The organism is Streptosporangium vulgare (assembly GCF_042428775.1).
Classification (GTDB): Bacteria; Actinomycetota; Actinomycetes; order Streptosporangiales; family Streptosporangiaceae; genus Streptosporangium; species Streptosporangium vulgare.
In genome coordinates this window covers 511798-568802 of the sequence record NZ_JBHMBS010000003.1, presented here as the reverse complement: position 1 = coordinate 568802, position 57005 = coordinate 511798, and the positions used below count along the sequence as shown (strand labels likewise).

Genomic DNA, 57005 nt, shown 5'->3' with positions numbered 1-57005 from the left:
CAAGGCCATCGCCGCCGCCAGGATCGCGATGCGCGGCGACGGCCGCCACTTCGTCTCGCTGGACAAGGCCATCAAGACGATGCGCGACACCGGCCGCGACATGCTCGACAAGTACAAGGAGACCAGCCGGGGAGGGCTCGCGGTCAACGTCATCGAGTGCTGAGCGGGCCCGGGTTCCCGGTCGGCGCGTGGGAGCGCGCGGGAGGAGGGTCGCGGATCCCTGGGAACATACAACTCGATCACCAACAAATTTCGCATCACATGCAAGACCCTCTGATCCCACGCCTATGCTGGGTGGCCATGTGCGCGGGACTCGGGAGGTCGCGGTGGTAACGGGAACGCACCCGGCAAGCCGTTCCCGTCGCTCCCAGCGCCCCGCGAAACCCTCCCGCCCCCTGCGGGCGCTCCGCTTCCTCGGGTCGCACTGGCTCTTCGTCACCGCCCTGCTGGCGGGCGGCGGCCTGCGGGTCCTCGCCATGCTCGGCTACCGGCCCGCCCTGTGGTTCTGGGCCGACTCCTTCGTCTACCTGAACGCCGGGCTCGACCCCCGCCCCCTGGAGTCCCGCCCGGCGGGCTACGCGCTGTTCCTGTGGATCCTCAAGCCGCTGTCCAGCGTCCCCGCGGTGGTCGCGGTGCAGCACCTGCTCGGGCTGGCCGTGGCCGTCTGCGTCTACCTGCTGCTGCGCAGGCTGGGCGGGCTGCCCGGGTGGGGCGCGACGCTCGCCACGCTGCCGGTGCTGCTGGACGCCTACCAGCTCCAGCTCGAACACCTCGTCATGGCGGACCTGCTCTTCCAGTTCCTGGCGGTGCTGGCGGTCACGCTGCTGCTGTGGCGGCGCCGCCCCGCGGTGTGGGTCGCGGCGCTGGCCGGAGCGCTGCTGGCCGCGGCGACCGTCACCCGCACGATCGGGCTGCCGCTGATCGCCGTGGCGCTGGTCTCCATGCTGATCCGCCGGGCCGGGTGGCGGGCGGTCGTCGCCGCGACGCTGGCCGCCGCGATCGGCCTGGGCTCGTACGCGGCCTGGTTTCGGGCCGAGCACGGCAGCTTCGGACTGACCAGGGGGAACGCCTTCCTCTGGGCGCGGACGATGACCTTCGCCGACTGCGACAGGATCCACCCGGCCGGTCCCGAGGCGGCCCTGTGCCCCGTCGAACCGCTCGGACAGCGCGCGGCGCCGCCGACCTACATCTGGGACGGCGACTCGCCGCTGAACAAGGTCAAGGGCAGCTGGGCGGAGCGCGACGCGCTCGCGGGCGCCTTCGCCACCCAGGCCATCATGGCCCAGCCGTTCGACTTCCTGCGGGCGGGCCTGGACGACGCGGCCCACATCTTCGACTGGACGCGGCGCGTCTACCCGGCCCCCGGGCCGCAGAGCACCTACGTCTTCCCCGACACCGTGCGCCCCTTCTCCCCGGGGGCAGCCTCGCAGGGCAAGACCGCCGAGCAGCTGACCGTGGCCTACCAGGGCTCGTCGGGGGCGCCGGTGATCGCCGAGCCGTACGCGGGCTGGCTGCGCGGCTACCAGGAGTACGGCTTCGTGCGGGGCCCGTACCTCGCGGTGATCCTGCTGGTCGGCCTGGTCGGCGTGCTGATGCGACTGCGGCGGCTCGGCGGCGCGGTGCTGCTGCCCTGGGCTGCGGGGACGATGCTGCTGATCCTGCCGCCCTTCATCGCGGCCTTCGACCACCGCTACGTCATCCCCGCCCTCCCGCTGGTCTGCCTCGCCGCCGGACTGGCCTTCGGGGTGAGGCGCGAGGAGAACGCCCCCGAGCCGGCGGCCGGGGAACCGGACGAGGATCCGCCGTACGAGGGACCCGGCGACGAGGACCCGTCCCACGACACGACGACCGAGCGTCCGGTGTACGCGAGCCCCGTCGGGGAGACGGGGTACGGGTCCTACGACGGGCAGGGACACCGGGGTACCGCGTACGGAAGCACCGGGTACGGAGACGCCGCGTACGGGGACACGGCGGAGCGGCCTGTGTACGGCGCGACAGGCGAACGTCCGGCGCGCGGCGTCACCGGAGAGCGGCCCGCGCACGGAGGAGCGGCCGAGCGGTCCGCGTACGGCGCGACAGGCGAGGGGCCCGCGTACGGAGGGACGGGTGAGCGGCCGGTGTTCGGGGGGACGGGTGACCAGCCGGTGTTCGGCAGGTCAGCGGCGGCGGACGTGCAGGCGAACCACCACGCCGAGTTCTACCTCCCCGAGCGCCCGTCGGACCTTCCCCACCGCGTCCCTGTTCAGCCTGGCCACGAGCTTCCCGACGTCGGCCGCGGGCGCGCAGGCCACCCCGATGCGCAACCGCTCGTGCCGTATGTACCTGACGCGGACACGGGTGAGCCCTTCGACTTCTTTAAGAGCAACCCCGAGCATGGCGGTCCCCGTCCCGGTCCGCCTGCCCCACCGCCCCCATCCCAGGGCGTGTAGCAGCCACCGCACCGCCAGGAGGGCCAGCGCCACCAGCAGCAGCGCGACCAGCCAGCCCAGCCACGGATGCGCGGCCAGCCACCCGGGGAACCCCTTGCGCACGAGCCTGGCTCCGGGCGACTGGCCGGGGAGGTCACCGCGTCCTCGCAGGAAGGCGTAGAGCCCCGCGCACGCCAGCACCGTCCCGGTGACGGCCAGGCCGATCCGGTTGCCCAGGTAGGGCCTCATCACGCCTTCTTCCTGCGCAGCCGCACGACGACGTCACCCGCGCACATCGCGCCCAGCCCGGACAGGCGGTCGCCCACCGCGGCGCCCACCCGGCGCAGCACGGGCCCGGTCCGCTCGGCGTCGGTGAACACGGTGACCTCGACGATCCGCGACGTGAGCCGGACCCGGGCCCCGTTCACCTCGTCCACCGCCTCGGCGGCCTCCCGCAGCGTGCGGCGAAGCCCGGACCTGGTGATGCCGATCACCATGTGCGGGTCTCCCGACTCCAGCGGCACCAGCCGGGTCCGTCCCGGCAGCGCGGCGAGCGCGAGCATCACCAGGCCCGCCGCCATGGCGAGCGTCGACGCGGCGAACGTGGCCGGATCCGACCAGTTCCACGCGCCGACGCCGTTGACGAGCCGCCGGTAGGGCATCCGCGCGACCGGCGACTCCATGAGCAGGCCCACCGTCACCGAGGCCGAGACCACCAGCACGGCGGACACCGCCAGGGCCGCGGGGACGCCGGCGGGGGTCCTGCCCGGCCGCAGCAACCGTACCGACCTGCGCCGGACGTCCTGGAACTGCTCGGCCGCCGCCTTGCCTCCCGAGCCTCCGGCGGTGGTCCCCGCGCCGCCGGTGCCTCCCGAGCCCGCCAGGATGTCCTGGAGAGTAGTCGTCATTCGGTCATGTGTACGCGTTCGGGCAGGACCGGGGCGGGGATCAACCACCCACTTACACGATCTTGGACCCCTCCTGGCGGGAGCATTGACCACCCGTCCGACAACATGAATCTTGCTCATATTCGCTGGAGCCGGGTTATCCTGCGGACATGGACGACCGCCAGCGCTACGACCGGGCCACAGCGCACCTGGATCCCCCCTTCGCCGTCCTCGACCTGCCCGCCCTGCACGCCAACGCCGAGGCGATGGCCCGCCGGGCCGGGGGAAAGCCGATCAGGGTCGCCAGCAAGTCCGTCAGGTCCCGCGCCGTGCTCGAACGCATCCTCGCCATGGACGGCTTCACCGGGATCATGGCCTTCACCCTCCCCGAGGCCCTCTGGCTCGTCTCCACCGGGATGCGGGACGTGCTGGTCGCGTACCCCACCGTCGACCGCGCCGCGCTCGCCGAGCTGGCCGCGGGACCGGTCGCGGCACGGGAGATCACGATCATGGTGGACCACAGCGAGCACCTGGACCTCATCGAGTCCGCCGTCTCCGGAGTCCGCGACCGCCACGAGATCCGGCTCTGCCTGGACGTCGACGCGGGCTACCTCGCCTTCGGCGGCCGGTTCAGGGCGGGGGTCCGCCGCTCCCCCGTCCGCGAGGTCGACCAGGCCGCCGACCTGGCCACCGAGATCGCGAAACGGCCCGGATTCCGGCTCGTGGGCCTGATGGCGTACGAGGCGCAGATCGCCGGGGTCGGCGACGACGCCCCGGGCAACCCCGCCCTCATGCGGGCCGTCCGCCTGATGCAGGCCCGCTCCCGGCGCGAGCTGATCACGCGCAGGGGCCGGATCGTCCAGGCCGTCCGCCAGATCACCGACCTGGAGTTCGTCAACGGAGGCGGCACCGGCAGCATCGAGAAGACCACCAGGGAGAGGGCCGTCACCGAGATCGCCGCCGGGTCCGGCTTCTTCCACCCCCGCCTGTTCGACTTCTACCGGGGATTCACCGGCCGGCCCGCCGCCCTGTTCGCCCTGCCCGTCGTACGCCGCCCCGCCCCCGGCGTCGTCACCGTCCTCGGCGGCGGCTACCCCGCCTCCGGCGCCCCCGGTGAGAACCGCCTGCCCCAGCCCTACCTGCCGTGCGGGCTGCGCTACGACGCCGACGAGGGAGCCGGAGAGGTGCAGACCCCCCTCATCGGGCAGGCCGCCGAGGACCTGCGCGCCGGTGACCGGGTTTGGTTCCGGCACGCCAAGGCGGGCGAGCTCTGCGAGCGCTTCGCGAGCCTGCACCTGATCGACGGGGACGAGGTCGTGGACGAGGTCCCCACCTACCGCGGCGAGGGCCGCACCTTCCTCTGACCCCTCTTCCCTCTGCCGCGAAGAGGGTGTCGCACGAGAGCCTGAACGCCTGCTCCCCCTGCCCCTTCTCCCCTCCCTCTGTCCCTTCTCCCCTCTGCCCTCTCCGCTCCTTCCGGCGGACCCGCAGTGGCCCTTTCCCCTCCGGCGGACCCCTGGCGGCCCTTTCCCCTCCGGCGGATCCATGACCGGGAGCGGTGGAACCCAGGCTCCGTCACCGGGGACGGCGGAAACTCCGGCAGGGCGGCGCCCCTTCTCGACCCCGGCACCGCCCGGGACGCGGGAGCGGGTCCGCGCACGCGAAACGGGCACCCGCCGCTACCCCGGCGAGTGCCCGTTCCTGCCACATCTCAGCCTCTCCCCCTCCGGGACGACGGCCCGCGGTGCTCCCGCGCCCGGGGGGACCGGACCTCCGAGGTATCTCAGAAGCCCAGGTCGAGCTCTTCCCACCTGCTGCACTTGTAGGTCGACGAGCTCCGGTACTTGACCTGGCAGGTCTTGACCCGCACCTCGCTGACGTCGTGCGCGGTGACGCGGAAGCGCTTGGTGTCGTCGTAGCTGCACAGCCTGTCGCGCTTGGCGACGTCCCAGTCCTCGTCGCCGGACGAGATGATCTGGACCTCGACGTAGGCGCAACGACCGCCCTGGCGGAGGGTGCGCCCGTCACCGTCGTACAGCTCACCCCGCAGCCTGAACGTGTTGTCCTCCTCGTCGTCGCCCTCGACGGAGTACTCGGCCTCCAGCGTGGCCAGGCCGTTCCTGGACTCCTGCTCGAAGCTGTCGTCGAAGTCGCGCGCCGCCGAGGACGCCGAAGACGCCGAAGACGCCGAAGACACGGACGCTGACGTCGCGGCGAAGGCGGCCGGAGCCACCGTCAGCATGAGACCGGTGGTCGCCACCACCGCGATCGCGGCGCGAATGATGTTTTTCATGGATTTACCCCTCCCTTTCACCTACTGCGATGTTCCGCGCGCAGGAAAAAGGTCACATGAGTAAACCCCTACTCAATTCGGGGCCGCCGACCGGTCATCGGCGACGTTCGAAACCCCCGGTCAGCGACGACGGCGCCGCCACAACACGACCATCGCGCCGAGCGCCAGCACCGTGCCCACCCCGATCAGGATCGGCGCCAGGTCCGGCCGGTCGTCCGCCCACAGTTCCTCGGGCTCGCCTGCGAGCTTGACCGGCTTCGGCCCGGCCACCCCGCCCACCATGTCACCGACCTGGGCGACGAGATGCTCCGCGTTCGCCCTGACCTTCGCCACACCACGTGCCGCGACCCGCTTGGGGCTCACCCGGTCCGCGATGGCGTCCACCGTCTGGGCCAACTCCGCGCGCGTGCGCTCGATCTGCCGCTCCAACTCCGCGGGATCGGTGTCCGCCATGGCTCTCCCTCCCTACTTCTTGACATTGATCAGTCTGTCAGGTCCTACCCGCCCACGACACTTCGGACAGGCCGGTAAGTTGACCGGGGAACCATTCCTCGGAGGAACACCATGAAACTCGAGCCGGGCGACGCCGCCCCGGACTTCACGCTTCCCGCCGCCGACGGCACGACCGTGTCGCTGGAGGCACACCGCGGCAAGCGCGTCATCCTCTACTTCTACCCCGCCGCGATGACCCCGGGCTGCACCAAGCAGGCCTGCGACTTCCGCGACAGCCTCGCCTCGCTGACCTCGGCCGGATTCGCCGTGCTCGGCGTCTCGAAGGACAGCCCGGCCAAGCTCGCCAAGTTCGTCGAGCACGACGCCCTGACCTTCCCGCTCCTGTCCGACCCCTCCCTTGAGGTCCACAAGGCCTACGACGCGTACGGGGAGAAGACGATGTACGGCAAGACGACCGTCGGGGTCATCCGCTCCACCTTCGTCATCGACGCCGACGGCAAGATCGAGAAGGCTCTCTACAACGTGAAGGCGACCGGCCACGTGGCCCGCCTCCGCCGCGAACTCGGCCTCGACTAAAACCCGTTTCTCGCCATTTAATACGACGTGCGCATGCCCCAGGAATTGTCAGTCCCATTACCTAGACTTGGGGCGTGCCCACCAAATACAAATACACCCCCGAAATGCTCGCGGAGGCCGCGGCCAACTCCCGCAGCATCGCCGACGTCCTACGCCGCCTCGTCATCACCATCGCGGGCGGCAACCACGCCCATATCAGCCGCCAGCTGAAGCGCTTCGGAATCGACACGTCGCACTTTCGCAGGACCTCCCCCAACAGAGGGAAGCCCTCACCGCGACGCAGTCGTCCGGAACAGGTTCTCGCCGTACGACCGGAGGGCAGCCCGCGTCCGAACCCCGGGCAGCTCAGACGCATCTTGATCGAGATCGGGATGCCGTATCGCTGCGCGGGATGTAGGATCGAGGGCGCCTGGCAAGGCCAGCCATTGACACTGCACGTTGACCACATCAATGGCGACTGGCTGGACAACAGAAAAGAAAACCTGCGATTCCTCTGCCCTAATTGCCATTCACAAACAGAGAGTTTCGCAGGAAAGAATAGGGGTCGTAGCCCAACGGTAGAGGCAACGATTTTAGGTGTCGTACAGAGCGGGTTCGAATCCCGTCGACCCCACAAAACAATTCAGAGTCGCCCAGTCGAAATAAAGTCGATAGACACCAGCGTAACAATATCGGTCCAGGATTCGTTCTTCATAGAATATCGCCGGAGCGAAAAACGCTTCGCGTCGAGATCCGCGGTCATACGCAGGGCGATTCAGCTGATGCGCGAGTCCGTCCTCGCGGAGGACCGCGCCGCCGCGTCGGGTGACGCGGCCGAGAGCGGTGACGCGGATTCGCCTGGCCGCGCCGCGCGGGCCGGCTCCGGCGAGTCGCCCGCGCAGGGTCCGGTCTCGTCCGGGATGGCGCGATGTCCGCCGCCGAACGGGAGAACCTCCGCGGATCGACTCTGGTGATCGAGCGAGATCACCGGAACATCCGGGTGGGCGGGGCAGCGGCTATCCGCCGTGGCGGCGGTCGTCCGGCATCGCGGGCCATCCGGCGCGTTACGGGGAAGCGGTGCGGGAAAACGTCAGGTCGCGCGGCCCGTTCCCGTGGCCGCGCGACCCGGCGTCGTTGTGATTGATCACCACAAACTATCTCCCTTTACTCACCCCAGAGGGCGCTCCCGAAAACAATGGTGCCCCAGAGACCGTAAAGGCTGTGTAAGCCGTACCGAATGTCCGGCCGGTGTGCGACCTGAGTCGTACACCGGGTTCCACCTTGAGGGGGAAGGTCGCTGATCTGCGCATCCGTATCGTGGTGATGTGTTCGGCAGACTACGCGCCTGGAGCGGGCGCCATCCCAGGATCACGGACGCCCTGTGGCTGACTCCGTTCCTGCTGGTCTCTCTGCTCAACGTCTGGACCGTCGGGGTGGTCGACCTGGTGGCCTGGGGGGCGGCGAAACTCGGGGTATGGGGGTTCGCGGGGCTGTCGCTGCTGCTGTTCGTACCGCTGTTCTGGCTGCGCGAGCGTCCCGTCGTGGTCTTCGCGGTCATCTCGCTGACCTCTTTCGTCCAGTGGCTCGCCGGGGTGCCGACCCTGTTCTTCAACGTCTCGGTGCTGGTCGCCATGTACGGCGTGGCGTCACGACGCCCGCTGCGCTGGGCGGTCGGGGCGGGGCTGGTGGTGGAGCTGGGGTTGTTCCTGGTGTTCGGTCGGGTGCCCCAGGGGCTTGACCTGCGCGCCTTCGCCACGGCCTCGGCGTTCGCGATCGCGATCTGGACGGCGGGGATCTACGCGAACACCCGCCGCCGTTACCTGGAGGGGCTGGAGGAGCGGGCCGAGCGGGCCGAGCGGGAGCGCGACCAGCAGGCCAGGCTGGCGGCCGCGGCGGAGCGGGCCCGGATCGCCCGTGAGCTGCACGACGTGGTCGCGCACAACGTGAGTGTGATCATCGTTCAGGCCGACGGGGCGGGGTACGCGATCGACAGCGATCCCGAGCAGGCGCGCAGGGCGATGCAGGCGGTCTCGGCCACGGGCCGCAGGGCGCTGGCGGAGATGCGGCGGATGGTGGGCGTGTTGCGGGCCGACGGCGTCCAGGAGGAGTACGCTCCGCAGCCGAGCCTGTCGCAGCTGGACGGTCTGGTGGCGCAGGTGCGGGAGTCGGGGTTGCCGGTGGAGCTGCGGGTGTCCGGTGTTTCCCGGGAGCTTCCCGAGGGGGAGCAGCTGACGGTCTATCGGATCGTGCAGGAGGCCCTCACCAACACCCTCAAGCATGGCGGCCCGGACAGCAGGGCCACGGTCGAGATGGAGTACGGCGTGCGGGAGTTGCTCTTGCGGGTGACCGACGACGGTCGCGGTGCCGCGACTCCGGAGCGCGAGGGCGGGCACGGCCTGGTCGGCATGCGGGAGCGGGTGGCGCTGTTCGGCGGGAGCGTGGAGGCACGGCCCGTTCCGGGCGGCGGGTTCCAGGTGGTGGCGCGGTTGCCGATCGGCGACGCCGGGACGGGGCGGGCGGCTTGACGGAGCGGGTAGCGGATGACCAGGTGATCCGGGTGATGCTGGTCGACGATCAGGAGTTGCTGCGCACCGGTTTCCGGATGGTTCTCAGCGCCCATCCCGGGATCGAGGTCGTCGCGGAGGCGGGCAACGGGGCGGCGGCGGTGGAGGCGGTGCGGACGGTCGCCGTCGACGTGGTGCTGATGGACGTGCGGATGCCGGTCATGGACGGGGTGGAGGCGACGCGGCTGATCCGTTCGGTGGCCGGTGGGCCTCGGGTGCTGATCCTGACCACGTTCGATCTGGACGAGTACGCGTTCGCGGCGTTGAAGGCGGGTGCGTCGGGGTTCCTGCTGAAGGATGTGCCTCCGGCCGATCTGGTGAGCGCGATCCAGTCGGTGCACAGCGGCGACGCGGTGGTGGCGCCGAGCACGACGCGGCGGTTGCTGGAGCGTTTCGCGGTGCATCTTCCCTCCGCGGGGGCGGCCGAGCCCGCCGTGCTGACCGGGTTGACCGCGCGGGAGCGGGAGGTGCTGGTGCTGGTGGCGAGGGGGTTGTCGAACACGGAGATCGCCGGTCGGCTGGAGCTGGCGGAGGCGACGGTCAAGACGCACCTGGGCCGGATACTGGCCAAGCTGAGCCTCAGAGATCGAGCTCAGGTCGTCGTGTACGCGTATGAGTCAGGGATCGTAACTCCGCATTCGGCCGACTAACATGATCTTATGACGCACCCTGACGGTCAGCTTCGCGCGTCGCACGCCGACCGGGACGTGGTTATCGAGCAGTTGCGCGTGGCCGCCGGAGAGGGGCGGATCACCCTGGAGGAGCTGGAGGAGCGGATCGAGCGGACGCAGGTCGCCAGGACGTACGACGACCTGAGGGCCCTCACCGCCGACCTGCCACAGGGCAAGGGGGCGCTCGTCGCCCCGGGCGGCGGGGGCGGGGTGCTGGAGCTGCGGACGAAGCACGGGCAGGTGCAGCAGAAGGACTACTGGGTGGTGCCCGCGCGCATCGTGGCGAGTTGCACCTCGGGCAGCGTGAAAATCGACTTCACCGAGGCCGTGTGCTCGCACCGTGAGGTGCTGCTGGAGGCGACCTGCGGGATGGGCAACATCGTGGTGATCGTGCCGCGCGGGTGGACCGTGTGGGTCGACTCGCTGACGACGAGCATGGGCACGATCAGCAACAAGGCCACCGACCCGGGCCATCCGGACGCGCCGGTGCTGCGCGTCACCGGCAAGGTCGGCATGGGCAGCCTCAAGATCAAATACCCGCGAAAGTAGCGCCGGGCGAGAGCGGGCGCCGACGAGGAGACCTCCGGAGACGAAACCCCGATCTCCTCCGGCCCCCGGTCCTCCTGTCCCCTGGCGCACCTCAGCCCCGGCCCCGGCCCTCCTGTCCCCTCGCGCACCTCAGCCCCCAGCCCTTTGGTCCCCTCGACCGCACCCGGTCGGCTCGACCTCTGGCCGCCCTCGACCGCCTCGCCCCCCTCGCCCCTCTCGGCCGCCTCGGCCGCCTCGGCCGAACGGCCGAGGCCGCGCTACGACGGAGGTCGTGCCCGTCCTTCTCCAGACCCCCTCCGTCGCACCACAAGTCAGACTTAATGCCTGATGAATCCCTCTTTCCCCATCAATAACGTTTGGTCCGTCATAACGCCATACGTTGTTGAGGAGAGCTGCCGTGACCATCACCGGAGAGGTCGGCGCGTGGGACGCGCGGGGAAGCGCGGTGCCGGCCGTGACGGCCAAAGGGCTCACCAAGGTGTACGGCCGGGGGGACACCGCCGTGCACGCGCTGCGAGGGGTGGACGTCTCCTTCTCGACGGGCGCCTTCACCGCGATCATGGGTCCCTCGGGGTCGGGGAAGTCCACGTTGATGCACTGCCTGGCCGGGCTGGACACGGTGAGCGGCGGGCAGGTGCGCGTCGGGGACGTGGAGCTGACCGGGCTCAACGACAAGCAGCTCACCATGCTCCGTCGCGAGCGGATCGGCTTCGTCTTCCAGGCGTTCAACCTGCTGCCGACGTTGACGGCCGAGCAGAACATCCGGCTCCCGCTGGAGATCTCCGGGCGGCTCGCCGACCCCGCGCTGTTCGACCTGGTCGTGGAGACCGTGGGCCTGCGTGACCGGCTGGGTCACCGGCCCTCGGAGCTGTCGGGCGGCCAGCAGCAGCGCGTCGCGGTCGCCCGCGCCCTGATCAGCAGGCCGCAGGTCATCTTCGCCGACGAGCCCACCGGCAACCTGGACTCACGCAGCGGCGCCGAGGTGCTGTCCTTCCTGCGGACGTCGGTACGCGAGCTCGACCAGACGATCGTGATGGTCACCCACGACCCGGTGGCGGCCTCGTACGCCGACCGCGTGGTCTTCCTCCGCGACGGCCTGCTGGTCAGCGAGCTGGCCGGGCCGACGCCGCAGTCGGTGCTGGACACGCTGATGAAGCTGGAGGCGTGAGGTGCTGAGGACGACACTGGCCGGGTTGCGGGCGCACCGGCTGCGACTGGTGCTGACGTCGCTGGCGATCGCGCTGGGGGTGGGCTTCATCGCGGGGACGTTCGTGCTGACCGACACCATCGACGCGGGCTTCACCGAGAAGTTCTCGGCGGCGGCCGACAGGATCGACGTCGCCGTGATCCCCCGGCCCGAGGGGAACGGCGACGAGACGCCGGTCGCCTCCGAGGCGACCCTGGAGAAGATACGCGCCGTGGACGGCGTGGCCAACGCCCAGGGGCTGGTGCGGGGCACGTCCGCCCTGCTCGGCAAGGACGGCAAGGCCGCCGGCGACTTTCCCACCGCGGGGATCTCCCTGCCCGAGGGCGACCTGAACCGAACCTCGATCGTGAGCGGCGCGGCCCCGAGGAGCGCGACGCAGGCCGTGCTCGACGAGAGCACCGCCAGGACCAGGGGCTTCAGGCTCGGTGACGTCATCGCGGTGCTCGACGCGAAGAACGTCCGGCACGAGTTCACGCTGGTGGGCGTGTTCGACATCGGCCTGGACCAGGAACTCGGATACTTCGGCGCGGTCGGCTACACCACGGACACGGCCAAGGAGATGACCGGGCAGAAGGGCTACCGGGAGATCGACGTCGCCGCCGTCGAGGGCGTCACCCAGGAGGCCCTGCGCGGCTCGGTCGCCGCGGCGGTGGGCGCGGGTCACGAGGTCAAGACCGGTGAGCGGTACGCGGCGGACCTGGCCAGGTCCAACGGCGCCAACAGCGACTTCCTGATGCTGGGCCTGCTGCTGTTCGGGGTGGTGGCGATGTTCGTGGCCGCGCTGGTCATCTACAACACCTTCAACATCCTGGTGGCCCAGCGGACCCGCGAGATGGCACTGCTGCGGTGCATCGGGGCGACGCGCGGGCAGGTCTTCGGGTCGATCGTGCTGGAGTCCGCCGTGGTCGGCCTGCTGTCGTCGGTGTTCGGCCTGCTGCTCGGCTACGGCCTGGGGGCGGGAGCGCTCACCGTGCTGGCGGCGTTCGACGCGCCGCTGCCCTCGGCCGCCGCGACCACCCTGACGCCGCGCACCATCGTCCTGGGTCTGGTCATCGGCCTCACGGTCACGGTCGTCGCGGCGCTGCTGCCCGCGCGGGCGGCGACGCGGGTGGCGCCGATCGCGGCGCTGCGCTCGCAGACCGAGGAGCAGACCTTCAGGACCGGCCTGGTACGGATGATCTTCGCGGGGCTGTTCATGGTCGTGGGCGTGGGCGCCTCGGTGGCCGGGATGTCCATGAAGCCCGGAGAGACCGCCCTCGTGGTGGTCATGGCCGGTTGCTCGTTCGTCTTCCTCGCGGTGCTCGTCCTCGGACCGGTGATCGTCAGGCCGCTGTCCGCCTTCGCGGGGTGGGTGCCCGCCAGGCTCTTCGGCGTGCCCGGCAGGCTCGCCGTGGACAACTCCCGGCGCAACCCGAAGCGGTCGGCGACCACCACCGTGGCGCTCACCGTGGGCGTGACCCTGATGACGGTCATCTCCGTCGTCACCGGCACCGTGCGGGTGACGTACACCCAGCAGCTCGACGAGCAGTTCCCCTTCGACTACGTGGTGCAGACCCAGGAGCGCGACTCGGGCCTGCCCCGCGCGATCGCCGAGGAGCTGCGGACCAGGCCCGAGCTGGCCTCGGTGATCGCCTTCCGCGAGACCACCGCGCGGCTCGCGACCGGGACCGCGAGGTACGACGTGGGAACCTTCACCCCGACGCCGGGCTTCGCCCCGCCGCTCGACGCGGGCTCGCTCGACCGGCTCGGGCCGGGCACCGCGCTCGTCGCCGAACGCGTCGCCGAACGGCTCAAGATCGGGGTCGGTGACCGGATCACCGTGCGGACGGCGAAGGCGGGCGCGGTCGAGCTGACGGTCGTGGGCATCTCCGACATCGACGCGAGCCTCGCCGCCGTGACGGTGCCCGAGCGGGAGTTCGACCGCTACTTCGGCGAGGTCGGCGACAGCCGAGTGATGATCAAGCACAGGGACGGCGTGGACCCGGACCGGGCGCTCGCGGCGGTCGAGGCGGCGACGGAGCCGTACCCGACGGCGAAGGTCGCCAGCTCGACGACGATTCGGGGCGAGTTCGACGAGGCGCTCGACATGATGCTGATGATCATCACGGGGCTGCTCGGCCTGGCGGTGCTCATCTCCCTGCTGGGCATCGCCAACACGCTCTCCCTGTCGGTCCACGAGCGCACCCGCGAGTCCGCGCTGCTGCGGGCGCTCGGCCTGACCCGGCCCCAGCTGCGGCGGATGCTCTCGGTCGAGGCGCTGGTCCTGGGCCTCATCGGCGCGTTGGTCGGCGTGGTGCTGGGCATCGCGTTCGGCTGGGCCGCCGCGCAGACGATGACCGACAACGTCATCTTCCAGCTGCCGGTGCCGCAGATCCTGTCGTTCGTGGCCCTGTCCGGCCTGGCCGGGGTGCTCGCCGCGGTCCTCCCCGCCCGGCGCGCGGCCCGCGCCTCGGTCGTGGGCGCCCTCGCGAGCGGCTGACCCCGGCCGGGCCGAGCGGGACCGGGAGAGCCGAGCACGGCCGGACCGTGGCGAACCGGGAGGGCTGAGCACGGCCGACGGGGGTGGCCGGGACGTCTCGCTATCGGGGGCGGCGTCCCGGCCACTGCTCGGCCACGGTCTCGGGGTTGAGCAGCGGCCGGATGACGATCTCGCCGGTGGTCCTGTCGATGACCACGCACCCGGACCCGACGGTGTCGGGCAGCACGCTGGGATCGTCGGACTCGGGCTCGTTCGACCAGGCGACATAGCCCTCGTTGAAGGCGTAGATCCTGATCTCGACGGCGGAGCCGGGGCCGCGGACCCCGTTGAAGTACTCCTCGGCCACCGCCCTCGCCTGGTCCGGGTTCACGCTGTCCTCCTCGTCGCGGGGAAACGGCCACGGGAATCCGCCCTCGTCCCGGGGAAACGGCCGCGGGGACCCGCCCCCGTCTCGGGGAAACGGCCACGGGAACCCGTCTCCGCGAGGGAAACCGCGGGGAGAGCCGCGAGGGAAAGCCCCGGGGAAGCCGTCGGAGCCGAAGATGGAAGAGGCATCACAGCCGCCGCCCCTCCCTGTCGATCACGACGCAGAACACGCCGGTCACCGACTCGTACGGCGGCTCCACCGCCATGTGGCCCCGCTGCGCGTCGATCCAGATCACCTCGCCGTCGAAGTTCACCGCGTTCCAGGCGTGGCTGCCCCCGGCCGGCCAGCGGTTGATGATGACCGAGGAGGAACCGTGCCCCCCGGCCAGCAGCGCCTGCGCGATCGGGAGGTAGGAGTGGCGGCCCTGCCCCACGTACTGGAAGCGCTGCCCCAGCCACCGTTCCGCCCTGGCCACTCCTCCGGCCTCCCCGCTGAGCAGCGGCTTGCCCACCCGGTCGTACTCGGGCCTGCGCGGGGCGGCCACCGCAGGAGAGCCGTACCAGGTGGAGAGCACCGACAGGGCGCAGTCGATCGCGTTGGTCGCCCGGAACGGGTCGTCGGCCGGGCCGGTCCCGTTGATCAGCCTGATCCACATGCCGCGCGGATCGGGGAAGCGGCGCGGGGTGCCCTGCTCGGTGAGGGGGACGGCGCGCAGCATGTCCTCCTCGGTCTGCGGGTCGGGCCTGGCCAGCCCGCCCGCCACCCCGTACGGCCTGCACTGGTCCAGCCGCGCCGGCCCCCAGCGCATCCGCTCCCGCTCCCGCTCCCGCTCCCGCTCGCGCGGCGCCGGTGCCACGACCGGCACCTGGACCTCCAGCTCGAAGTCCCGCCAGCGCTGCCCGTCCACCGTCACCACGGGGTTGTAGACCCCCGAGGCCAGACTCCACTCGTTCACGGCTCCCCCGTCACCATCCCCTGGGAGCCAGATAGTAGGGCGGCCCTCTCCGCGACACCGAGGAGTTGACCATTTAAAAGCCCGGTGACCGCCCTGCGATGGGGCGGCGGAGAAGCGTGGCCGCCACCTGGGCACCCGCAGCCGAGGGGTCCCGGCCGTGCCGGCTCAGGACATGAGGTCGTCCACCGTCAGGTCCTCCACGGCCGGGTACCGCCGCGAGCCGACCCCGATGTCCTTGAACCCGCTGGAGGTCGCGACGCAGACCACCGGCCCGTCGAAGTCACGCCGCAGCTTCCGGTACGCCGCCAGCCCCGCGACCCCCGCCAACTCCTGCCACAGCCCTTCGCGGGCGAGGTCGCGCTGCGCGGCCCGCAGCTCCTCGTCGGTCACCAGCACCGCCTCGCCACCGCTGTCGCGCACGGCCACCACGCCCCGGTGCCCGCCGACCGGCCCGGCGATGGAGTACGCGTCGCTGGGTCCCGGCTCGACGATCGCGGCGGGCGCGCCGGTGGCCAGCGCCCGCGCGTGGGGCCCGCCCGCCGCCGGCTCGCAGGAGAAGATCCGCGGTGTCCGTCCGGCCACGCCGAGCAGCCGCAGCTCCACGAAGCCCTTCCACACCCCGTACAGCAGCTCGGCGTAGCTCGTGGGCGCGAACACCGCCGCCGGCACCTCACCGAGCTGCAGGAACAGCTCGTACGCGATCGTCTTGTAGCCCTCGGGCCCGAACGGGTGGCCGGTGTGCGTCACGGTCTGGTTGCTGACCGGGTGGTAGCCGAGCCGGTCCACGATCTCCCGCAGCAGCGGCCAGCGCTTCTCCGTCGGCACGGACATGACCGTGGCGCCGTACGCGCGGGTGAACGCCTGCACGGCCGGCGGCGAGTCGGCCGAGGTCAGCACGATGGCCCGCAGCCCGGCGCGGGCGGCGTACGCGGCGGCCGAGGCGCCGTGGTTGCCGGACGACGCCACGACCACGCCGGGCGCCCCGCAGGCGACGGCGGCGCTGACGGTGACGCGGTTGAGCCGGTCCTTGTGCGACCAGGTGGGGTTGCTCGACTCGTCCTTGACGTAGACGTCGCCGACCTTCAGCAGCGGCGTCCCGCCCTCCCCGAGCGTGGGCGCGTCCAGCGGCGGCAGCAACGGCGACCACCGCGCGATGTCCGGCCCCGGCTCCTGACCGAACAGGCTCCCGTCCACCCGCGCGTAGTCGTAGACGACCTCCAGCGGGTAGGCGATCTCGCTCGTGCTCGTCAGGGGACAACCACGGGTCAGCGGCGGGAACAGCGGGAACTCGGCCGAGGCGTCACCGAGCGAACGCTGGCGAAGAGCGAGTGAGGAACCGTTCACATGGACGGATCCTACTGATCACTCCTGCGTACCTGGGGACAGCCCGTACACTGCCCCACAGCTTCCGGCGCTTCTTCGCTTCGGTCCCGCATGCGCGGGGTTGGCCCCATCTGCCCTATCGAGGACCTGCCTGACCTGTAGTCGGCCTCGCATACGCGGGGGTGATCCCCGCTTGAGCCACCAGCGGTACGTGGTGCCGTCGTCCATCCCGCACGCGCGGGGGTGATCCCATCTTCCACGTGATGTCCTGCCGCAGCCCCACGTCCGCCCGCAAACGCGGGGGATATGAGTCCACCTACCAACGGGATCACCGACCGGTTCAGGCGACCTCGACGGTGATGGTGTGCCAGCCGGTGGCGCCGTCGGGGGCGATGGGGGCGCGGTCGCCGGTCTGGGTGTAGCCGGTGGCGTCGGTGGCGCGGACCTCGATGGTGTGGCTGCCGGGGGTGGCGTCCCAGTCGTCGAGGACCCACTGGCGCCAGGTGTCGGCGGTGGGGGCCTCGGCGAGGCGGGCCTGGCGCCACTGGCCCTGGTCGACGCGGACCTCGACCGCGTCGACGCCCTTGTGCTGGGCCCAGGCGACGCCCGCGACGACGGTCTTGCCCGCCGGGACGGTCGAGCCGTCCCTGGGCAGGTCGATGCGCGACTCGGTCTTGATCGGCCCCTTGGCGGACCAGCCCCTGGGGGTCCAGTAGGCCTCGTCCCGGTCGAAGCGGGTGACCTTGATGTCGGTGACCCACTTGGTGGCCGAGACGTAGCCGTAGAGGCCGGGGACGACCTGGCGGACCGGGAAGCCGTGGTCGACGGGGAGCGGCCGGCCGTTCATGCCGAAGGCGAGCAGGGCGTCGCGGCCGTCCATGACGACGTCGACCGGGGTCCCGGCGGTCCAGCCGTCGGCGGAGGTGCTGAGCAGCATGTCCGCGTCCTTCTGAACTCCCGCGTCGCGCAGCACCCCGGCCAGGCTCACGCCCAGCCAGCGGGCGTTGCCGATGTAGGGGCCGCCGACCTCGTTGGAGACGCAGCAGAGCGTGACGTCGGCCTCGACCACGGCGCGTTTCATCAGGTCGGCGAAGGTGAGCTCCACGGGCCTGTCGACCATGCCGTGGATCGTGAGGGTCCAGTCTCGCGGGTCGACCTGGGGGACCACCAGGGCGGTGTCGACCCGGTAGAAGTCGTTGTCGGGGGTGACGAACGGCGACAGGCCCTTGATCCTGAGGTCGACCCCGGCGGGCAGCGCGGCGAGGGGTTTCGCGGGCCGGGGCAGCAGGACGGCGCCGCGCGCCACGCTCACCTCGGCCTGCCCCGAGAGCGCGCGCCCGGCCAGTCCCGCGATCCCGGCGAGGGCCACGCCGCCGACCGCCCCGGTCAGCAGGCCCCGGCGGTCGAAGGCGCGCAGGTCGTTCCCGGCCCGCATGACGGGCGGCGTCGACGGATCATGACGCTCCCCGGCGCCCGGCAGGGGCTCGGGCGAGGTCTCCGGCAGCGGCGCCGCCCCGGTGACGTGCGCGGCCCCCGCCGCGCCCACGGCACCGGGCACACCTCCGTGCGAGACGGCCGGGTCGTCGGCGGGTACGAGGGATCGGCGGACGAGCCATCGCAGGGCGAGCATGGCGACGCCGACCCCGGCCAGCGTCGGGACGACGTCCGTGAGCCCGGAGCCGGGGCGGGTCAGCACGGCGACGACGCCGACGAGGCCGAACCCGGCCAGGCCCGCCAGCCCGTACCGGAGGTCGCGGACGGCGGCCCTTCCCAGCGCCGCGGCGACCGCGGCCAGGATCAGCAGGATCCCGGCGAGCAACACGGTCTTGTCGCTCTCACCGAAGGTGCGGATCGCCCATTCCTTCAGCGGTGCCGGGGTGAGGTCGACGACGGCGTTGCCGACCGCGACGACCGGGAAGGCGGCGGGGTTCACCAGGCCCGCGACGAGGAGCGACACCGCCACCGCGACCGCGCCGGACACCAGGCCGATCAGCGCCGAGGCCCACAAGGGCACGCGCCTGTTGCTCTGCATGCCTCCGACGCTACGCCCATCCGGGACCGCAGGTTCTTACGCCCCGATTACGGGACACCGGCCGGACGCCCGCTCCAGCCAGGAAACCGGCCGGGGCGGTCAGACCAGCGCTCCGTCCAGGGAACAGGCCGGGGTGGTCAGACCACCGCCCCGGCCGGGGAACGGGCCGGTGCGGTCAGGCGATCACTTCGGCGATGATCGGGGCCAGCGCGCGGAAGGCTCGGCCGCGGTGGCTGATGGCGTCCTTCTCCGCCGCCGACAGCTCGGCGGTGGTCCGGGTCTCGCCCTCGGGGACGAGGATCGGGTCGTAGCCGAAACCGCCGCTGCCGCGCGGAGCGTTGATGATCACGCCGTGCAGCGCGCCCTCGGTCACCCGCTCCTCCCCCGACGGGAGTGCCAGCGCCGCCGCGCACGCGAAGTGCGCGCCCCGGTGCTCGGCGGGCACGTCGGAGACCTGGGCGAGCAGCAGGTCGAGGTTGGCCAGATCGTCGCCGTGCCTTCCCGACCAACGGGCGGAGAAGATGCCGGGCATGCCGTTCAGGGCGTCGACGCAGAGGCCGGAGTCGTCGGCGATCGCGGGCAGGCCGGACTGCTGGGCGACCGCGTGCGCCTTGAGCAGGGCGTTCTCCGCGAAGGTGAGGCCGGTCTCGGCGACGTCGCCGATCTCGGGGAACCCCTCAAGCCCGACGATCTCCACCGGGATCGAGGCGTCGGCCAGGATCCTGCGCAGCTCGGCGATCTTCCCGGCGTTCCGGGTGGCGAGGACCACCTTCGCCTTGGTCACGCCGGACGCGGCCGTATCGGATCCGCTCATGCCAGGGTCTCCCGCTGGAGGCGGGTGAGCTCGGCGCATCCGGCCGCGCCCAGGTCGAGCAGCACGTCGAGGGCGGCGCGGTCGAACGGCTTGCCCTCGGCGGTGCCCTGGACCTCGACGAACTCGCCGGAGCCGGTCATCACCACGTTCATGTCCGTCTCGGCGGCGACGTCCTCGGTGTAGCAGAGGTCGAGCAGCGCCGTGGAGCCGACGATGCCGACGGAGACGGCCGCGACCGAGTCGACCAGCGGGTCCCCGCCGCACATCTTGCGCTTGCGCATCCACGCGACCGCGTCGACCAGTGCCACGTACGCCCCGGTGATGGCGGCGGTGCGGGTGCCGCCGTCGGCCTGGAGCACGTCGCAGTCGATGACGATCGAGTTCTCGCCCAGCGCCTTGTAGTCGACGCAGGCGCGCAGGGAACGGCCGATCAGGCGGGAGATCTCGTGCGTACGGCCACCGATCTTGCCGCGGACCGACTCGCGGTCGTTGCGGGTGTTCGTGGCGCGGGGCAGCATGGCGTACTCGGCCGTGATCCAGCCCTGACCGCTGCCCCGGCGCCAGCGCGGCACGCTGTCCTGCACGGAGGCGGCACAGAGCACCTTGGTGCCGCCGAACTCGACGAGCACCGAGCCCTCGGCGTGCGCGAGCCAGTCACGGGTGATGGTGACGGGGCGGAGTTGATCGGGAGAACGTCCATCTGCACGAGCCATGAACCTCACCCTAGGTCATATCGGACCCCGCTCCGTGCGAGTTCCATGCGCCCGCCGAACCCTCCGCGGGAGGCGTCCTCCAGAACGCGGTCGCGGTCGTTCCAGGGCACCAGATGGGTGAGGACCAAGGTGTCCACGTCGGCCTTGGCCGCGTGCTCGGCCGCCTGGCGGCCGTTCAGGTGCAGACCGGCGGGGAGACCCGGCTTGTCGAGGTGTGACGCCTCGCACAGGAGCACGTCGACCCCCGCGGCGAGCTTGACCAGTTCGGCGCTCTCACCGGTGTCGCCGGAGTAGGCCACCGAGCGCCCCCCGTGGGAGACCCTGAACCCGTAGGTCTCCACGGGGTGGTTCACCAGCGCGGCCGTCATCTCGAACGGGCCCACCTCGAACGTCCCCGGCGTCAGCCCCACGAAGTCGAAGGCCGTGTCGAGCAGCGGCTCGTCCGGCATCGCGTAGGCGGAGTTCAGCCGCCGGCGCGCGTCGGCGGGCGCGTACACCGGTATCCGGGGCAGCGGGCCCTGCGGGGAGTAGGTGCGGACCACGTGGTACGGGCACATGTCGAGGCAGTGGTCGGCGTGCAGGTGCGACAGGCATATCGCGTCCACGTCGTACAGGCCTATGTACTTCTGGAGGGCGCCGAGCGCGCCGTTCCCGAAGTCGAGCAGCATGCGAAACCCCTCCGCCTCCAGCAGGTAGCAGGAGGAAGGGCTGTCAGGCCCGGGGAAACTCCCCGAGCATCCAATGATCGTCAGTTTCACGGCGGCCTCCTACGGTTACTGTGCGGCGCCGCGTGTCACGGCGCGGGCGCCGGTGGCCGGTATCCGTCCCCCTTCGTCCGCCGATCTCCGGCGCTCCCCCTACGACGCGCCCGAGCACCGTCACACGCGATGCCCGATGTTCGGGACATCCCCTACCACCGCCACCTCGACCGCCTGGATCTCCGGCCCGAGGAACCGTCGTCCGAGGTCGGCGAAGAGGCCCGCGTCGCCGGTGGCGCGGAAACGGTGCCCGGGCGCGCCCCCTACGGCGGCCAGGCTCCGGTCGTGCAGGACGCGGTAGACGTCCTTGGCCGTCTCGTCGGCGCTGGACACCAGCGTGACGCCGTCTCCCACCACGTAGGAGATCGGCCCGGCGAGGAGCGGGTAGTGCGTACATCCCAGGATCAGCGTGTCGCACCCGTCGCTGAGCACCGGCTCCAGATACTCGCGGATGACGTCGATGAGCTCGTCGCTCATCGTCTCCCCCCGCTCGACGAACTCCACCAGGCGCGGCGCCGCCACCCCCGTCAGCCGGACGTCGGGAGCCGCGGCGAACGCGTCCTGGTAGGCCATCGACGCGATCGTGGCCCTGGTCCCGATCACCCCGACCCTGCCGTTGCGGGTGGCCCGCACGGCACGACGCGTCGCGGGCTGGATCACCTCGACGACCGGGACGTCGTAGCGCTCCCGGGCGTCGCGGAGCACGGCCGCGCTCGCGCTGTTGCACGCGATCACCAGCATCTTGACGTCGCGCTCGACGAGGTGGTCCATCACCTCCAGCGCGTAGGCGCGAACCTGCGCGATGCTCTTGGGACCGTACGGCTGCCTCGCCGTGTCGGCCACATAGAAGATCGACTCGTTGGGCAACTGGTCGATGATCGCACGGGCCACCGTGAGACCACCGACACCACTGTCAAAGATTCCAATACTCGCTTGCGACACAGTTCCCAAGGCTAGGCGACCTGGGACGACCGATCACGGTAAGAATCCTCACAACGCCGATTACCAGCTCAACCATGTATTTTTCGTGACATCTAGCCGCACGAAGCCCTACAACGCCGTACGAAACCCCGCGTCTTGTGAAAACCCGCGACCTGTGAAGACCCGTGACGCCCGAGGACCGTCCACGAGGACACGGACCAGGACGTCAGCCCCGCCCGACGCGGGCCAGCTGGCGGGACTGGGCGACCAGGCGGCCGGCGGAGTCCCAGACCTCGACGTCCTCGTCGAACCAGCCGTCGCTGATCAGGCGGCCTCCGCCGATGAGGGTGAGCCAGCCGGGGGCGGGCAGGGCGCGCAGGTGCCAGGTGAGGTCGACCGTGGGTGCCCAGCCGCGCCCTCCGGCGGAGAAGACCACCGGCGGGAGGGCGTCCACGGCGAGCGCCAGCACGTACGGGTCGGGGTCCTGCGGCTCGGCCAGCCGGAAGTAGGCGCGGGCCTCGGGCCTGCCCGTGGGCCTGCCGTCGAGCCAGCCGATGGTGGGAGGGTCGAAGACCAGCTCCATCTGGGCGTTGAGCGTCATGTTCGACTCGGTCTTGGGAGCGGGCAGCGAGACGCACTCCTCGATCGGCGGCATCGCCACCGAGGGCTCGTCCGTCCAGTCGGGGACGGCGTCGCCGAGGGTCGCGGTCGTGACGAGCCCCTCGATGAAGGACTCGCCGTCCTGGACCAGGGTCGCCCGGGTCATCGTGGCGGTACGGCCGGTCTTGACCTGCTCCAGGCGCACCTGCGCGGGACCGGGCCTGGCAGCGCGCAGGAACTGGACGCCCGTGGTCACCGGATGCTCGTGGGGGGAGGCGTCCACGACCGCGCGCAGCAGCACGGCCATCAGGTAACCGCCGTTGAGGGGACCGCCGATCGAGTATCCGGTGTCGAGGCACACGTCGTAGGTGGTCTCGTCCACCCTGATGGCGGCTGTCGCCTCGTCGAACTTCGTCATCCACGCTCCCGAACCTTGTTCTAGAGAGGCCACTTTACCCATTCCGTACGGCCTTCGTCTCCCCCGACCCCGGATGGCCCGTCCGCCTCGGCCGACCCGGCCTCGCGGGCCCGTCCGCAAAAGCCGAGCTGGCCTCGCACAACTCGTCAGATCGGAGCCGGACCAGGTCCGAACCCACGAAATCAAAGACGGCCGGGACGGCGAAGTCCGCGGAAAGAGACGGGGGCCGGAGGTACGGAAGAAACAGCAGCGACCTGCGGGAACAAGGCGCCAAAGCAGGCAACGGCCCCTGAAACCCCGCTGAACAGGGGCTGATCCCGCTTAGATGCACCAATCACATAGTTAGTTCAATGCAAGCGGCTTGCTAGCAATGTGCACTAACTTCTCCCTATCCGCTAAGCCCACCTTGTGAGTGATCATGCCTGCCAACAATCCCCCCGACCAGTCGCCCACGCCGGGTCAGAACCCCGACAGGACGATCGCCTACCGATGGAACGAGGGCACGCAGCAAAACGACCAGCCGCACACACAGGCCTATCCGCAGAACGGCCAGCCCGGATATCCCCAGCCCTCCGGCGGCTACCAGCAGGGGCAGCCCTACCCGCAGCAGGGCCAGCCCTACCAGCAGCAGAACCCCCAGCAGGGCTACCAGCAGCAGCCGCAGCAGCCGTACGGCCAGCAGAACTACGGCCAGCAGGCCGGTCAGCAAGGCTACGGCCAGCAGGGTTACGGTCAGCAGCCAGGCCAGTCGTACGGCCAGCAGCAGCCCGGCTACCAGCAGCAGCAACAGCAGAACTACGGCCAGCAGGCGTACGCGCAGCAGGGCGGGAACTGGCAGCAGGGCCCCGACTTCCTGAGCGCCGGACCGTCGGCGGGGCCTCCCGCCCGCAAGGGCGGCGGTAAGGGCTGGCTGCTCGCGGCGATCGCCGCGCTGATCGTGGCCCTCGTGGGCGGGGGCGGCTTCTTCGCGGTCAACCTGCTCAGCGGCGGCGGCGCGCAGCCGCACGACGTGCTGCCCGGCAACGCCATCGGCTACGTGCGCCTCGACCTCGACCCGGCCGCGAACCAGAAGGTGGCGCTGTTCAACATCGCCAGGAAGTTCACGGTCACCAAGGACTCCTTCACCGGCGAGGACCCGCGTCAGGCGATCTTCGACCTGATCAAGAAGGACAACGACAGCCTCGGCAAGGTCGACTACGCCGCCGACATCGAGCCGTGGCTCGGCGTCCGCGTCGGCGTGGCCGCGCTGCCCCCGGCCAAGGCCGGCGCCGAGCCCGGCGTCGTGGTGGCCGTCCAGGTCACCGACCAGGACAAGGCCAAGGCGGGCATCGCGAAGCTGATGGGCAAGGAGAAGTACGGCATCGCGTTCCGCGACGACTACGCACTGCTCGCGCCGACCCAGGCAGAAGCCGACAGGGCCGTCGCCGCCGAGCCGCTGTCGGGGAACGCCAACTTCTCCGACGACCTGAGCGCCCTCGGTGAGACCGGTGTCCTCTCCTTCTGGGCGGACGCGGGCCAGCTCGCGAAAATGGCTCCCGAACTGGCGACCCAGGACCCCACCGCCCTCGACCAGATCAAGAACGTCCGCGTGGCGGGCGCCCTCCGCTTCGACGGCGAGTACGTCGAGCTCGCGGGCATCAGCCGCGGCGCCGAGAGCCTGGACATGGGCACCCCCGAGGCCTCCAAGATCGGCACGCTTCCGGCCTCCACCGCCGGCGCGATCTCCATCTCCGGTCTCGGCGAGATCATCGGCAAGCAGTGGGCGCAGGTCATGAAGTCGGCCGACCAGGCCGCGGGCGGCGGCGTCCAGCAGTTCGCCGACCAGGCGAAGCAGCAGTACGGCCTCGCGCTCCCCGACGACCTGGTGACGCTGCTCGGCAAGAACATCACCCTGGCCATCGACTCCAACGGCCTCAACAGCAACCAGCCGAAGATCGGCGCGAAGATCGTCACCGACCCGGCCAAGGCGCAGGAGGTCGTCGGCAAGATCGAGAAGTTCCTCGCGGACTCCGGGACGGCCGTCCCGCAGCTCGCCAAGGTCCCCGGCGACGGCGTCTTCGTCCTGGCCAGCGCGCAGGACTACGCCGCCGAGCTCAACAAGGACGGCACCCTGGGCGACAGCGAGACCTTCCAGCTCGCGATCCCCAACGCCGGCGAGGCGACCTTCGCGCTCTACGCCGACCTGGACAAGGTGGAGAACCTCTATCTCAGCGGCCTCCAGGGCGAGGAGAAGGCCAACCTCCAGGTGCTCCGCGCCGTGGGCGTGAGCGGTACCCAGTCGGGCAGCGAGGCGTCCTTCTCGCTGAGGCTCCTGTTCAACTGACCGGCCCGATCCACCTGCTCCACCTGGCTCTCTGGTCCTGTTCGATCAGACCTCCCCAGATCCCCGGCCGGGCTCCGGCCCGCCGGGGACCGTCCCCGTCCGGGGACGGCGAGGGCGGGCGTCCCACCGGGACGCCCGCCCTCCGTCGTTCGCTCGCTCGTCGTTCGTTCGTCGTTCGTTCGTCGTTCGCCGTCGCGGCTTCCCCCGACCGCCGATCCCACCCCGGCGAGAAGCACCGCGGACATCACCCCGCGGATCACTCCGGCGATCTTCTCGGAAAGCCTCCCGGAGACCGCCTCTTCCCGGACCGCGAGATCGCGGGGTGTCCCGGGTCAGGCCCAGAGCTGGCCTTCGAGCCGCTCCTCGGCCTCGTCCAGCGTCCCCTCGTAGGCGCCGGTGGACAGGTACTTCCAGCCACCGTCCGCGACCACGAACACGATGTCGGCCCGCTCGCCCGCCTTGACGGCCTTGGCCGCCATGCCGAGCGCGGCGTGCAGGGCGGCCCCGGTGGAGACCCCCGCGAAGATGCCCTCCCCGGCCAGCAGCTCCCGGGTGCGCCGGAGCGCGTCGGCCGAGGAGACCGAGAAACGCGTGGTCAGGACGTCGGCGTCGTACAGCTCGGGGATGAAGCCCTCGTCCACGTTGCGCAGTCCGTACACCAGCTCGCCGTACCGCGGCTCGGCTGCGACGATCTTCACGTCGGGGACGCGCTCGCGCAGGAACCTGCCGACGCCCATCAGGGTGCCCGTGGTGCCCAGACCGGCCACGAAGTGGGTGACGGACGGCAGATCGTCCAGGATCTCCGGCCCCGTCGACTCGTAGTGCGAGCGCCAGTTGGCCGGGTTGCCGTACTGGTAGAGCATCACCCAGTCGGGGTTCTCCGCGGCCAGGCCCTTGGCGACCCTGACCGCCTCGTTGGAGCCGCCCGCCGCGGGCGAGGAGATGATCTGCGCCCCCCACATGCGCAGCAGCTGGCGGCGCTCCTCGGAGGTGTTCTCCGGCATCACGCAGATCAGCTTGTAGCCCTTGAGCCTGGCGGACATCGCGAGCGAGATGCCGGTGTTGCCGCTCGTGGGTTCGAGGATCGTGCAGCCCGGCTGGAGGAGCCCGTCCTTCTCCGCCTGCTCGATCATCCACAGCGCCGGGCGGTCCTTGATCGAACCTGTCGGGTTGCGGTCTTCGAGCTTGGCCCAGATCCGCACGTCCTCCGAGGGCGAGAGCCTGGGCAGGCCGACCAGCGGGGTCCGGCCGACCGATTCGATCAGTGAGTCAAAACGCATGGTGTACGGCTTCCGCCTCGGGTTGACCTTGTGGTGACAGACCTGTGCCGCGCGGTGACAGCCCTGGAACCGCGGTGCGCGGCCCGTCCCGCGGGAGATCATGATCTCCCGCGGGACGGGCCGCACCACGCGGCTAGCGGGAGCCTCCGGCCACGGCGGGCAGGACGGTGACCGTGTCGCCGTCGGCGACCGGCGTCTCCAGCCCGCCCAGGAAGCGGACGTCCTCGTCGTTCAGGTAGACGTTCACGAAGCGGCGCAGCGCGCCCTTGTCGACCAGGCGCTCCTTCAGCCCGGGGTGCCGGGCCTCCAGATCGCCGATGAGCTCCTCAAGCGTGGCGCCCTTGGCGTCGACGGCCTTGGCACCGTCGGTATAGGTGCGCAGGATGGTCGGAATGCGAACCTCGATGGCCATCGCGGGTCAATCTCCTTGCGTCGTCATGGGAGTAAGGCCCACCGGATCAGAACACCGGCGAGCACCGGAGGATTCCAGGAAAGCCGGTCAGCGACAGTCGTAGACGACGACGGAGGGCGTGTGCGCGAACAGGAAATTCTGTACGGGCGCGACACCCGCGTGCCGTGCCCGGGGGCCGGGACGCGAGAGCACGACGTCCTCCTGGCTCGGGGCGGCGGTCAGCATGCCCACCAGCTTACCCAAAGGGGCCATTCACCTCACGGCCGTACCTGTCACCGATGCCGTACGAACCCGGGACGCCACCCGGGCGCGGCCGTCCGGGGCCCGGAGCCGTGCGCGGAACCCCGGACGCCGGGAAACGGCGCCCCGGACATCCGGACATCGGACATGAGGCCCGGACGGCGGGGGCGCCGTTTCCCGGCCCCGGACGGCGGCGGTCACCCGGCCCCGACCCCTGACGATCCCCCACCCCGGACGGTGACGATCACCCGGAGGTGATCTTCACCTCCTCCTCGCTCACCACCCCGTCGACGATCCGGTACGAGCGGAACTCGGCCTTCTCCCCCAGCTCCTCACGGGTGGAGACCAGCACGTAGTGGGCGTTCGGCTCGGAGGCGTAGGAGATGTCGGTGCGGGAGGGATAGGCCTCGGTGGCGGTGTGGGAGTGGTAGATGACCACCGGCTCCTCGTCGCGGTCGTCCATCTCCCGCCAGACGCGCAGCTGCTCCAGCGAGTCGAACCGGTAGAACGTCGGCGACCGCTCGGCGTTCTCCATCGCGACGAACCGTTCGGGGGAGTCGGAACCGACCGGCCCGGCGATCACGCCGCAGGCCTCGTCGGGGTGGTCCGCCCGAGCGTGCGCGATGATCCTGTCGACCAGTTCCCGAGAGATCGTGAGCATGACTGGAAGTTACCAAAGGGCGCGGACCAGGGTGTCCTGGAGGTAGGTCAGCCAGTCGTAGATGACGTACGCCGGATAGCGGGGGTCGTTCTCCGACATGTCGGCGATCTCGTCGTGCACCTCCTCGGTCACCTCCAGCCGGGTGCCGAGCGCGAGCCGCACGTCGTTCAGCGCGCGCATCCACGCCTGCGCCTGCTCCCTGGTCAGCTCGACCCGGCCGGGCTCCGCGCTGTCGAGCATCGTCTGGGCGTCGGCCCGCTTGCCCTCGCGCAGCGTCGCCTCGGTGTATCTGCGGAACTCGGCGGCCGCCTCGCCGTCCTCGTAGGCCGAGGGGAACAGCCGAGCCAGCACCGGGTCGCTGGACTGCTCGGAGGCGCCGATGCCGAGCGCCTTCTCCAGGGGGTCGTCACCGGTCTCCCCCGGCTCTATCAGGCCCAGGATCTGGGTGACCAGCGAGCGCAGGATCGACACCTCCGCGGCGTCGAAACCCGTGACCACGCCGCCCTCGCGCCCCGGCTTGAACCCCGAACTCATCTCTCGCCCACCGTTCCTCGCGGGCTCCGCCCGAGACCCGCCCGCCACCCGGAATCCGTCTGCCACCCGCGCCCCGGCCACCGCTCCGGGCCTGGTCTCCCGCCGTGCGGCGACGGGCGCCGGGCCGCCCGCGCGCTCACGAATCCCGCTGGACAGTGGCCCACAGCCCGTACGAGTGCATGATCTGCGCGTCGCGCTCCATCTCCTCGCGGGTGCCGCTGGAGACCACGGCCTTGCCCTTGTGGTGCACGTCGAGCATCAGCTTCTCCGCCTTCTCCTTGGAATATCCGAAAACGGACTGGAAGACGTACGTCACATAGGACATCAGGTTGACCGGGTCGTTCCAGACGATCGTCAACCATGGCAGATCGGGCCTTACGTCGATTGACGGACGCTCGACCTCCGTTGGAGCGGTGCTACCCACATTCACCAGTCTGCCCTACCCCGGGCTTAGTCTTCGACTCGTGACAAAGAGCATGAGCACCGCGTTGCTTACCGATCACTATGAGCTGACGATGCTGGAGGCGGCGCTGAGAAGCGGGGCCGCCTCCAGACGGGCGGTTTTCGAGGTGTTCGCGCGCCAGCTGCCCGGCGGGCGGCGCTACGGGGTCGTGGCGGGCACCGGCCGGGTCCTGGACGCGCTGGAGTCCTTCCGCTTCGAGGAGGAGTCCCTGGCGTTCCTGCGGGACAACGAGGTGGTCGACGAGCCCACCCTGGAGTTCCTCGCGGGATACCGGTTCTCCGGGAGCGTGGACGGCTACGCCGAGGGCGAGTGCTACTTCCCCGGGTCCCCGATCATGACGGTGGAGGGCACGTTCGCCGAGGCCGTACTGCTGGAGACCGTGATCCTGTCGATCCTCAACCACGACTGCGCGATCGCCACCGCCGCCACACGCATGATCCGCGCGGCCGGGGCGAGGCCCCTCATCGAGATGGGCTCGCGGCGCACCCACGAGGCGGCCGCCGTGGCCGCGGCGCGGGCCGCCTACCTCTGCGGGTTCTCCTCCACCTCCAACCTCATGGCCGGCCGCGAGTACGGCATCCCGACCGCCGGGACCGCGGCCCACGCGTTCACCCTGCTCCACGACTCCGAGGACCAGGCCTTCCAGGCCCAGATCGCCTCTCTCGGCCCCGGCACCACGCTGCTCGTGGACACCTACGACGTCGCCCAGGCCGTACGGACCGCGGTGGAGCTCGCCGGGCCCTCTCTTGGAGCGGTCCGCCTCGACTCCGGCGACCTCGGCCAGGTCGCCCACGAGGTCCGCGAGCAGCTCGACGCGCTCGGCGCCCACAAGACCCGGATCATCGTCACCAGCGACCTCGACGAGTACGCCATCGCCGCGCTCGCCGCCGCCCCCGTGGACGGCTACGGCGTCGGCACGTCCCTGGTCACCGGCTCCGGCTCGCCCACCGCCGCCCTGGTCTACAAGCTCGTCGCCCGCGAGGACGCCGAAGGGGTCATGCGGCCGGTGGCCAAGAATTCGGTGGGCAAGCCCAGCCGGGGCGGGCGCAAGGACGCCTTCCGCGAGCTCGACGCCGACGGCACGGCGGTCACCGAGTTGGTCACCGTCTCGGGCCAGACCCCCTCGGGCGCCCGCCCGCTGCAGGTCCCGCTGGTCAGGGAGGGGGAGATCGTCGGCCGCGAGAAGCTGGACGCGGCCCGTGTCCGGCACCGCGAGGCCGTCGCCGAGCTGCCCTCGAACGCCTACCAGCTGTCCCGGGGCTACGCCGCGATCCCCACCGTGTTTGACTGACCGCATGCCAACCGCACTCATCATCGTCGACGTCCAGAACGACTTCTGCGAGGGCGGCAGCCTTCCGGTCGGCGGCGGCGCCGAGGTGGCCGCCGCCATCTCCCTGCACGCCGCCTCACACGGCTACGACCACGTCGTGGCCACCCGCGACCATCACGTCGACCCCGGCTCCCACTTCGCCGCCGAACCCGACTACGTGACCACCTGGCCCGTCCACTGCGTCGCCGGGACACCGGGCTCCGAATTCCACCCCGCCTTCGACACCGGGCGCGTCGAGGAGGTGTTCAGCAAGGGCGCCCACAGCGGCGCCTACAGCGGCTTCGAGGGCGTCACCGCCGACGGCACGAGCCTGGCCGACTGGCTCGGCGAGCGCCGCGTGGACACGGTGGACGTCGTCGGCATCGCCACCGACCACTGCGTGCGGGCCACCGCCCTGGACGCGGTCGCGCACGGCCTCTCCGTCCAGGTTCTGCTCGACCTCACGGCCGGGGTGTCCGCCCCGACCACCGAGGCCGCCCTCGCCGAACTCGGCTCCGCCGGGGCCCGCCTCACGGGCACTCCCGTGGTCCGCCCGGCCTGACGGTCTTCTCAGCCCTGCGGCATCCCCAGAAAAAGGATCATCCGGTCGAGCTTCCCGTCCATGGTCCTGTAGTTCTCCTTCAACTCGCCGATGTCACACGCCATGGCCTTCATGTCGCGCTTGACCCCGACCATGTCCTCCGCCAGGACCACGACGTCCCGCTTCACCCCGGCGAGATCCTCCTTCACCTCAGCCACATCCCGCTTCACCCCGGCGAGATCCTCCTTCACCTCAGCCACATCCCGCTTCACCCCGGCGAGATCCTCCTTCACCTCAGCCACATCCCGCTTGACCTCGGCGAGCTCTTCCTTGGTCGCGCACTTCGCCACGTCGAGCCGAAGCTCGGCGACCTCCTGCTTGACCTCAGCGACCTCCTGCTTGACCTCAGCGAGGTCCTGCTTGACCTCGGCGAGGTCCTGCTTGACCTCGACCACCTCCTGCTTGACCTCGGCGAGCTCTTCCTTCGTGGCGCACTTCGCCACGTCGAGCCGAAGCTCCGCGACCTCCTGCTTGACCTCGGCCAGTTCTTCCTTGGTCGCGCACTTCGCCACGTCGAGCCGAAGCTCGGCGACCTCCTGCTTGACCTCGGCGAGGTCCTCCTTCGTGGCGCACTTCGCCACGTCCTCCTTGGTGGCGAGGGTGTCCATCCTCGCCATGATCTGCTCGAACATCGGAGCCACGTACTCCATGATCTCGGTACGGATCATCTCGGCCAACACTCGTCCTCTTTGGGGGCGTTGCAGGGGGAACCCGGCGGAGGGCCCGGGATGGTTACCGCGACACGTTACCAACGACGACCACTCTGAGCATCCGAACGATTACCGGATCGGCATGGATGGGCAAACAGAACCATCACCGGTTGCGACAGGAGTATCACGGGGAGTTGATACTTCTTACTACCGGTGGTGACCTCATATGTTCGTGCTCGGCGTCTCCTGGCTGATCCTGACCCCGCTGTGCCTGTGGAACCTGTTTCGCGGAGGGACACTGGTGCGGCTGACGAGCGTGCTGTCGCTGGTCGCGCTGGAGACGGCCACGATCTGGGCCACCACCGTCGTCCAGGTTCCCGCGCGGACTCCGATCGCCGCCTCCCTGTCCACTCTGTCCACGGCGGCCCGGCCCGAGCTCCGGCCCCAGTCCTCGCCCCCGGTGCTCCAGCCGCCGACGCCGCTCCCCGGGACGGCCCAGCGGGGCGCGCGGGACACCCGGGGAGCGAAGGCGGGACGGGCCGAGCGGCTCACCCGGGGGGAGCCGGGCGAGCGAGGCGCGTCCGGCGCGCGGGGTACCTCCTGCCGCGGCCGGATGCCTGCTCCCGAGCGGGTGCGACTGGCTCGCCGTCAGGGCGCGCCGCGCGGCGTGACGCTCTTCTGGAAGGCCAGGGCGGACGAGTGCGACACCGCGACCGTGGTCCTGCACCACAGGAAGCGCACGATCAAGGTGTGGATGCGCGAGGGCGAGGCGGGGAGCCGCGCGTCCGGCGCCACCACGTGGCCCGTGAGCGTCGCCGGTGGCGTGGCCTCCCTGGAGGTGCCGCTCACGGCGCCGGTGCGCGACACGGGGGCGTTCAGGGCTATCGACGGGCGGACCGGCAGGCCGATCGCCCTCATCCGGCCGGGGCGCGTGCCGGGGGAACCGTCCACGCTCCGGTGATCCCGCCCGGCGGGACCGCCGGGCCACCGGTCAGGTGATCGAAATCGAAGTCTCGAAGGAGACCCCGGCTCGGCGACGGGACCGGCGGGGACCGTTCGACCCGTCGGCCGGAGCCGCCGTGGATCACCCGGCCCGATGACCGGATCAGGCGAGGGAGCACCCGGGTCGGGCGGGAATCCGCCCGACCCGGTGACCCGATCGGTATCCGGCGACCCGGCCGGTATCCAGTGACCCGAGCGCTAGCCGGCGATCCGGTCAGTGGGAGCGCTGGGTGGCCCAGTGGCGGATCTTGTCGATCCGCTCCTGGATCTGCTCGGCGGAGGCCTGCGCGATGGCGGGCCCGCCGCAGGCCCTGCGGAGCTCGGCGTGGATGACGCCGTGGGGCTGGCCGGTGCGGTGGTTCCAGGCGCCGACGAGACCGTTGAGCTCCTTGCGGAGGTTGGCGATCAGCTCGTGCGGGGCGAGCTGCGGCTCCTTGGGCTCGGGCTTGTTGCGCCTCGCCTTCAGCTGGTCGGACTGGCGCTTGCTCAGCAGGGTGCGGACCTGGTCGGGCTCCAGCAGGCCGGGCAGACCGAGGAAGTCCTCCTCCTCGGGGGAGCCGGTCTCCGCGGCGCTGCCGAACTCGCCGCCGTCGAAGAGGACCCGGTCGAAGGTGGCGACCGCCTCCAGGGTCTCGAACGGCAGCTCGTCGCCCACGACGTCGGGGTTGTCCTTCTTGCGCTGGGCGTCCTCCAGGAGGAAGTCGTCCAGCCCCTCCTCGGGGGGCTTGCGGTCGAGCACGTGGTCGCGCTCGGCCTCCATCTCCCCCGCGAGGCCCATCAGGGTCGGCACGGAGGGCACGAAGACGGACGCGGTCTCGCCCCGCTTGCGGGCGCGGACGAAGCGGCCGACGGCCTGGGCGAAGAACAGCGGCGTCGAGATGCTCGTCGCGTAGACGCCGACGGCCAGGCGCGGGATGTCGACCCCTTCGGAGACCATCCGGACCGCGACCAGCCAGCGCTGCTCGGAGGCGGAGAACTCCTTGATCTTCTTGGACGCCGTGGGGTCGTCGGAGAGCACGACCGTGGCGCCCTCCCCGGTGATGGTCCGGATGTGGCGGGCGTAGGCGCGGGCGGTCTCGTGGTCGGTCGCGATGACCAGGGCTCCGGCGTCGGGCACGCCCCTGCGCACCTCGGTCAGGCGCCGGTCGGCCGCCCGGAGGACCTGGCGGATCCACTCGCCCTTCGGGTCGAGCGCGGCCCTCCATGCCTGGCCGAGCTGGTCCTTGGTGAGGGGGGTGCCGAGGGTCGCGGCGATCTCGTCGCCCGCGCGGGTCCGCCAGCGCATCTCACCGGCGTAGGCGAGGAAGATGACCGGCCGGACGACGCCGTCGGCGAGCGCCGGGCCGTATCCGTAGGAGTAGTCGGAGACGCTGCGCCGGACCCCGTCGCCGTCCTCGGCGTAGGTGACGAAGGGGATCGGGTTGACGTCGGACCTGAAGGGGGTGCCGGTCAGGGCGAGGCGCCTGGCGGCCGGCTCGAACGCCTCCCGCACGCCGTCGCCCCAGGACTTCGCGTCGCCCGCGTGGTGGATCTCGTCGAAGATCACGAGCGTCTTGCGGGCCTCGGTGCGGGCGCGGTGCAGTGCCGGGTGCATGGACACCTGGGCGTAGGTGATGGCCACCCCGAGGTAGTCGCGGGAGGTGGCGCCCTGACTGTTCTTGAACTCGGGGTCGATCGCGATGCCGACCTTGCTCGCGGCGTCCGCCCACTGCTGCTTGAGGTGCTCCGTCGGTGTGACGATCGTCACAGCCCGGATGATCCCTCGTGACAGGAGGTCGCTGGCGATGCGGAGCGCGAAGGTCGTCTTGCCCGCACCCGGTGTGGCGACCGCGAGGAAGTCGCGCGGCTCACGGCTGGAGTACAGGTCAAAGGCCTCCTGCTGCCACGCGCGAAGCTTCGGCGCGGTGCCCCAGGCGGCACGGTCCGGATATGAGGGCGAGAGGTGGGATGCGGCGAAAGTGCTCACAGTGTCCCCAGGGTAATCTGCGCCGCCGACAAGACGTGCCGATCCGCCGACATCCTCGCCAAGGTCGTCTCCCCGTGGTAGCGGTGAGCGAAGCCGGAAACCGCGGGCCCGCGGCCCCGGCCTCCCTCAGCGCAGGCCCGCGATCACCGTGTCGATCTCGGCCCTCGACACGGGGTCGTCCGGCTGGGTCATCGCGACCACGACCACCGGGCGCGTCCCGGCCCCCGCGAGGAAGACCACCCGCAGGTACGCAGGCCGGTTCACCACGTCCAGGTACTCCGCGCGCAGGGAGCGGGTGTGCCCGGTTCGTACCCCCACGGTGATCTCCGTGTCGTCCACGACCTTCACCTCGTCGCCGTGGAGCAGGAGCCGCGCGTACAGGTCGCTGAGCTCGGTGGTGGCGGCGCGCACGTCGGTCACCGGCTCCGCGGGCATGACCATCACGGTCGTGTTGACGCCGTCGCCCGCGGCCGAGGTGAAGTCCGTGACCGGTGGCACCGTACCGGCGAGCCAGCGCTCGGGCAGCGGGTAGCTGACCCCCGCGACCGGATCGGTCACCCGTCCCGGCGGCGGGGTGGGCAGCGCCCGCAGCGACAGCACGACCACCCCGGCGATGACGCCTCCCCCCACCGCGAGGGCGAGCAGTACGAGCAGCACGCGCCTCAGGCGCCCCGGACGCCGCTCGGGAGGCGCGATGGGCGTGCCGTACCAGCGGGCCGAGGGCGGGAGGTCGTCACCGGGCTCGGGGATGCGGGGAGGCCACGTAAGGCTGGAGCGGGCGTCGGGCGGTTCGTCCTCCGGCGGCGGCCAGGGACGGTACTCGTCGTCCTCGGGCGCCGGCCAGGGACGGCGCTCGTCGTCGAGGTCCGGATCCGAGGGCGGCCACACCTCGTTCCCGGCGGCCCGCGCGGCCCTGCGGGCCCGCCGGGACCGGCGCCCACCGCCACGGCCGGACTCGTCGGGCGGGTCCGACCGGCGAGGTCGTTCGTGCACGGGACCTCCTCCCGGCGGTGACGGTCCTACCGTCCTACCACGCATCCCGCGGCGTGACCTGGCTATGGGTGATCACTGTTACGGGAGTGACCAATGAGTCATGGGATGTCCCTCATACGCCGAGCCACGATGACCCCGAAGAGCCCGATGCAGGCCATCAGCACGACGATCGTGGCGTAGCCGGTGGCGATGTCGGCGTGGCCGATCAGGTTGACCAGGCCCCCGCCGACGCCGATGGTGATCGCGCTGCCCAGGGTGTCGACGACCTGGAGCGCGGCGGAGTTGGCGCCCTGCTCGGCGTCGGGCGACTGGTGCATCGCGGTGACGTTGACGCTGGTCATGCCGAGCCCCATGCCGAACCCGGCGACGACCCAGGCGGGCACGGTGACCCAGCCGCCGACCCCGGGCACGAGGGCGAGCAGGGTCATCAGGATGCCCGTGGTGATCGCCGCGGCGCCGATCCGCACCAGCAGCGGCCTGTCGTACGAGCGGCGGGTCTGCAGGTAGGAGCCGCTGCTCCAGCCCAGGGCCCCGAGGGTGAGGGCGACCCCGGCCTCGACGACGGAGAAGCCGTGCACCTTGGTGAGGAACAGCGGGATGAAGGCGTTCACCCCGAAGAACGCCGAGGCGAGCACCCCGCGCATCATGATCGTGGTGGGCAGGCCGCGGCCGAACCTGAGGGCCCGGGGCGGCAGCAACCTCGGCAGGCCCGCGGCGAGGGCGGCCAGTCCCGCGACGGTGGCGATCCCGCCCGGTGCCGGGGTGTCGTGGAGGTGGCTCACCCCGTACAGCAGGATCCCGGCGCCGCACGCCGTGGCGGTGGCGGCCAGGGTCATCGCGAGCGGTCTTGAGCGGGGGCCCGTGGAGAGGGTGGGCGCCGGGGTGCGCCCGCCGATGCGCAACGCGGGCAGGAGCATCACGAGGGCGGGGACGACCAGCGGCACGATGCCGTAGAAGACCCACCTCCATCCGACGGTCTCGGCGATGAGCCCGGTGAGGCCGGGTCCGATGACGGCGGGGAGCACCCAGGCCGCCGACAGCGCGGCGAACACCCGGGGCCTGGTCGCCGGGACGTAGACCCGCGCGATCATCACGTAGATCGCCACGATGACGGCGCCGCCGCCGAGGCCCTGCACGACCCGCGCGACGATGAACAGCTCCTTGGACCCGGCCGCCCCGGCCATGGCCATACCGGCCGTGAACAGCCCCACGCCGAGCAGGAACGGCCAGGCGTGCCCCCGCCGGTCGGACCACAGCCCGGCGACGACGTTGGCGAGCAGGCAGGCGATGAGGAAGGCGGAGAGGCTCGCCCCGTACAGGTCGAGGGCGTCGAGGTCCTCGGAGACCGCGGGCATGACCGTGCTCACGGACATGCCCTCGAAGGCGATCAGCGTGACGACGAGCAGGATGCCCAGGGAGGCGGTCCGGTATTCGGGACCGAAGATCCGGGGGGATTCGTATGGAGCGTCGGCTGTCTTCGGTGCTGTCACCCGTTAAGGGTAGTGTCCGCTCCCCGCCCCCGGTAAACGGCCCACATCTCCTGCATCCTGACCGCCTGACCAGGGGTGAACCCGGACATGCAGCGGTCGTCGGAGTAGTCCATGAAGTTGTGGACCGGGTCGGGGCCGCCGCCCTTGCACGTGTCCTTGATCAGCGGGCAGCCCTCGGTGGGCTGCCCCTCGGGCTCGGTGTCGGCCACGCTGTCGCCCATCGGCTCGCAGCCCTTCTCGAAGGTGTGCAGCAGCCCGAGCCAGTGCCCGATCTCGTGGACGCCGGTGTATCCCCGGTCGAAGTTGCGCATCGCCCCGCCGGGCAGGCTCCGCCAGTCGACGACCACGCCGTCGAGGCCGGGCTCCTTGACGTACCCGTGCGGATAGGTGGAGTAGCCGAGCACCAGCTCGCCGAGCTGGGCGAGATAGAGGTTGAGGGTCTCGGGCCCGCCCCTGCGCATCCGTTTGATCGCCCGCTCGTGGGTGACGGGCTCGCGGAACCAGGCCGCGTTGGCGGTACGGGTGACACCGTCCAGCCTGAACCGGATCCCGGTGTCCGCGCCGCCGAACTGCCCGGAGTAGGCGGCGTTGAGCGTGGCGATCTGGGCGCGCACCGCGACGTCGGGCGCGCCGAGGCGGCCGTCGGTGATGACGTGCACCCAGGTGGGCACGGTGATGGCGAGCACGCGCGGGAGCGGGCTCGACCCGCGCCGCCCGTCGGCGTGCGCGGGTGACGGCGCGGACGGCATCGACGACACAGGCGGCACCGGCGCGTGCTCCGCCGCCACGAAGGGGGCGGTCCGGGAGGCCCGGGAGACCCGGGAGGAGGCGTGGGCGCACCCCGGTGACCCGGACGCGGCGGCCGTCCCGCCGGGAACGTCCGGAGCAGTCGGAGCGGCCGGAACCTCCGGAACGGGAGGGGCGGTGCCCATCGTGAACAGGCATGCGGACACAACGGCGATCGCACGCCCGAACATGGACTCCCCCGACAGATCCCGGACACTGGTCGTTCGCCGCCCCCCGGCGGCATCCCGACCGTAACCTCATCTGTGGCGATCACCCATGAGCAACACTCACTCGTTGTTGCTGTCTTCGCCCTTCGGCAGACCTGAGTAGATCTCCTTGCACTCGGGGCAGACCGGGAACTTCTGGGGATCGCGGTTCGGCACCCAGACCTTCCCGCAGAGCGCGCGGACGGGGGTCCCGCTCAGCGCGCTCTCCATGATCTTGTTCTTCTCGACGTAGTGGGCGAAGCGCTCGTGGTCGCCGTCGCCGTGCGACAGGTCCGGGCGGATGTCGCTCTCAGGGAGAATCTTCGTACTCACCCTGGCGATTTTATGCCCGTACCACCGTGCCCGGGGCACCGGCGGCCGGCGGGTCGCGGAAGGGGCGGTCGTCCGGGCTAGTTCATCGACGGGTCGTCGGGACAGGTGGCCACGTAGGCGAGCTCGCCCCGCTGCCTGCGGAGCACCGCCCGCCACAGCGACTCGGGCTCGTGGTGGAAGGTGTCGCCGGGCTCCGCCTCCACGACGTACCAGGCGCCCTCGCCGATCTCGCTCTCCAGCTGGCCCGCCGACCACCCCGCGTACCCCGCGAAGATGCGCATCTGGGCGATCTCCCCGGCGAGGATCTCCGGCGGCGCGTCGAGGTCGACGGTGCCGAGCCTGGAGACGGCCGCGGTGCCCGCGTGCAACCTCCGCCAGCCGAGCGGTTCCTGCCCGCTCGGGACGGCGGCCAGCGCCAGCGCGCTGTCCGTCTGGACGGGGCCGCCCTGGAACAGCACGGACGGGCCGGTGACCATGGTGTCCCAGGTGGGGAGCACCTGGGTCACCGAGATGTCACTCGGTCTGTTGAGCACCACACCCAGGGTCCCGCCGTCGAGGTCGTGCTCCAGCACCAGGACCACGCTGCGCCGGAAGTTGGGATCTTCCAGTTGCGGGGTCGCCACCAGAAGCCCACCGACGTAGATCGCCTCCGCCATACCTCCATCATGAGGGGTGAACCCCCTTTCGCGCTGCTCCACCCGCTCTTCCGATGGTTCGGGCCTCACTCGGCCTCACACGGCGTCACGTGCCGCGCACGCGAGGGCACTCCACGGAGCGAAGCCGGAGTAAAGCGGGCGCGGCGCGGGGACCTTGCGGGTCTCAGGGCCTCGTCATGCCTCCGTCATGCCTCCGTCATGCCCGTACGGGCCCGGCCACCGGCCGACTCGCGCACGGCCGCCGCGACGGCGCCCGACACGTCCGGGTGGAACACGCTGGGGACGATGTAGTTGGGGCCGAGCTCCTCGGCGGTCACCACGGCGGCCAGCGCCTTGGCGGCGGCGAGCAGCATCTCCTGGCTGACCACGGTGGCCTGGGCGTCGAGCAGGCCGCGGAAGACCCCGGGGAAGGCCAGCACGTTGTTGATCTGGTTCGGGTAGTCGGAGCGGCCGGTGGCGACCACGGCGGCGTACTCGCGGGCGTCGTCGGGCGAGACCTCGGGCTCGGGGTTGGCGAGCGCGAAGACCACGGCGTCCTTGGCCATCGAGGCGATGTCGTCGCCGTTGAGGATGCCGGGCGCGGAGACGCCGATGAACACGTCGGCGCCCTTGACCGCGCCGCGCAGGTCGCCGGAGTATCCCTCGGCGTTGGTGTGGTCGGCGATCCACTGGAGCGAGTCGTCCAGGTCCTGGCGGCCGCGGTGCACGGCGCCCAGGTAGTCGCAGACGACCATGTTACGGGCGCCCGCGGCGAGCAGCAGGCGCAGCACCGCCGTACCGGCCGCGCCCGCGCCGGCGAGGGCGATGCGGACCTCGCCCAGGTCCTTGCCCACCACGCGCAGCGCGTTCGTGAGCGCGGCCAGCACGCAGATCGCGGTGCCGTGCTGGTCGTCGTGGAAGACCGGGATGTCCAGCAGGTCGCGCAGCCGCCGCTCCACCTCGAAGCAGCGCGGCGCCGAGATGTCCTCGAGGTTGATGCCGCCGAAGCCGGGGGCGATGATCTGCACCGTGCGCACGATCTCGTCGACGTCCTGGGTGTCCAGGCAGATCGGCCAGGCGTCGATGTCGGCGAACCGCTTGAACAGCGCGGCCTTGCCCTCCATGACGGGGAGCGCGGCGGCCGGGCCGATGTTGCCCAGGCCGAGCACCGCCGAGCCGTCGGTGACGACGGCGACGGTGTTGCGCTTGATGGTGAGGCGGCGGGCGTCCTCGGGGTTGCGGGCGATGGCCATGGAGACCCGGGCGACGCCGGGGGTGTAGGCCATCGAGAGCTCGTCACGGTTGCGCAGCGGCACCTTCGACCGCATCTCGATCTTGCCGCCGAGATGCATGAGGAAGGTCCGGTCCGAGACCTTGTGGATGACGACGCCCTCGACGCCCTCCAGCTTGTCGACGATCGCCTGCGCGTGGTCGGTGTCACGCGCGGCGCAGGTGACGTCGATGCGCAGCTTCTCATGCCCGGCCGTGGTCACGTCGAGCGCGGTGACCACACCTCCGGCTGACTCTACGGCGTGGGTGAGCTGGCTGACGGCATTGCCGCCGGCGGGCACCTCCAGGCGCACGGTGATGGAGTACGACACACTCGGCACGGTGGCCACAGCCAATCCGCTCCTTTGCGACTGACTTTGGTTGGGATGGCTCCCATCGTGCCATCCCATGACGAGTGTGCGCGCCCTGGTCGGCGGACCTGCGCATATAGATGCGGTCACGACGCGCTCGATCGGATGCGCCCATGACACGCCCCGTGTCACCCGGCCCCGGTCCGTGCCGTGAGCCGGGTCCGTGAGCCGGGCGCCAGGACCGCCGATCGCCGATCGCCCGGAGAACCGTCCAGAACGCTCGGAACGCTCGGAACGCTCAGAACGCTCAGAACAGGGCGCTGGCCAGGTTCCTGCGGGCCCTGCCGATGGACGGGTCGTCGCCGGGGAGCGTGTCGAACAGGCCGAGCAGGTGCACCCTGGCCCTGTCGCGGTCGGCGCCCGAGGTGCGGCGCACCACGTCGACGAGCCGGTCGAAGGCCTTGTCGACCTCGCCGGAGAGCATCTCGAAGTCGGCGGCCAGGAGCTGGGCCTCGACGTCGGCGGGGTCGGCCAGGCGGCCCTGCAGGTCGGCCGGGTCGACGTCCTGGGTGCGGCGGATCAGGCCGAGGCCGGCCAGGCCCAGCTTGGCGTCCTGGTTGTTCGGTGAGCGGGCCAGCAGCCGCTCGTACGCGGCCACGGCGCCGTCGAGGTCACCGGCGTCGATGGCCTGCTCGGCGGCGAGCACGTCCGGGTCGACCGGGGGCTCCTGCGGCTGCTGCTCCTCCTCCCCGCCGGCGGCCTCCTCGCCGGGAGGCGGGAGGTACTGGGCGAGCGCCTCCATCAGCTGCGACAGCCAGTCGCGCAGCTGCGGCTCGGTGGCGATGCCCGGGACGACGGCCACCGGCTGCCCCTGGAAGATCGCGTAGAGGGCGGGCACGTTCTGCACCCGGAGCGCCTGGGCGATCTGCGGGCTGAGCTCGACGTCGACCCTGGCCAGGACCCACCGGCCGGTGTTCTCCGCGGCCAGTTTCTCCAGCAGCTGGCTGTACTGCTTGGCCTGCTCGGCGCGGGTGACGGTGAGCTCCAGCAGCACGAGGCCGTTCATGGAGCGTTCGACGACCTCGGTCGCGAAGTTGGCGTCGTCGACGTCGATGACCGGCGCCGGAACACCGCCGGTTTCCTGCGCGGTGGTCTCCCGCCGCGCCTGTGCCTCGAGTGCCTGCTTGCGGGCGCCGAGGTCGACGGCGCCGTAGAGCGATCCGGGTCGAGTGAAGTCCGCTGGGCTCATGACTCCAATCCTGCCGTATCCCGGTCGATGCCCCGACGCGTCATCGCTAGAAGCGAGCGGGTTCGGTGTAGACGCCCCATTCGTCGCGCAGCGCGTCGCAGATCTCGCCCAGCGTGGCCTCGGCCCTGGCCGCGTCGAGCATGGCCGGGATCATGTTGCCCTCGCCCCGGGCGGCCCGCACCATCGCGGCCAGGGCGGCGTCCACTGCCGTCTGGTCGCGGGTGGCGCGGCGCTCGGCCAGCACGCGGTTCTGCTCGCGCTCGACCTCGTGGCTGACCCGGAGGATCTCCAGCGGCTCGTCGATGGAGGCCGTGTGGCAGTTCACCCCGACGATCCGCTTCTCGCCCTTCTCCAGCTTGCGCTGGTAGTCGAAGGCCGCCTCGGCGATCTCGGACATGAACCAGCCGTCCTCGATGCCGCGCAGGATGCCCGAGGTCATCGTGCCGTCCGAGCCCATGTCCCTGATCCTCGTGAAGATCGCCTCGGCCTCGGCCTCCAGCCGGTCGGTCAGCGCCTCCACGTACCAGGACCCGCCGAGCGGGTCGGCGACGTTGACGATCTCGGTCTCCTCCATGAGCACCTGCTGGGTGCGCAGCGCGATCTCCGCCGCCTTCTCGGAGGGCAGCGCGAGGACCTCGTCGAGCGCGTTGGTGTGCAGCGAGTTGGTACCGCCGAGCACCGCCGCGAGCGCCTCGACCGCGGTCCGCACCACGTTGTTGTACGGCTGCTGCGCGGTCAGCGAAACCCCGGCCGTCTGGGTGTGGAAGCGCAGCCACTGGGCCTTGTCGGTCTTCGCGCCGTAGACGTCGCGCAGCCACCGCGCCCAGATCCGCCGGGCGGCCCTGAACTTCGCGATCTCCTCGAAGAAGTCGATGTGGGCGTCGAAGAAGAAGGACAGGCCGGGGGCGAAGACGTCGACGTCCAGGCCGCGCGACAGGCCCAGCTCCACGTAGCCGAACCCGTCGGCCAGCGTGAAGGCGAGCTCCTGGGCGGCCGTGGACCCGGCCTCGCGGATGTGGTAGCCGGACACGCTGAGCGGCTTGTACGCGGGGATCTCGGCGGCGCAGAACTCCATCAGGTCGCCGATCAGCCGCAGGTGCGGCTCAGGGGCGAACAGCCACTCCTTCTGCGCGATGTACTCCTTGAAGATGTCGGTCTGCAGGGTGCCGTTGAGCTTCCCCACGGGCACCCCCTGCCGTTCGGCGGCGACGACGTACATGCAGAAGATCGGGACGGCCGGGCCGCTGATCGTCATCGAGGTGGTGGTGTCGCCGAGCGGGATGCCGTCGAAGAGCAGGTCCATGTCCAGCGCGGAGTCGATCGCCACGCCGCAGTGGCCGACCTCGCCGAGCGAGCGCGGGTCGTCCGAGTCGCGGCCCATCAGCGTCGGCATGTCGAAGGCGACGCTCAGCCCGCCGCCACCCGCGCCGAGGATCATCTTGTAGCGCTCGTTGGTCTGCCTGGCGTTGCCGAACCCGGCGAACTGCCGGATGGTCCACGCCTTGCCCCGGTAGCCGGTGGGGTGCAGGCCGCGCGTGAACGGGTACTCACCCGGCCAGCCGATGCGCTCCATGCGCGCGTCGGCGCCCTCGGGCCCGTAGACCGGCTCCACGTCGATCCCCGAGAGGGTGCGGAACTCCGCCTCGCGCTTGCGCGCCCCGTCGAACCGCGCCTGCCAGCGTGCCCGCCCCGCCTCGACCCGCTCAGCGTCCATGGCCAACCCCCTTGTACGGCATGTGGCTTCTTATCCGGCTTGTGGCCTCATGCAGATACTAGGATGTCCTACTAATTCTTGACCAGACACGAAGCCGGGCACAAGGCCGGGCAGGGCTGGACAGGCAGGGCTGGACAGGGAGGATCGGGAGTGGCCTCCGTCGGCGGGGCCGGGATTTCCCCGAGCCCGGCCAGGGGGCCGCGACGCGAGGCGCCTCCGTCAGTGCCGGAAGTCGCCGGCGGCCACGCGGAGGGTTCTGAACAGGTCGAACATCTGCCCCAGCTTCGCCTCGTCGTACATGGGCATGGCGAAGTCGGCCTCCATCAGGTCGGCGGTCGCCGCGCGGACGGTCTCGCGGCCCCGGTCGGTGATCTCGGCGAGCACGCCCCGGCCGTCGCGGGGGTTGGGCATGCGCAGCACCAGACCGGCACGTTCCAGACGGCCCACGGTGTTGGTCACGCTCGTGGGATGGACCATCAGACGCTCGCCGATCTTGGAGAGCGGGAGCGCCCCCGCCTTGCTGAAGGTCAGCAGCACCAGCGCCTCGTAGCGGGCGAAGGTCAAGTCATGCGGTTTGAGCAGCGTGTCCAGTTGCGACAGCAGGATCTGGTGCGCTCTCATGATCGATGTGACGGCGGCCATGGCCGAGGAGGGCCCGAAGTGAACGCGCCACGTCTCCGCGGCACGTTCGATGGGGTCAAACGGGAGATTCAGCTGACCTGTAACCACAGGGCTACGGTAGCGCGGCCTCATCCCGATTCGCCCATATACGTAGAGTCACCGGACTGATGGCTTGGCCAAGAAGCCGGACGCCAAACGTCACGCTCCGTTATGGTTCCCACATCGAATGGTGAGGCCGTGGCCAAGTGGCCACGATGACTCAGTCCGGCCTGCGGGGGACGCGAGCCGGACCGGTGCCGAGGGGACCGGCGTCCGCACATTCACGGCACGGGGGGTGCTTGATGAACGACAATTCGACGGCGTTCGAACGCCGGGCAGGCTTCGGCTACACCGACGCGGCGTGGGTTCCCACCACGCCGGCCGGTGCGTGAGCACAGGGGCGTTTCACGCGAGGAACTCCAGCAGAGCGGGTTGATGGTCGTCGCCATCCTGCTCGTGCTCGGGGTGGTCGCGGCGTGGAGCGTCCTGGTTCCCGGTGTCAGCGCGTGGGAGAACATCGTCGTCGCGGTGATCGGCTCGCTCCGGCTCACCGGCCCGGTGGCGGCCGCGTTCGCCGCCTGGGTGGCGGTACGCAGGCGGCGCGGGACACGCGGGCGGTCGATGACCCCGTGGCAGGCGGTACGAGCGCCGCTCGCGATCCTGGTGGTGACGGGAGGCGCGTTCACCGCCACCGTCGTGGTCCTGGCGGTGAGAACCATGATCACGGAGCAGGCCGGGCGGCTGCTGCCCAGCGGCCTGGTGATGGGCGCGGCCGGGCTGGCGCTGTACGTCGTCATCGGCTGGGTGATCGGCTGGCTGCTGCCGTGGACGATCACCCCGGTCCTGGCCGGGCTCGGCTGCTACAGCCTGTTCACCTGGTTGTGCCAGGGGCCGGCCTGGGGAGACCGGCTCGCCCCCGCGACGCGGGAGCCGTACGACCCGTTCCAGGGGCTGAACGCGGCGGCGTTCACCGACCAGACGCTCTGGCTGGTGGGGATCAGCTCGGCGCTGCTGCTCGGCTGGGCGGCGGTCGTGACCCGTCAGGCCCTGGTGCTGGCCGCCGCACTGATCGCGGTGCTGGCCGCGGGGACCGGCATGGCCAGGCTGTTCACCGAGCAGCAGCCGGTCTCGGCCCAGCAGGTCGTCTACAGCTGCCAGGAGTGGCCGATCATGGTCTGCGTGCACCCGGGAATGCGCGCCGGGCTGCCCGAGCTGAGCTCGGAGTTCATCAAGATCGCGTCTCGGCTGGCGGGGACGCCCGGGGAGTTCTCCCGGGTGGAGCAGCACCCCCGGCGCGACACCACCCCGGTCGCCGCGGGCGTGATCGCGATCCACGTCGACGACCTGGCGGCCGGGTTCGCCGAGAAGGCGGCCGACGAGTTCGTCGACGGCCTCGCCGCCCGGTGCGACGCCACCCCCGCGGAGGGCTACCGCGACATCGTGGCCGCGTGGCTGCGCGGCGAGCCGCTGCCCGGCGGGCCGCTCCCGGAGCATCGGTACGCCGCGGCGTGGTTCTCCGGTCTCACGGACGTCCAGCGGCGCGACTGGCTCCGGCTCTACTACGCCGACTTCACCGGCTGCCGGCTACAAAGCACTCACTTCGGGGGTCAGGCAGGACAGACCTCTCAGACAGGGCAGACCGGGCAGGGCGCGGGGGGCGCCTCGACCGGCCCCGAGCCCCGGCCCGGCACCGTCCACCAGGCACCCGGCGGATCCCCGTCCCCGGAAGCGAGCACCCCGGGCGGCCCCTGGCGCCTCCCCTTCGCCGAAGGCGGTGCGCTCCCGTCGCCACGGGGGTAGGAAGATCGGCATAGGCTCCGCGTGAGAAGGTCACCGTCCGGGGAAGGAGAGCGCTGTGAAAGCCTCCCAAGAAGCTCCGCCCGCGGCGCCCCCGACGGCCCGTCGCGGGCGCGGCTGGCGTTTCCTCGCCGGGCTGCTCGTCGTCGTGGTCCTCCTTGTCGTGGGCGCCCGCCTCACCTGGTCGTGGCTGAACCCGTTCGGTGAGGAGACGGTCGACCGCAGCCAGCCCGTGCTGCTGGAGTCCATCCACAACCTCAGCCGCTTCGAGGCCGCCACCGGCAACTTCCAGGTCGTGGTGGACCTGGAGAAGGACGCGGCCTTCCTGCCCGACGCGGTCAAGGGCAGCCGGACGCTCTTCGTCGGCGCCGGCGGCGTCGACGCCTACGTCGACTTCGGCGGCATCGCCGGCAACGCGCTCACGGTCTCCCCCGACCGCACCGAGGTCACGGTGAGGCTGCCCCGCGCCCAGTTGGAGAAGCCGAACCTCGACAACAAGCGCTCCTACGTCTACGCCCAGCAACGCGGTCTCTTCGACCGGGTCGAGGACCTGCTGTCCTCCTCCCCCGGTGACCAGCGGGAGCTCTACATGCTGGCCGAGAAGAAGATCGCCGAGGCCGCCCAGGCCAGCGACCTGCGCAACCGGGCCGACCAGAACACCAAGATCATGCTTGAGGGCCTGCTGAAGGGGCTCGGCTTCGAGAAGGTCACCGTCAAGTTCGCCGACGAGACCTGAGCCCCGGTGCCCGAACGCACGGCTCGGGCACCGGGGGCGCGCCTCGCTCAGCCCACGGCGGCCAGGAGTTCGTCCGCCGCGGTGTAGGGGTCGAGTCCCGCGTCCAGGACGCGGGTGGCGAGGGCGTCGAGGCGCCGGTCGCCATGCAGGTGGGCGAAGCGGGAGCGCAGGGTGGTGAGGGCGATCGCCTCGATCTCGTCCCTCGCCCTGGCGTGGCGGCGGCGGACGAGCTCGCCCGACGCCTCCAGATAGGCCAGGTGGTCGCCAAGGGCGTCGACCACCTCCTCGCCTCCCTCGCCCCGGTAGGCCACGGTCTGCACGATCGGCGGCTTCCAGGGCCGCTCGACCAGGGCGATCATGTTGCGGAGCTCGCGGACAGTGGCCTGGGCGCCCTCACGGTCGGCCTTGTTCACCACGAACACGTCGGCGATCTCCAGGATGCCCGCCTTGGCCGCCTGAATGCCGTCGCCCATCCCGGGGGCGAGCAGTACGACGGTGGTGTCGGCCAGCGAGGCGATGTCCACCTCCGCCTGGCCGACCCCGACGGTCTCGACGAGGATGACCTCGCAGCCGGCCGCCTCCAGGACGCGCAGCGCCTGGGGCGTGGCCCACGACAGCCCGCCCAGGTGCCCCCGGCTCGCCATCGACCTGATGAACACGTCCGGGTCGGTGGCGTGGTCCTGCATCCGGACCCGGTCGCCCAGCAACGCCCCGCCGGTGAACGGCGAGGAAGGGTCGACGGCGAGCACGCCGACCCTCATGCCCCGCTTGCGGAACGCGTGGACCAGCATCCCGGTCGAGGTGGACTTGCCGACGCCCGGAGAGCCGGTGAGCCCGATGACCCGGGCCCGGTGCGGCCGGTCCGCGCAGAGCAGGCCGGTGATCTCCCGCAGCCGCGGGGAGCCGTTCTCGACCATGGAGATCAGCCGGGCCACCGCCCGCGGCCTTCCCTCCCTGGCCATCGCGACCAGGTCGGAGACCTCCGCGGTCATGCCGAGGGAACGCGGATGATCAGGGCGTCGCCCTGCCCGCCACCGCCGCAGAGACCGGCCGCGCCGAGGCCGCCGCCCCTGCGCCTGAGCTCGTGGGCGAGGGTGAGCACGATGCGGGCGCCGGAGGCGCCGATCGGGTGGCCGAGGGCGATGCCGCCGCCGTTGACGTTGATCCTGTCGAGGGAGACGCCGAGCTCCTTGGCCGACTGGAGGACGACCTGCGCGAAGGCCTCGTTGATCTCCAGCAGGTCCAGGTCGCCGGCCGAGAGGCCCTGCTTGCCGAGGGCGTGCTTGATCGCGTTGGCGGGCTGGGACTGGAGCGAGTTGTCGGGGCCCGCGACGTTGCCGTGGGCGCCGATCTCGGCCAGCCAGTCGAGGCCGAGCTCCTCGGCCCTGGCCTTGGACATCACGACCACCGCGCAGGCGCCGTCGGAGATCTGCGAGGCCGACCCCGCGGTGATCGTGCCGTCCTTGGTGAACGCGGGCCGCAGCCGCGACAGGATCTCGGCGGTGGTGTCGCCGCGCACGCCCTCGTCGGCGGAGAAGACCACCGGCTCGCCCCTGCGCTGCGGGATCGCCACCGGCACGATCTCGTCGTCGAGCGTCCCGTTCTTGATCGCGGCGGCGGCGAGCTCGTGGGAGCGGGCGGAGTACGCGTCCTGCTCCTCGCGGGTGAGGCCGAGGCGCGCGTTGTGCCGCTCGGTGGACTCGCCCATGGCCACCTGGTCGTAGGCGTCGGTGAGGCCGTCGAAGGCCATCGAGTCGACGATGCCGGCGGAGCCGTACTTCACGCCCCTGCGCAGGCCGGGCAGCAGGTGCGGGGCGTTCGACATGGACTCCATGCCGCCCGCGACCACGATGTCGAACTCGCCGGCGCGGATGAGCTGGTCGGCCAGGGCGATGGCGTCCAGGCCCGAGAGACAGACCTTGTTGATGGTCAGGGAGGGCACGGTCATCGGGACGCCCGCCTTGACGGCGGCCTGGCGGGAGGGGATCTGACCGGCACCCGCCTGGAGCACCTGCCCCATGATCACGTACTGTACGGCCTCGGGGGCGACGCCGGAACGCTCCAGCGCGGCCTTGATGGCGATGCCGCCCAGCTCGGCGGCCGACAGGCCGGACAGCGAGCCGAGCAGTCTTCCGATGGGTGTGCGAGCTCCGGCGACGATGACGGAACCAGACATAAGTGGAGCCTCCCTGGCGGGCTTGGGGCGACTTTGCCACCATACCCATGAGTACATCAGCGATCGCCATGGAGGATGTCCCTATGTTCATGCGCATCGATCATGTGGGAATCGCCTGCCACGACCTTGAGGAGAAGATCGCTTTGTTCGAGCGGATCTTCGAGCTCAAGGTGGTGGCCCGCGAGGTGAACACCGAGCAGGGAGTGAAGGAGGCCATGCTGCACATCGCCGACGGCGAGGGCGGTGGATCTTATATCCAGCTCCTCGAACCGCTCGGCCCCGACACGCCGGTCGGTAAATTCCTCGCGAAGCGCGGGGAAGGCGTTCATCATGTCGCCTTCGGCGTCCCGGATGTTGTGCAGGCCCTGGAGAAGATCGACGACAGGGGTGTCCGCCTCCTCGACAAGCAGCCGCGCCACGGCTCCCTGGGCTCCTCGATCGCCTTTCTTCATCCCAAAGACGTCGGGGGAATGCTCACCGAACTCGTACAGGCCGCGGAAAGGCATGGCGGGGTCACGCCGAATGCAAGAAACGCTGATACGTAACAAGTCACTCATAAAGCCGGACGAGACCGCCAACTCGGCACCGGCGGAGTACGCTGGCGTACCACCGGACGTGGATCCCGCCCCGGCTCCCGCTTCGGATGCCTGAAACCCCCGTCCGGCCCGTGTAGCCGTCTCGACAACCCAGGATCGAGCCTCCATGCAGTCCGACATCGACGCCCAGCTCAACAACTTCTTTGAAGACGCCCCCGCTCGGGAATTCGACGTGGTGCTCCGTGGCTATGACCGGCACCAGGTCCACGACCATCTGAAGCAGCTCGACGGCGAGCTCCGGCAGTCCCGGGAGCAGGTTCAGGGCCTGCAGCGGGATCTGTCCGACTCCCAGCGCCAGCTTCAGGAGCAGGAGCGCCCGACCTACTCAGGGCTCGGCGCCCGCATCGAGCAGCTGCTCCGCCTGGCGGAGGAGCAGGCGACCGAGCTGGTCCAGGCCGCCAGGTCCGAGGCGAACGAGATCAAGGCGGCGTCCAAGGTCGAGGCCGCCGACCTGCGCGCCGCCGCGGAGAACGAGGCGGCCGAGAAGCGCGCCCTCGCCACCCGCGAGGTCGACGAGATGCGCACCAGCGCCGAGCGCGAGGCCGAGGAGATCCGCTCGACCGCCCGCCGCGAGGCCGACGAGCTGACCGCCACCACCGAGCGCGAGGTCTCCAAGCTGCGGGCCACCGCCGACCACGAGGTCGCCGAGAAGCGCGCCGACTCCGAGCGCGAGATCGCCAAGCTGCGCACCACCACCGAGCGCGAGGTGGCCCAGCTGCGCGCCTCGACCAAGCGCGAGCGCGACGAGGTCCTCACCACCGCCAAGCGCCAGGCCGACGAGATGCGCGCCCAGGCCCAGCGGGTGCTCGAGGAGTCCGAGGCCAAGCGGGCCCAGGACGAGGCGGAGTTCGAGATCCAGCTCGCCGCCAGGCGCGAGGAGGCCGAGCGCCAGGAGGCCGAGCGTCACGCCAACGCGCAGGCCGCGGCCCAGCAGCTGACGGCCACCGCCGAGCAGCGGGCGGCCACCGCCGAGCAGCGGGCCACCAAGGCCACGCAGCAGGCCGAGCAAACCCGCCGCGAGGCCGACACGCACGCCAAGCAGCTGCTGGCCAACGCCCGCAAGAACGCCGACCAGGTCGTGTCCGAGGCCAAGGCGAGCGCCGAGTCCATCGTCTCCGAGGCGAAGGCCGAGGCCGAGCGCAGCCGCTCGGTCGCCCAGCGCCAGGTCGACGAGCTGACCCGTCAGCGCGACAGCATCACCAGCCACCTCGCGCAGCTGCGTCAGCTGCTCGGTGGCGCGCCGCTCCCGGCCGCCGACCCGGAGCCCGCGATCGCCGCGGCGCCGCCGAAGCCGGCCATCCCCGCCGCCTCCAACGGCGCCGAGAAGCCGGTTCCCGCGCCCGCCAGGGCCGAGACGAAGGACGACGACGCGGAGTGGTGGCAGGAGTAGGCCGCCGCTGACTCGGGGCGTTGGTGACGGCTACGAGAGAGCCTGGTGACCTTCACGGTCGCCAGGCTCTTTTCCTGTTCCCCGCTTCCGTCCCCGCGCCAGGTTCCCTGGCCCGTCTCTCTCCCCCCGCCGCCCGGGTCGTAGCGGCCAGGGTCGTACGGGCCCGCCCGCCCCGGGCCGCGACGATCGCGCCCTCGTCCGCGAAGCGGTCATCCCTCGGCGAGCACCGCCCGTCCGCGAAGCGGTCATCCCCGGCAGGCGCCACTCACCCACGAGGCGGTCATTCCTCGGCGAGCACCGCTCACCCGCGAGGCGGCGATCCCCCGGCGAGCTCGGCGACGAAGCCGGACACCGCACGGTTGAACGCCTCGGGCTGCTCGACCGCGCTGAGGTGACCGGCCTTCTCGATCACGGCGAGCCGTCCGTCGGGCACGGCCTCGACCATCGCGCCCGCCTCGGCGGGCGAGGTGATCTCGTCCTCCTCGCCCACGATCACCAGGACGGGCGTCTTGAGCGCCCGCAGCGTGTCGAAGGAGTCGGGGCGGCCCGCCATGGCCCGCTGCGCCCAGGCGACGGCCGTCGGCGGGGCCGACTGGACGAGCCCGCGCACCCGCCCGAACACCATCGCCCTGCGCCGCACGGTGGTCTGCCCGACCAGCCCGGGGAGCACCTCCCGCAGCAGGACGGACGTGCCCTCCTCCAGCACCTCGGCGGCGATCCGCTCGCGGTTGGACCTGGCGGCCTCCGGGTCGGCCCCCGCCTTGGTGTCGGCGAGGATCACCCCCAGCAGCCGGTCGGGGTGGCGGCGGCACAGGGCCATCGTCACGTAGCCGCCCATGGACAGCCCGCCGACGACCGCGCGGTCCACACCCTCGCGGTCCAGCAGGCGTACGACGTCGTCGGCCATCACGTCGAGGGAGGGCTCGTCCTCGCCCAGCACCGAGCCGCCGAAGCCGCGCAGGTCGGGAGTGATGACCTTGCAGACCGCGGACAGCCCCTCCCGCTGGGCCAGCCACATGGCCGACGAGAGGGGGAACGCGTGAAGGAGGACGACCGGAAGCCCCTCTCCCGCCGACCGTGTGTACAGCTGCACGCCGTCCACCGTATTCCCGGGGTCCCCTCCTGACACCCCGGTTCCTCAACCGTTTATGACGTTGTTGTGATGACTCCACCGTCAACGAACGGGACCCGCCCGGCGATACGGCGGCGAAGGTCCCGTGCGAGGTCCGGACCGGACGGGCTCCTAGGCGTCCGGGACCTCGGTGGGCAGGGGGTGGGCGGCCGGATTCACCCGCAGGACGATCCGGTCGAGGACGATGCGCACGTACGGCTCGCCGACCCACAGGTGCTTGGCGTCGTCCACCCCGACGACCTCGGCCTGCGGCACCCTGGAGAAGCGCTCGCGGGCCTGCTCGGGACGCAGGTAGTCGTCGAACTCGGGGACCATCGCGGTCAGCGGCCGCCCGAACTCCGCCCACGCGTCGAGGTCGGCGTCGGTGGCCCGGTGCAGCGGCGGGGAGAGCAGGATCGCGCCCTCCACCAGCGGGTCGCGGCCCCACTTGAGCGCCAGCTCGGTCCCGAAGGACCAGCCGAGCAGCCAGACCCGGGGCAGGTCGTGGAAGTCGGCGTACTCCAGCGCGGCGGCGACGTCCATGCGCTCGTCCTCGCCCCCGCCGAAGGCGCCCTGGGAGGTGCCCCGGTCGGAGGTGGTGCCGCGCGTGTTGAACCGCAGCACGGCGAGGTCGGCGAGGGCGGGCAGCCGGTTGGCCGCCTTCTTGTAGACGTGGCTGTCCATCATGCCGCCGTGGGTGGGCAGCGGGTGCAGGCAGACCAGCGTGGCCACCGGGGGCCGGTCGGCGGGAAGGGCGAGCTCGCCGACGAGCGTCAGGCCGTCGCCGGTGTGCAGCTCGATCGGCTCCCTGCGCGCGGGCAGCACCGTAGAGGCCCGAATCTCCATGTCTCTCCTCGAATCCGCTTCGTCCGGTCGGCGTGAGCGCCGGTCGTGGTCAGTCGTGCCGGTCACGGCCGGTCATGCCCGTCGTGGTCAGTCGTGCCGGTCGCGGCCGGTCATGTCCGTCGCGGCCGGTCGCGCCGGTCGGTCAGTATCTGCTTCGGCCGGGACCGCGCCTGACCCGGTTGCGCCAGCACGCGGTGTGCCAGTGCCTGCGCTCGTCCTCCCCGCCCTGCCAGGCGGGCCAGCTGACCAGGTGCGGCAGGCCGGGTCTGATCTCCTGGTCGCAGCCGGGGCAGCGGTAGACCTTGTCCGCCGCGCCGCCGGTGACCCGGCGCACCTGCCAGTCGCCGTCGGGCCACTCCTCGGTACGGTCGACGCCGGGCACGGAGCCACCGACGGGACGGGCGTGTCCCCGGTTGCCGCCGCGGTCGAAGGGGTCGGCGCGGCGGGCCTTGCGGGGGCTCACGGCCGGGCTCGGATGCTCCGGCCCCACGCCGCGCCGAGGCCGTCCGTCCCGGCCGCCCAGGTCGCCCAGGTCGTCCCGGTCACCTCGGCCGCCTCAAAAGTGCTCGTCATCGCTCTCCCACCCTGCCCGCCAGGCCCACCCCACGTGGTGAACCGCCCTTTCCGGCATCGCAACAGTCTCCCAGAGAGGTAGCGGCTACCCCAAAAGCCGGTCGGGTAGCCAAAGAGCGGACAGAAAGTACTTGAATGAGAGTTGAGTAGTAACTACTGTTTGAAAACATGAGCAGAGGAGGAGACGTGAAGGACGAGCTGACACCGGAGGAGGCCCTGCGGCGGATCGCCGAGGTCGACCGGCGCACCCGGCGCCCGGCGCGCGTCGTCGGCCTGCTCTACGCGGTCGTCGGCCTGGGCACGATCGTCTACTGGCCCGTCATGTTCCTCGGTCCGGCCTGGTCACGGGCCGCGGCCGGGGTGGCGTGGATCATCCTGACCGTCCTGTTCGTCGGATACCTCGGCGGCATGAAGGTCCAGGATCCGAAGGTCACCTGGGCCAACAAGTCGAACGGCCCCGTGACGATCTCGTACGTCGCGCTGGTCGTGATCGTGTTCGTGTTCGGCGCGTTCTTCCAGCCCGACGACCCGGGCGGCGGCTGGAGCGCGGCGCTGATCGCGCTCTCCCTCTGCGCGAGCGTGCCGCCCTTCTACGCGGCATGGCGCGTGCTGCGGGCGGAGCGGTGAGCACGACGCACAACGCGCGCGACGCGCACGGCGGCCCGAACGACAGCCCGGACGACGGTCTGGACGACGACGTGAACGGCGCCCCGGACGACGGCGCGACCGGCGGCGACACGACCGGCACGCAGAAGGCGGGCCGCACGCGTCGTACGGGCGGCGGCGCGGACCGGGCGGCGCGCGACGCCGGAAGCACGAGGAGCGCGGGCGGTGGCGCGGGGGGCGGCGGGGGTGGCACGGGCTCACACCCCCGGCACGACCTCGACGACGTCATCCACGCGCCCGTCCGGCTGTCGATCATGGCCGCCCTGTCGGCCACCGACAAGGCCGAGTTCCGATTCCTGCGCGACACGATCGAGATCAGCGACTCGCTGCTCTCCAAGCACATCATCACCCTGGAGGAGGCCGGCTACGTGCACGTGGAGAAGGCCTTCGTGGGTAAGCGTCCACGCACCTGGCTGGCCATGACCGACGAGGGCCGCCGGGCGTTCCATGACTACGTCTCCGTGTTGAGGCGCCTCACCGAGGGATCCCCCCAATGATCGAGATAGACGACCTGCACAAACGGTACGGCGACAAGGTCGCCCTGGACGGCGTGACGTTCTCCGTGAGGCCCGGCGAGATGTTCGGCTTCGTCGGGGCGAACGGCGCGGGCAAGACCACCACCATGCGCATCCTGATGGGCGTGCTCACCGCCGACTCGGGCTCCGTGCGCCGCGACGGCAAGGCCCTGACGTTCGACGACCGGCGCCGGTTCGGCTACATGCCGGAGGAGCGCGGCCTCTACCAGAAGATGCGGGTCTTCGAGCAGGTCGAGTACTTCGGCAGGCTCAGCGGCCTCACCCCGGCCGGGGCGAAAAAGGCCACCGGCGAGCTGCTCGAACGGCTCTCGCTCACCGAGCGCGCGAACGACGCGGTGGACGCGCTCTCCCTGGGCAACCAGCAGCGCGTGCAGCTCGCGGTGGCACTGGTGCACGACCCCGAGGCGCTCATCCTGGACGAGCCCTTCTCCGGGCTGGACCCGCTCGCCGTCGACGCGCTGGCCGGGGTGCTCGCCGAGCGGTGCGCCGCGGGCGTGCCGGTGCTCTTCTCCAGCCACCAGCTGGACCTCGTCGAGCGGCTCTGCGACTCGGTCGGCATCATCTCCGCGGGCCGCGTGGCGGCCAGCGGCACGGTCGAGGAGCTGCGCGAGCGGGAGGGACGCGGCCGGCTCAGGCTCGTCGTCAGGGACGCCTCCCCCGGCTGGACCGCCTCCCTGCCGGGAGAGGTCGTCGAGAAGGGTGACGAGATCCTCGTCACGGGCGTCGAGGGCGACGGCCAGGAGATCCTGCACCTCGCGGTCAAGGCCGGAAGGGTCGAGCACTTCGGCTGGCAGCGTCCCACACTCACCGAGATCTTCAGGGAGGCCGTCGCGTGAACGGGTTGTGGCTGGTCGCGCGGCGGGAGATCGTCACGCGCGGCCGTACGAAGGCGTTCGTCATCGGGCTCGTGGTCAGCGCCGTCCTGGTCGCGGCACTGGCGTTCCTGCCCAAGCTCTTCTCCGGGCCCGACTCCTACACCGTGGGACTCACCGGAGCGCAGTCGCAGGCGCTGGTACCGGCCCTGACCGCCGCGGCGAAGGACACGAAGCTCACCATCAGGGAGTTCCCCGACGAGACCTCCGCGAGCGGCGCGGTCACCGCGGGCGACGTGGACGCCGCCGTGGTGGACGGCCGCAGGGTACTCGCCGACGGCGAGGTCGACGACGAGCTCGGCCTGCTGCTGGAGACCGCGAACCAGACCGTCCAGACCCAGCGGCAGCTGTCCGAGGCGGGCCTGGATCCGGCCAGGGTGGCCGCCGCCATGCGGGTCGCCCCGCTGGAACAGGTCTCGGTCGGCGCCGACGCCCGCTACGCGGGGGTGCGGGTGGGCATCGCCTCCCTGCTGGTGATGGTGCTGTTCTTCCTGCTCATCTACTCCTCCATGTACGTCGCCATGGGCGTGGTCGAGGAGAAGGGCAGCCGGATCGTGGAGATCCTGCTCACCTCGGTCCGCCCCTGGCAGCTGCTCGGCGGCAAGATCGTCGGACTGGGCGCGCTCGCGCTGGCCAACATGGTCGTGATCATCGTCGCCGGTCTCGGCGCGGCGGCGGCGACCGGCCTCGCGGCCGACCTGCCCCCGGGGATGACCGGCATCGTGGTGAGCGCCCTGTTCTGGTTCGTCCTCGGGTACGCCTTCTTCGCCGCGATGGCGGCGGCACTCGGGTCGCTGGTGTCCAGGCAGGAGGACGCGAACAGCGTCCTGACCCCGATGACGATGCTCATGATGATCACCTACCTGGTCGCCTACTTCGCGGCGGTCCAGCCGGACAGCGCGGTGGCCAGGATCCTGTCGCTGGTGCCGCCGTTCTCCTCGATGGTCATGCCGGTCAGGATGGCCGGGGGCGAGGTGCTCGTCTGGGAGATCGCCGTGGCGGCCGTCCTGATGCTGCTGGCGACGGCGGGCACCCTCATGCTCGGCGCGCGCATCTACAGCCGCGCGGTCCTGCGCACCGGCGCCCGCGTGAAGCTCTCCGAGGCGATGCGCTGACCCTGAGGCCCTCCCTCTCGGCGGACGCGACTCCCCGAGCCGTACGGGTACGGCTCGGGGAGTCCGTCTTCGTTCACCGGGGCGCGGACGGGCCGGGCGGCCGGGCCGCCGGAGCGTCTGGACGGATCGCGGGGATCCGGGCCCCGTCCGGCCGATAGGGTTCGGTCATGCGTCTGGTCATAGCGCGGTGCAGCGTGGATTACGTCGGGAAGCTCACCGCCCATCTCCCGATGGCGCCCCGGCTCATCCTCATCAAGGCCGACAGCAGCGTCTCCATCCATGCCGACGACCGGGCCTTCAAGCCGCTCAACTGGATGAACCCGCCGTGCAAGCTCCGCGAGGAGGAGGGCACCTGGACGGTGACCCACGGCAAGACCGGCGAGAAGCTCGTCCTCACCATGGAGGAGATCATCCACGACACCAGCCACGAGCTGGGCGTGGACCCGGGCCTGATCAAGGACGGCGTCGAGGCCCACCTGCAGGAGCTGCTCGCCGAGCACATCACCACCCTGGGCGCGGGCTGGACGCTCGTCCGCC

The 57005-nt window shown here is 71.1% G+C and carries 56 protein-coding genes, 1 tRNA gene and 1 pseudogene (2 of these 58 only partly in view); 24 read left to right on the top strand and 34 right to left on the bottom strand.

What is annotated here, in order from left to right; translation table 11 throughout:
* On the top strand, positions 1-163 hold the final stretch of the coding sequence (locus ACFFRH_RS09230; protein WP_344746206.1) for an L-serine ammonia-lyase. The gene continues 1214 nt to the left of window position 1, outside the view; the window shows 163 of its 1377 coding nt (coding positions 1215-1377); the start codon falls outside the window, past its left edge; it ends in the stop codon at positions 161-163.
* 163 nt (positions 164-326) lie between these two features.
* Complete coding sequence (locus ACFFRH_RS09225; protein ID WP_344746207.1) at positions 327-2429, top strand: hypothetical protein; 2103 nt, start codon at positions 327-329, stop codon at positions 2427-2429.
* 227 nt (positions 2430-2656) lie between these two features.
* Here the strand turns inward: ACFFRH_RS09225 and ACFFRH_RS09220 are convergent, their stop codons facing one another.
* On the bottom strand, positions 2657-3316 hold the full coding sequence (locus ACFFRH_RS09220) for a DUF6286 domain-containing protein (protein WP_344746208.1): 660 nt from the start codon (positions 3314-3316) through the stop codon (positions 2657-2659).
* Positions 3317-3465: 149 nt separating this feature from the next.
* Between ACFFRH_RS09220 and ACFFRH_RS09215 the strand changes: the two genes are divergently transcribed.
* Positions 3466-4659, top strand: coding sequence for an amino acid deaminase/aldolase (locus ACFFRH_RS09215; protein WP_386155599.1), 1194 nt, complete (start codon positions 3466-3468; stop codon positions 4657-4659).
* A 419-nt stretch (positions 4660-5078) separates the two neighbouring features.
* Here ACFFRH_RS09215 and ACFFRH_RS09210 read toward each other — a convergent pair whose 3' ends face one another.
* Both ACFFRH_RS09210 and ACFFRH_RS09205 read right to left on the bottom strand, forming a co-directional pair.
* Positions 5079-5588 (bottom strand): hypothetical protein, encoded by a 510-nt coding sequence (locus ACFFRH_RS09210; protein WP_344746209.1) that lies wholly within the window; start codon positions 5586-5588, stop codon positions 5079-5081.
* Between the two features lie 120 nt (positions 5589-5708).
* A complete protein-coding gene (locus ACFFRH_RS09205; protein WP_344746210.1) occupies positions 5709-6041 on the bottom strand; it encodes a DUF3618 domain-containing protein in 333 nt (110 codons plus the stop codon).
* A 111-nt stretch (positions 6042-6152) separates the two neighbouring features.
* Here ACFFRH_RS09205 and bcp point away from each other — a divergent pair, with 111 nt between their 5' ends.
* From bcp to ACFFRH_RS09165, 8 genes and pseudogenes are all read left to right on the top strand, one after another.
* On the top strand, positions 6153-6617 hold the full coding sequence (gene bcp, locus ACFFRH_RS09200; RefSeq protein ID WP_344746211.1) for a thioredoxin-dependent thiol peroxidase: 465 nt from the start codon (positions 6153-6155) through the stop codon (positions 6615-6617).
* A 104-nt stretch (positions 6618-6721) separates the two neighbouring features.
* Positions 6722-7123, top strand: a pseudogene (locus tag ACFFRH_RS09195) (hypothetical protein); the annotation flags it as partial.
* 34 nt (positions 7124-7157) lie between these two features.
* Positions 7158-7230, top strand: a tRNA-Leu gene (locus tag ACFFRH_RS09190).
* A gap of 691 nt (positions 7231-7921) precedes the next feature.
* Positions 7922-9121, top strand: coding sequence for a sensor histidine kinase (locus tag ACFFRH_RS09185; protein ID WP_386155596.1), 1200 nt, complete (start codon positions 7922-7924; stop codon positions 9119-9121).
* Between the two features lie 35 nt (positions 9122-9156).
* Positions 9157-9810 carry a response regulator gene (locus ACFFRH_RS09180; RefSeq protein WP_386155594.1) on the top strand — a complete coding sequence of 218 codons (654 nt, stop codon included), beginning with the start codon at positions 9157-9159 and terminating at the stop codon, positions 9808-9810.
* Positions 9811-9819: 9 nt separating this feature from the next.
* Positions 9820-10380 carry a DUF1707 domain-containing protein gene (locus ACFFRH_RS09175; protein WP_386155591.1) on the top strand — a complete coding sequence of 187 codons (561 nt, stop codon included), beginning with the start codon at positions 9820-9822 and terminating at the stop codon, positions 10378-10380.
* A gap of 397 nt (positions 10381-10777) precedes the next feature.
* The gene (locus ACFFRH_RS09170; RefSeq protein ID WP_386155589.1) at positions 10778-11548 is read left to right on the top strand and encodes an ABC transporter ATP-binding protein; all 771 of its coding nucleotides are present in this window, start codon (positions 10778-10780) and stop codon (positions 11546-11548) included.
* A 1-nt stretch (position 11549) separates the two neighbouring features.
* Entirely contained in the window at positions 11550-14066 is a 2517-nt protein-coding gene (locus tag ACFFRH_RS09165; RefSeq protein ID WP_386155587.1) for an ABC transporter permease, read from the top strand.
* 100 nt (positions 14067-14166) lie between these two features.
* On the opposite strand, the gene ACFFRH_RS09160 is transcribed toward ACFFRH_RS09165, so the two are convergent.
* From ACFFRH_RS09160 to ACFFRH_RS09120, 9 genes are all read right to left on the bottom strand, one after another.
* Positions 14167-14436, bottom strand: a complete 270-nt coding sequence (locus ACFFRH_RS09160; protein WP_386155585.1) for an SUKH-4 family immunity protein — start codon at positions 14434-14436, stop codon at positions 14167-14169.
* A gap of 184 nt (positions 14437-14620) precedes the next feature.
* Positions 14621-15388 (bottom strand): toxin glutamine deamidase domain-containing protein, encoded by a 768-nt coding sequence (locus ACFFRH_RS09155; RefSeq protein WP_386155583.1) that lies wholly within the window; start codon positions 15386-15388, stop codon positions 14621-14623.
* A gap of 165 nt (positions 15389-15553) precedes the next feature.
* Positions 15554-16732: a threonine synthase gene (locus ACFFRH_RS09150; RefSeq protein ID WP_386155581.1), complete on the bottom strand. Its 1179-nt coding sequence runs from the start codon at positions 16730-16732 to the stop codon at positions 15554-15556.
* Positions 16733-17051: 319 nt separating this feature from the next.
* Positions 17052-18743 carry a molybdopterin-dependent oxidoreductase gene (locus ACFFRH_RS09145; RefSeq protein WP_386155578.1) on the bottom strand — a complete coding sequence of 564 codons (1692 nt, stop codon included), beginning with the start codon at positions 18741-18743 and terminating at the stop codon, positions 17052-17054.
* Positions 18744-18918: 175 nt separating this feature from the next.
* Entirely contained in the window at positions 18919-19557 is a 639-nt protein-coding gene (gene rdgB, locus ACFFRH_RS09140; protein ID WP_386155576.1) for an RdgB/HAM1 family non-canonical purine NTP pyrophosphatase, read from the bottom strand.
* The gene (rph, locus tag ACFFRH_RS09135; RefSeq protein ID WP_386155574.1) at positions 19554-20270 is read right to left on the bottom strand and encodes a ribonuclease PH; all 717 of its coding nucleotides are present in this window, start codon (positions 20268-20270) and stop codon (positions 19554-19556) included. Before rph ends, rdgB begins: the two co-directional genes overlap by 4 nt.
* A 5-nt stretch (positions 20271-20275) precedes the next feature.
* A complete protein-coding gene (locus ACFFRH_RS09130; RefSeq protein WP_386155572.1) occupies positions 20276-21028 on the bottom strand; it encodes an MBL fold metallo-hydrolase in 753 nt (250 codons plus the stop codon).
* Positions 21029-21148: 120 nt separating this feature from the next.
* Positions 21149-21919 (bottom strand): glutamate racemase, encoded by a 771-nt coding sequence (murI, locus tag ACFFRH_RS09125; protein WP_386155570.1) that lies wholly within the window; start codon positions 21917-21919, stop codon positions 21149-21151.
* 256 nt (positions 21920-22175) lie between these two features.
* Entirely contained in the window at positions 22176-22967 is a 792-nt protein-coding gene (locus ACFFRH_RS09120) for a thioesterase family protein (protein ID WP_386155568.1), read from the bottom strand.
* A 418-nt stretch (positions 22968-23385) separates the two neighbouring features.
* Between ACFFRH_RS09120 and ACFFRH_RS09115 the strand changes: the two genes are divergently transcribed.
* Entirely contained in the window at positions 23386-25290 is a 1905-nt protein-coding gene (locus ACFFRH_RS09115) for a DUF3352 domain-containing protein (RefSeq protein ID WP_386155566.1), read from the top strand.
* A 332-nt stretch (positions 25291-25622) separates the two neighbouring features.
* On the opposite strand, the gene ACFFRH_RS09110 is transcribed toward ACFFRH_RS09115, so the two are convergent.
* The 6 genes from ACFFRH_RS09110 to clpS form a co-directional block, all read right to left on the bottom strand.
* Positions 25623-26570: a PLP-dependent cysteine synthase family protein gene (locus tag ACFFRH_RS09110; RefSeq protein ID WP_386155564.1), complete on the bottom strand. Its 948-nt coding sequence runs from the start codon at positions 26568-26570 to the stop codon at positions 25623-25625.
* A gap of 133 nt (positions 26571-26703) precedes the next feature.
* Positions 26704-26982: a MoaD/ThiS family protein gene (locus tag ACFFRH_RS09105; protein ID WP_030906436.1), complete on the bottom strand. Its 279-nt coding sequence runs from the start codon at positions 26980-26982 to the stop codon at positions 26704-26706.
* Positions 26983-27069: 87 nt separating this feature from the next.
* Complete coding sequence (locus ACFFRH_RS09100; protein ID WP_386155561.1) at positions 27070-27234, bottom strand: hypothetical protein; 165 nt, start codon at positions 27232-27234, stop codon at positions 27070-27072.
* Positions 27235-27466: 232 nt separating this feature from the next.
* Positions 27467-27883: a M67 family metallopeptidase gene (locus ACFFRH_RS09095; protein WP_386155559.1), complete on the bottom strand. Its 417-nt coding sequence runs from the start codon at positions 27881-27883 to the stop codon at positions 27467-27469.
* A gap of 9 nt (positions 27884-27892) precedes the next feature.
* Positions 27893-28417, bottom strand: a complete 525-nt coding sequence (locus tag ACFFRH_RS09090; RefSeq protein WP_386155557.1) for a DUF2017 domain-containing protein — start codon at positions 28415-28417, stop codon at positions 27893-27895.
* Positions 28418-28553: 136 nt separating this feature from the next.
* Entirely contained in the window at positions 28554-28841 is a 288-nt protein-coding gene (gene clpS, locus ACFFRH_RS09085; RefSeq protein ID WP_329091067.1) for an ATP-dependent Clp protease adapter ClpS, read from the bottom strand.
* Positions 28842-28893: 52 nt separating this feature from the next.
* Here clpS and ACFFRH_RS09080 point away from each other — a divergent pair, with 52 nt between their 5' ends.
* A complete protein-coding gene (locus tag ACFFRH_RS09080) occupies positions 28894-30171 on the top strand; it encodes a nicotinate phosphoribosyltransferase (protein ID WP_386155719.1) in 1278 nt (425 codons plus the stop codon).
* 4 nt (positions 30172-30175) lie between these two features.
* On the top strand, positions 30176-30751 hold the full coding sequence (locus ACFFRH_RS09075; protein WP_386155555.1) for a nicotinamidase: 576 nt from the start codon (positions 30176-30178) through the stop codon (positions 30749-30751).
* 8 nt (positions 30752-30759) lie between these two features.
* On the opposite strand, the gene ACFFRH_RS09070 is transcribed toward ACFFRH_RS09075, so the two are convergent.
* On the bottom strand, positions 30760-31467 hold the full coding sequence (locus ACFFRH_RS09070) for a hypothetical protein (protein WP_386155553.1): 708 nt from the start codon (positions 31465-31467) through the stop codon (positions 30760-30762).
* Positions 31468-31666: 199 nt separating this feature from the next.
* Here ACFFRH_RS09070 and ACFFRH_RS09065 point away from each other — a divergent pair, with 199 nt between their 5' ends.
* Positions 31667-32401, top strand: a complete 735-nt coding sequence (locus tag ACFFRH_RS09065) for a hypothetical protein (RefSeq protein ID WP_386155551.1) — start codon at positions 31667-31669, stop codon at positions 32399-32401.
* 255 nt (positions 32402-32656) lie between these two features.
* On the opposite strand, the gene ACFFRH_RS09060 is transcribed toward ACFFRH_RS09065, so the two are convergent.
* From ACFFRH_RS09060 to ACFFRH_RS09015, 10 genes are all read right to left on the bottom strand, one after another.
* Positions 32657-34408, bottom strand: a complete 1752-nt coding sequence (locus ACFFRH_RS09060) for a DEAD/DEAH box helicase (protein ID WP_386155549.1) — start codon at positions 34406-34408, stop codon at positions 32657-32659.
* A 126-nt stretch (positions 34409-34534) separates the two neighbouring features.
* A complete protein-coding gene (locus tag ACFFRH_RS09055) occupies positions 34535-35401 on the bottom strand; it encodes a hypothetical protein (protein WP_386155547.1) in 867 nt (288 codons plus the stop codon).
* Between the two features lie 98 nt (positions 35402-35499).
* Complete coding sequence (locus tag ACFFRH_RS09050; RefSeq protein WP_386155545.1) at positions 35500-36891, bottom strand: MFS transporter; 1392 nt, start codon at positions 36889-36891, stop codon at positions 35500-35502.
* Complete coding sequence (locus ACFFRH_RS09045) at positions 36888-37658, bottom strand: zinc metalloprotease (RefSeq protein WP_386155543.1); 771 nt, start codon at positions 37656-37658, stop codon at positions 36888-36890. The genes ACFFRH_RS09050 and ACFFRH_RS09045 overlap by 4 nt, the downstream gene beginning before the upstream one ends.
* A gap of 306 nt (positions 37659-37964) precedes the next feature.
* The gene (locus ACFFRH_RS09040; protein ID WP_386155541.1) at positions 37965-38216 is read right to left on the bottom strand and encodes a DUF3039 domain-containing protein; all 252 of its coding nucleotides are present in this window, start codon (positions 38214-38216) and stop codon (positions 37965-37967) included.
* A 77-nt stretch (positions 38217-38293) separates the two neighbouring features.
* Positions 38294-38872: a YqgE/AlgH family protein gene (locus tag ACFFRH_RS09035; RefSeq protein WP_386155539.1), complete on the bottom strand. Its 579-nt coding sequence runs from the start codon at positions 38870-38872 to the stop codon at positions 38294-38296.
* 185 nt (positions 38873-39057) lie between these two features.
* The gene (locus ACFFRH_RS09030; protein ID WP_350973689.1) at positions 39058-40470 is read right to left on the bottom strand and encodes an NAD-dependent malic enzyme; all 1413 of its coding nucleotides are present in this window, start codon (positions 40468-40470) and stop codon (positions 39058-39060) included.
* Between the two features lie 268 nt (positions 40471-40738).
* Entirely contained in the window at positions 40739-41680 is a 942-nt protein-coding gene (locus ACFFRH_RS09025; protein ID WP_386155536.1) for a tetratricopeptide repeat protein, read from the bottom strand.
* A 46-nt stretch (positions 41681-41726) separates the two neighbouring features.
* Entirely contained in the window at positions 41727-43394 is a 1668-nt protein-coding gene (gene icmA / locus ACFFRH_RS09020) for a coenzyme B12-dependent isobutyryl-CoA mutase large subunit (protein ID WP_386155534.1), read from the bottom strand.
* 219 nt (positions 43395-43613) lie between these two features.
* On the bottom strand, positions 43614-44147 hold the full coding sequence (locus ACFFRH_RS09015) for a MarR family winged helix-turn-helix transcriptional regulator (protein ID WP_386155532.1): 534 nt from the start codon (positions 44145-44147) through the stop codon (positions 43614-43616).
* A gap of 291 nt (positions 44148-44438) precedes the next feature.
* Between ACFFRH_RS09015 and ACFFRH_RS09010 the strand changes: the two genes are divergently transcribed.
* Together ACFFRH_RS09010 and ACFFRH_RS09005 are read left to right on the top strand one after the other, a co-directional pair.
* Positions 44439-45854: a hypothetical protein gene (locus ACFFRH_RS09010; RefSeq protein WP_386155530.1), complete on the top strand. Its 1416-nt coding sequence runs from the start codon at positions 44439-44441 to the stop codon at positions 45852-45854.
* 55 nt (positions 45855-45909) lie between these two features.
* Positions 45910-46587, top strand: coding sequence for a DUF4230 domain-containing protein (locus tag ACFFRH_RS09005; protein ID WP_386155528.1), 678 nt, complete (start codon positions 45910-45912; stop codon positions 46585-46587).
* Between the two features lie 47 nt (positions 46588-46634).
* Here ACFFRH_RS09005 and meaB read toward each other — a convergent pair whose 3' ends face one another.
* Entirely contained in the window at positions 46635-47579 is a 945-nt protein-coding gene (gene meaB, locus ACFFRH_RS09000; RefSeq protein WP_386155526.1) for a methylmalonyl Co-A mutase-associated GTPase MeaB, read from the bottom strand.
* Complete coding sequence (locus tag ACFFRH_RS08995; protein ID WP_386155524.1) at positions 47576-48763, bottom strand: acetyl-CoA C-acetyltransferase; 1188 nt, start codon at positions 48761-48763, stop codon at positions 47576-47578. Before ACFFRH_RS08995 ends, meaB begins: the two co-directional genes overlap by 4 nt.
* A gap of 83 nt (positions 48764-48846) precedes the next feature.
* Here ACFFRH_RS08995 and mce point away from each other — a divergent pair, with 83 nt between their 5' ends.
* Positions 48847-49308 (top strand): methylmalonyl-CoA epimerase, encoded by a 462-nt coding sequence (mce, locus tag ACFFRH_RS08990; protein WP_386155522.1) that lies wholly within the window; start codon positions 48847-48849, stop codon positions 49306-49308.
* Positions 49309-49465: 157 nt separating this feature from the next.
* On the top strand, positions 49466-50749 hold the full coding sequence (locus ACFFRH_RS08985; RefSeq protein WP_386155520.1) for a DivIVA domain-containing protein: 1284 nt from the start codon (positions 49466-49468) through the stop codon (positions 50747-50749).
* Positions 50750-51050: 301 nt separating this feature from the next.
* On the opposite strand, the gene ACFFRH_RS08980 is transcribed toward ACFFRH_RS08985, so the two are convergent.
* The 3 genes from ACFFRH_RS08980 to ACFFRH_RS08970 all read right to left on the bottom strand — a co-directional run bounded on the left by ACFFRH_RS08980 (position 51051) and on the right by ACFFRH_RS08970 (position 53169).
* The gene (locus tag ACFFRH_RS08980; RefSeq protein WP_386155518.1) at positions 51051-51842 is read right to left on the bottom strand and encodes an alpha/beta fold hydrolase; all 792 of its coding nucleotides are present in this window, start codon (positions 51840-51842) and stop codon (positions 51051-51053) included.
* Between the two features lie 150 nt (positions 51843-51992).
* Entirely contained in the window at positions 51993-52706 is a 714-nt protein-coding gene (locus tag ACFFRH_RS08975; RefSeq protein ID WP_386155516.1) for an alpha/beta hydrolase, read from the bottom strand.
* Between the two features lie 142 nt (positions 52707-52848).
* A complete protein-coding gene (locus ACFFRH_RS08970) occupies positions 52849-53169 on the bottom strand; it encodes an Rv1322 family protein (RefSeq protein ID WP_350973539.1) in 321 nt (106 codons plus the stop codon).
* A gap of 278 nt (positions 53170-53447) precedes the next feature.
* Between ACFFRH_RS08970 and ACFFRH_RS08965 the strand changes: the two genes are divergently transcribed.
* The 5 genes from ACFFRH_RS08965 to nucS form a co-directional block, all read left to right on the top strand.
* The gene (locus tag ACFFRH_RS08965) at positions 53448-53906 is read left to right on the top strand and encodes a hypothetical protein (protein ID WP_386155514.1); all 459 of its coding nucleotides are present in this window, start codon (positions 53448-53450) and stop codon (positions 53904-53906) included.
* Complete coding sequence (locus tag ACFFRH_RS08960) at positions 53903-54442, top strand: winged helix-turn-helix domain-containing protein (RefSeq protein ID WP_386155512.1); 540 nt, start codon at positions 53903-53905, stop codon at positions 54440-54442. The genes ACFFRH_RS08965 and ACFFRH_RS08960 overlap by 4 nt, the downstream gene beginning before the upstream one ends.
* Positions 54439-55317: an ABC transporter ATP-binding protein gene (locus ACFFRH_RS08955; RefSeq protein WP_344749449.1), complete on the top strand. Its 879-nt coding sequence runs from the start codon at positions 54439-54441 to the stop codon at positions 55315-55317. The genes ACFFRH_RS08960 and ACFFRH_RS08955 overlap by 4 nt, the downstream gene beginning before the upstream one ends.
* Positions 55314-56468: an ABC transporter permease gene (locus tag ACFFRH_RS08950; RefSeq protein ID WP_386155509.1), complete on the top strand. Its 1155-nt coding sequence runs from the start codon at positions 55314-55316 to the stop codon at positions 56466-56468. Before ACFFRH_RS08955 ends, ACFFRH_RS08950 begins: the two co-directional genes overlap by 4 nt.
* A gap of 167 nt (positions 56469-56635) precedes the next feature.
* Positions 56636-57005, top strand: partial view of an endonuclease NucS gene (nucS, locus tag ACFFRH_RS08945; protein ID WP_329091017.1) — the 5' portion only. It continues 290 nt past the right edge of the window; 370 of the gene's 660 nt are visible here — the first part of the coding sequence; its start codon is at positions 56636-56638; the stop codon falls past the right edge of the window.

Bases quoted from the DNA above. Each gene is read 5' to 3' on its own strand.
- ACFFRH_RS09220 (WP_344746208.1), bottom strand. From the start codon at position 3,316: ATGACGACTACTCTCCAGGACATCCTGGCGGGCTCGGGAGGCACCGGC.
- ACFFRH_RS09215 (WP_386155599.1), top strand. From the start codon at position 3,466: ATGGACGACCGCCAGCGCTACGACCGGGCCACAGCGCACCTGGATCCC.
- ACFFRH_RS09210 (WP_344746209.1), bottom strand. From the start codon at position 5,588: ATGAAAAACATCATTCGCGCCGCGATCGCGGTGGTGGCGACCACCGGT.
- ACFFRH_RS09205 (WP_344746210.1), bottom strand. From the start codon at position 6,041: ATGGCGGACACCGATCCCGCGGAGTTGGAGCGGCAGATCGAGCGCACG.
- bcp (WP_344746211.1), top strand. From the start codon at position 6,153: ATGAAACTCGAGCCGGGCGACGCCGCCCCGGACTTCACGCTTCCCGCC.
- ACFFRH_RS09180 (WP_386155594.1), top strand. From the start codon at position 9,157: ATGCTGGTCGACGATCAGGAGTTGCTGCGCACCGGTTTCCGGATGGTT.
- ACFFRH_RS09175 (WP_386155591.1), top strand. From the start codon at position 9,820: ATGACGCACCCTGACGGTCAGCTTCGCGCGTCGCACGCCGACCGGGAC.
- ACFFRH_RS09145 (WP_386155578.1), bottom strand. From the start codon at position 18,743: ATGCAGAGCAACAGGCGCGTGCCCTTGTGGGCCTCGGCGCTGATCGGC.
- rdgB (WP_386155576.1), bottom strand. From the start codon at position 19,557: ATGAGCGGATCCGATACGGCCGCGTCCGGCGTGACCAAGGCGAAGGTG.
- rph (WP_386155574.1), bottom strand. From the start codon at position 20,270: ATGGCTCGTGCAGATGGACGTTCTCCCGATCAACTCCGCCCCGTCACC.
- ACFFRH_RS09120 (WP_386155568.1), bottom strand. From the start codon at position 22,967: ATGACGAAGTTCGACGAGGCGACAGCCGCCATCAGGGTGGACGAGACC.
- ACFFRH_RS09115 (WP_386155566.1), top strand. From the start codon at position 23,386: ATGCCTGCCAACAATCCCCCCGACCAGTCGCCCACGCCGGGTCAGAAC.
- ACFFRH_RS09110 (WP_386155564.1), bottom strand. From the start codon at position 26,570: ATGCGTTTTGACTCACTGATCGAATCGGTCGGCCGGACCCCGCTGGTC.
- ACFFRH_RS09105 (WP_030906436.1), bottom strand. From the start codon at position 26,982: ATGGCCATCGAGGTTCGCATTCCGACCATCCTGCGCACCTATACCGAC.
- ACFFRH_RS09100 (WP_386155561.1), bottom strand. From the start codon at position 27,234: ATGGCCCCTTTGGGTAAGCTGGTGGGCATGCTGACCGCCGCCCCGAGC.
- ACFFRH_RS09095 (WP_386155559.1), bottom strand. From the start codon at position 27,883: ATGCTCACGATCTCTCGGGAACTGGTCGACAGGATCATCGCGCACGCT.
- ACFFRH_RS09090 (WP_386155557.1), bottom strand. From the start codon at position 28,417: ATGAGTTCGGGGTTCAAGCCGGGGCGCGAGGGCGGCGTGGTCACGGGT.
- ACFFRH_RS09080 (WP_386155719.1), top strand. From the start codon at position 28,894: ATGAGCACCGCGTTGCTTACCGATCACTATGAGCTGACGATGCTGGAG.
- ACFFRH_RS09075 (WP_386155555.1), top strand. From the start codon at position 30,176: ATGCCAACCGCACTCATCATCGTCGACGTCCAGAACGACTTCTGCGAG.
- ACFFRH_RS09065 (WP_386155551.1), top strand. From the start codon at position 31,667: ATGTTCGTGCTCGGCGTCTCCTGGCTGATCCTGACCCCGCTGTGCCTG.
- ACFFRH_RS09035 (WP_386155539.1), bottom strand. From the start codon at position 38,872: ATGGCGGAGGCGATCTACGTCGGTGGGCTTCTGGTGGCGACCCCGCAA.
- ACFFRH_RS09025 (WP_386155536.1), bottom strand. From the start codon at position 41,680: ATGAGCCCAGCGGACTTCACTCGACCCGGATCGCTCTACGGCGCCGTC.
- icmA (WP_386155534.1), bottom strand. From the start codon at position 43,394: ATGGACGCTGAGCGGGTCGAGGCGGGGCGGGCACGCTGGCAGGCGCGG.
- ACFFRH_RS09015 (WP_386155532.1), bottom strand. From the start codon at position 44,147: ATGAGGCCGCGCTACCGTAGCCCTGTGGTTACAGGTCAGCTGAATCTC.
- meaB (WP_386155526.1), bottom strand. From the start codon at position 47,579: ATGACCGCGGAGGTCTCCGACCTGGTCGCGATGGCCAGGGAGGGAAGG.
- ACFFRH_RS08995 (WP_386155524.1), bottom strand. From the start codon at position 48,763: ATGTCTGGTTCCGTCATCGTCGCCGGAGCTCGCACACCCATCGGAAGA.
- mce (WP_386155522.1), top strand. From the start codon at position 48,847: ATGTTCATGCGCATCGATCATGTGGGAATCGCCTGCCACGACCTTGAG.
- ACFFRH_RS08985 (WP_386155520.1), top strand. From the start codon at position 49,466: ATGCAGTCCGACATCGACGCCCAGCTCAACAACTTCTTTGAAGACGCC.
- ACFFRH_RS08975 (WP_386155516.1), bottom strand. From the start codon at position 52,706: ATGGAGATTCGGGCCTCTACGGTGCTGCCCGCGCGCAGGGAGCCGATC.
- ACFFRH_RS08965 (WP_386155514.1), top strand. From the start codon at position 53,448: ATGAGCAGAGGAGGAGACGTGAAGGACGAGCTGACACCGGAGGAGGCC.
- ACFFRH_RS08955 (WP_344749449.1), top strand. From the start codon at position 54,439: ATGATCGAGATAGACGACCTGCACAAACGGTACGGCGACAAGGTCGCC.